This is a genomic window from Paraburkholderia sp. BR14320 (assembly GCF_040948665.1).
In the GTDB taxonomy this organism is placed as follows: Bacteria; Pseudomonadota; Gammaproteobacteria; order Burkholderiales; family Burkholderiaceae; genus Paraburkholderia; species Paraburkholderia youngii.
Window position 1 is genome coordinate 1 of the sequence record NZ_JBFPKG010000052.1, and the last position, 52,177, is coordinate 52,177.

The window sequence follows — 52,177 nt, forward strand, 5'->3', positions numbered from 1 at the left end:
CAAACGCTGGGCCCGGCAACGCTCGGGGAACGCCGGAGCCCGATCGACAGGTCAACGCCAAGGCAGCTCGGCCAATCCCAGCACGGGTCAGATCGGTCCGACGTTCGAGGCGTATTTTGGACTGAGTGTCCCATCACTCGAGGTGCAGGGAGATCATCATGAACAAGCAAGTGTTCGCGCTGGCTGTCTCCGTTGCTGCGTCTTCCGTTCTTGCCGTGCCTGCCGTCGCGCAGACTAGCGTCACGCTGTATGGCGTGATCGACGAAGGCATCAACTACACGAACAATGTCGGCCACGGCCATGTTTATGAACTCGCCAGCGGGCTTGCACAGGGGAGCCGCTGGGGCCTGAAGGGCTCCGAGGATCTCGGTGGTGGACTGAAGGCGATCTTCCAGCTCGAGAATGGTTTCGATCTGAATTCCGGCCGGCTCGGGCAGGGCGGCCGCCTGTTCGGCCGTCAGGCTTTCGTCGGACTCAGTTCGCAGGCGTACGGCACGCTAACGTTTGGCCGACAATATGATTCCGTCGTCGATTACCTGGCGCAGACCACGGCCAACGGCAATTGGGGCGGCGAGCTGTTCTCGCATCCGTTCGACAACGACAACACCGACAACACGTTTCGCCTGAACAACACCGTCAAGTACGCGAGCCCGTCGATCTCGGGCTTCCAGTTCGGCGGCACCTACAGCTTCAGCAACGACACGGGCTTCGCCAACAATCGCGCGTACAGCTTCGGCGGCCAGTACGCGTATGGCGGGCTGCTGGTCGCGGCGGCATATCTGCAGGCCGACAATCCGGGCGGCAGCGCGAACGGCGCGGTCGCCACCAACGACGCGGGCTTCGTCGCGACGCGCATGCGCGTGTTCGGCGGCGGCATCACCTATACGTTCGGACCGGCGACGGCGGGTTTCGTCTACAGCAACTCGAACTATCTGGAGCCGACCGCAAACGGCTATCTCGGCATCGAGCCGCCGGTGCCGCTCGTGCCCGTCACGCCGCCGGGCGTGCTGCTGAACTCGCTCAAGTATCAGAACTTCGAGATCAACGGCAAGTATCAGATTTCGCCGGTGCTGTTCGTCGGCGCGCAGTACGTGTACACGATGGAAACCTACGACGCATCGAACGGCGGCGTGAAGCCGCGCATCCATACGTTCGGGCTGATGGCCGACTACAACCTGTCCAAGCGCACCGACCTCTATCTGCAGGGCGCGTATCAACAGGTCGCCGGCGATTCCACACTGTCGGTCCTCGACTTCGCATTCATCCCCGGCACGCAGTCGCCGTCGTCGACGTCGAAACAGGTCGTCGTGCGCGCGGCGATCCGGCATAAGTTCTAGTTCGCTGCTGTCAAACGCGGATCGGCCAGCCTTCGGATTTCGAAGGCTGGCTTTTTTGCGCCCTCCGGCGCGCCGCATGACTATTCAAGTTCCCCTCGCGTCTGCCGATAAGTCGAATGTCAACGAGTCTGAACGTGCCGCGCTGAAGCGGCGACGTGTGCGTCGTTGATGTGCCCAAACACGTGCCGTAGTAACGCGGAAATACGGCTCGTAACGTCTGTATCAGAGTGTGTGGCGCGGGACGTTTTTATCAAACGGCACTTTAGAATTCCGCGAGAAATTTGATCGGCAAGCAGGCACGGAATGAGCGCCGTACGAGGCAGCTTCGCCGTGTCGCCGGGAAGGCCGCGCGGCCAAAGATCGCGCGCCTTGTCAGCGGCATCGGCGTATCCGGCTTGCGCATCTATACAGCAGGAGTCGGACAGAATGAGAAAGCGTTTCGACAGAACGATCTTGGCCGGTCTCGCCGGCGCATGGGTCGCGCTGGCCGTCAGCGGTTGCGCGAACGTCGGGCAGCCGAATGCGCAGAACGATGTGGCAAACAGCACCAACGCAGCGTCCGGCGTGCTGGCGGCGAATGCGATGGGAACAGCATCTGGGGATGCGGCGGCAGACGCGCCGCTGTCGATCGACGCCAGCGATAACGCGCAGCTGAAAAAGTCGGCGCCGCTCGTGTATCGGGTCAGGCGCGGCGACACGCTCGCGCGGGTCGCGCAGCGTCACCACATCAGCGTCAAGCAGTTGCAGGCATGGAACGCTCTGAAGGCGTCAGCGCGGCTGAAGCCGGGGCAGGTGCTGCACGTCGCGTCGCCGGAGACGGTGCGCGCGGTGAAGGCGGCCAATGCGGCGGCCGCCGCGAAGGCGGCGGCGCGACCCGCGGCGCCGGGTGATTCACAAGCGACAGCGCCAACGTCGGCACAAGCTTCGACGCAGTCCGCAGCACCCGCTCCGGATGCCGCGGAAGTCCGCCAGGTCACGCGGGAAACCCGCCGGCATGCGAGCAGCGTGACGCTCGCGTGGCCTGCCGCGGGCAGCGTCGTCGAAGCGTTTCAGCCGGGCGAAACACGCGGCATCGAAATCGGCGGCAAAGCGGGCGATCCGGTGCGAGCCGCCGCGGACGGCAAGGTGATGTACGCGGGCACCGGACTGAACAGCTATGGCAGCCTGATCATCGTCGAACACAACAAGGATTTTCTGACCGCGTATTCACACAACCGCAAACTGCTGGTCAAGATGGGCGACATCGTCCGCAAGGGTCAGCAGATCGCGGAGATGGGCGACGAGAACAATTCGCGTGTGTCGGTCGGGTTCGAAGTGCGGCACGACGGCAAGCCGGTCGATCCGCTGCGTTATCTGCCGCAGGGGCGCAGTTGAGCTTCGGCGTTCCCGCAAAAGCTCACCTTGAATTTATTCAGCTAACCCAGGCAATCTGATCGGCCGTGCCTTCCAGGCGGTCGAGAAATCGTTGCGAAAGTACCTTCACGCCAGAGCATTTCGCTCAATTCACGCAAAAGTACCAACCATCGACGGATGCCGCATCGACGCGAGGCCGCTTGTCAACGGTGAGGAAATGCGGGAGCCGGCAAGCAGCGCACGCGCCGCCGCCGTGCTCCGTGCGAATCGCCGTTACGTCGTTTGCACGCCGCGCAGCAATCGCGCTACCTCGCCGTGGTAATGCAGGATCGCCGGATCGGCCTGCAACAGCGGCAGATAACGCGGCAGGAAGTGGTTGTTCGGTTGATCGGGCGAGAACAGTCCGATCACGGCCTCGGCGGTTGCGAGGCGGTCGCCGGCCTCGGCTTCCGCGTCGTCGAGAATCTCATCGACGCTCGCGATCACCGTCGATAGCGGCGTCAGCCAGCGAAACCCCGAACCGTTGATCAGCACCTGCAGGAATGCCGCCGGCGTCACCGGGCCGAACTCCTTTTCGTATGCGGCGCGTTCGTGATCGAGAATCGCCTTGTGCAGCGCAAGCAATGGTCGGCGAACATCCGTGAGGAATTGAATGCATTGCGGGTCGTTCATCGGCGGCTCCAGCGGCTGAGGTGACACGACGGAATCGCGCGTCGCAACACCACTCGGTGCGATGCAGCGGGTCGCGCGATCACGCTGACGGATCAATCCATCGATGGTAACGCATCGCCCCAGCCGGCACATGCGATCCACCCCGCATAGCATGCGACGTGCCGTCTGGCACCGCCAAAGCGCAGTTCTTTCGACACGACTACAATCGGCCGGTTTTCTGTCGACACCCGCTCGATCACAGGCCGCTTTTCATCGCGGATTAGCGCGACATGCCGAACAAAACGGCGCATGTTCGCGGTCTGGTGCGGTGTCGCGATCTAAACCGCGTGACCACAACAACATCCCCACCGGAGCCGCTCATGACAACGCTCAATATCAACGGCGAAACCCATACCGTCGATGCCCCGCCCGACATGCCCCTGCTGTGGGTGCTGCGTGATCTCGTCGGGCTGACCGGCACCAAGTTCGGCTGCGGCATCGCGCAATGCGGCGCATGCACCGTGCATCTCGATGGCGTCGCGGTGCGTTCGTGCGTGTTCCCGGCGGCGGCGGTCGGCGACCGCAAGATCGTCACGATCGAAGCGGTCGGCGCGACGCCCGCGGGTCAGAAAGTGCAGCAGGCCTGGCGTGAACTAGACGTCGTGCAGTGCGGCTACTGTCAGTCGGGGCAGGTGATGTCGGCGGCGTCGCTGCTCGCGCGCAATCCCAATCCGAGCGACGCCGACATCGACGCCGCGATGGCGGGCAACATCTGCCGCTGCGGCACCTATCACCGCGTGCGCGCGGCGATCAAGCAAGCCGCGAAGGGGGCCTGACATGTCCCAGGGATTGCTCGATGCACAGAACGGCGCACAGCCGACCGGCACCACCACGCGGCATGCACGCGGCATCTCGCGGCGCACGTTCCTCAAATTCGGTGTGACGGTCGGCGCCGCGGCCGGCGGCGGTCTGCTGCTCGGCTTCAGCATGCCGGCCGCGAGCCAGGATCAGAAGGCGGGCAAGAGCGTGATCGGCGGCGATGCGAACGAGGCGCCGCAAAGCGGCGTGTTCGCGCCGAACGCGTTCATCCAGATCGACACCGCCGGCAAGGTCACGCTGGTGATACCGAAGGTCGAGATGGGTCAGGGCGTCTATACGTCGATTCCGATGCTGATCGCCGAGGAACTCGAAGTGCCGCTCGACTCGGTCACGCTCGATCACGCGCCGCCCAACGAAAAGCTCTTCATGGACCCGCTGCTCGGCGGCCAGTTGACCGGCGGCTCGACGTCGATCCGCTTCGCGTGGGAGCCGATGCGCCGCGCGGGCGCGACCGCGCGCGTGATGCTGATCAACGCGGCCGCGCAGCAGTGGCAGGTCGATCCGGCCAGTTGCCATGCGCAAGGCGGGCAGGTGATCCACGCGGCCAGCAATCGCAGCGCGAGCTATGGTCAGCTCGCGCAGGCCGCCTCGGCGCTGCCCGCGCCGCAGAACGTGCCGTTGAAAGACCCGAAGGATTTCAAGCTGATCGGCAAGCCGGCGAAGCGTCTCGATTCGCCGGAGAAAGTCGACGGCACCGCGCAGTTCGGCCTCGACGTGCGCTTGCCCGGCATGGTCTACGCGGCGATCGCGAACTGCCCGGTGTTCGGCGGCACGCTCGCGAGTGTCGACGCTACGCATGCGAAGCAGATCCCCGGCGTGCGCGAAGTGATCAAGCTCGACAACGCGGTGGCGGTGATCGGCGACCACACGTGGGCCGCGAAGCGCGGTTTGCAGGCGCTCGATATCAAGTGGAACGAAGGCGCGGGCGCGCAGTTATCGATGAAGCGCATCGTCGACGATCTCGCGGCGGCCTCGCAACACGGCGGCGCGGTAGCGCGCAAGGACGGCGACGTCGGCCGCGCGTTCGGCGATGCGAAGTCGCGCGTCGACGCGGTCTACCAGCAGCCGTTCCTCGCGCATGCGACGATGGAGCCGGTCAACGCCACGGTCCACGTGCGCGGCGACGCGTGCGAAATCTGGCTCGGCTCGCAGGTGCCGACGCGCGTCGTCGATGCGGCGGCCGCGGTCACGGGCTTGCCTGCCGACAAGATCATCGTGCACAACCATCTGCTCGGCGGCGGCTTCGGGCGGCGGCTCGAAACCGACATGGTCACGCAGGCCGTGAAGGTCGGCAAACAGGTGTCGACGCCGGTCAAGGTGCTGTGGACGCGCGAGGAAGACATCCAGCACGACATGTACCGGCCGTACTACTACGACACGATCTCGGCCGGGCTCGACGCGAACGGCAAACCGATCGCGTGGCAGCATCGCATTGCCGGTTCGTCGATCATGGCGCGCTTTGCGCCACCCGCGTTCAAGAACGGGCTCGATCCCGACGCGGTGGAAGTCGCCGCCGATCTGCCGTACGACCTGCCGAACCAGTTGATCGACTACGTGCGCGTCGAACCGCACGCGGTGCCCACCGCGTTCTGGCGCGGTGTCGGCCCGACGCGCGGAACGTTCGTCGTCGAGAGCTTCATCGACGAACTCGCCGCGCACGCGAAGATCGATCCGGTGCAGTACCGGCGCAATCTGCTCGGCAAATCGCCGCGCGCGCTGAACGTGCTGAACGTGGCCGCGCAGGCCGGCAACTGGGGCAGCGCGCTGCCGAAGGGGCAAGGGCGCGGCGTCTCGGTGATGCACGCGTTCGGCAGCTTCTTCGCGATCGTCGTCGAGGTCGCGGTCGAACAGGGCGAGGTCACGGTCAAGCGCGTGAACTGCGCGGTCGATTGCGGGATGTACGTCAATCCGAACACGATCGAGGCGCAGGTGCAGGGCGGCATCATCTTCGGCATCACGGCCGCGCTGTACAGCGAGATCACGATCAAGGACGGCCGCGTCGAGCAGAACAACTTCACCGACTACCGGATTTTGCGCATCAACGAAACGCCGCCGATCGACGTGCATCTCGTGAAGAGCGGCGAGGCGCCCGGCGGCATCGGCGAACCCGGCACCGCGGCGCTCGCGCCCGCGCTGACCAATGCGATCTATGCGGCCACCGGCACGCGGCTGCGGCAATTGCCGGTTGGCCGTCAACTGCACAGCGCGTGACGCGCAAGGAGCCCGACATGAAAAACAAGCTGAAGGGTCTTGGCGCGGCGCTGTGCGTCGCCTTGCCGTTTCTCGCGCAAGCAACTGCCGATGCCGCGACTCCGGCGGGTGCCGGCGCGGCCGATCAAGCGCTCGTGCAACGCGGCGCTTATCTCGCTCAACTCGGCGATTGCGCGGCCTGCCACACCGCGCCGAAAGGCAAGCCGTTCGCCGGCGGCCTGCCGATGAACACGCCGATGGGCCGCATCTACGTGACCAACATCACGCCCGACGCGCAGACCGGCATCGGCGGCTACACCGAAGCGGACTTCGCGCGGGCGCTTCGCGAGGGCGTCGCGAAAGACGGCCACAACCTGTATCCGGCGATGCCGTATCCGTCTTACGCGAAGGTCAACGACGACGACGTGAAGGCGCTGTACGCGTTCTTCATGCGCGGCGTCGCACCGGTGCAGCAGGCGAATCGCGAGTCCGACATCAAGTGGCCGTTGAACATGCGCTGGCCGCTGATGTTCTGGAACATGGCGTTTCTCGAAAAGGGCGCATACCGCGACAAGCCGGGCAAGGACGTCGCGTGGAATCGCGGCGCGTATCTGGTGCAAGGGCTCGGACATTGCGGGTCGTGTCACACGCCGCGCGGCGTTGCGTTCCAGGAAAGCGCGCTCGACGAAAGCGGCAGCGCGTTCCTGAGCGGCGCGCTGCTCGACGGCTGGTTCGCGTCGAACCTGACCGGCGAGCACAACGCCGGGCTCGGCCGCTGGAGCGACGAAGATCTGCGCACGTTCCTGAAGACCGGCGCGAATCGCCACGCGTCGGCGTTCGGCGCGATGACGAGCGTGATCAACAACAGCACGCAAGCGCTGAGCGATCAGGACGTCGCGGCGGTGTCGGCGTATCTGAAGTCGCTGCCGCCGGTCGGCGGCAACGGCGCGGCGGCCTATACGTACGATCCGCAGGCGACGAAGGTGTCGCTCGATCGACCCGCGAACGATGCCGGCGCGCGCGTCTATACCGCGTATTGCATGCATTGCCACGGTGTCGACGGACGCGGTTTCGCGCCGATGCTTGCGCCGCTGGCCGGCAATCCGAACGTGCTCGCGAAGGACGCGTCGTCGCTGATCAACGTGACGCTGAACGGCACCGGCGACCTCGTGATCAACGGCGTACCGTCGCCGTTCCCGATGCCCGGCTTCGCGGCGGTGCTCGACGATAAGCAGATCGCCGACGTGCTGAGCTTCGTGCGCGCGGGCTGGAACAACGGCGCACCGGCGGTTGGGGCGGCGGAGGTGGCGAAGTTGCGGCAGTCGACCCAGGCGGGGCGCTGATCGAGAGGTAAGTGCGGCGCAACGCAAAAGCGGCAACCCATGCAGCGCAGGGTTGCCGCTTTTTTTTGGTGGGACCGCTTCCGCGCGATCAGCGTGGCGTCGAGTCGTTCAGATAGATGCCTGCCGAGAGTCCAGCCTTCACCTGCCGGGTGAATTCGTCGGTGGACACTTCCTCCGAGCCGGCCTCGATAGCTTCATACGCCTGGCGCACGACGTCGGCCGGTGTTGCCTTCGGCACTTCCAGGTCGCGCACCAGATCCGTATCGATAAAACCTGCATGCAGCCCGATGACCTGCGTGCGCTGCTCGCGCAGCGATTGGCGCAGGCCGTTGGTCAGCGCCCACGCGGCCGACTTCGACACGCCGTAGGCAGACAGAATCGGCCGGTTCACCCAGCTCGCGACCGACAGCACGTTCAGGATCGCACCGCCGCCGTTCGCGGCGAGGCTCCCCGCGAACGCACGCGACATCGCCAGCATGCCAAAGACATTGGTTTCGAAGTGATCGCGCAACGCGCCGAGCGCGCCGTCGTCCGTCAGGCTGCCGAGTCGCGCGATGCCCGCGTTGTTGATCAGCAGCGTGAGGTCGCGAACCGCATCGGCAGCCGCGGCCACGGCCGCCGGATCGGTCACGTCGAGCTTGATGGGGACGACTCCAGGCAAGCTCACGCTGGCCGGATCGCGAGCGCCCGCATAGACCTTCCGCGCCCCGCGTTCGAGCGCCTGTTTCGCGAACTCCAGGCCAAGCCCGCGGTTCGCGCCCGTCACGAAAACGACAGCATCTTCGATCTTCATAGTCCTTCCTTTCACGTGGTGAATCGCATGCGCGCCGGCTCGCGGTGCGCGTGAGATGTGGTGGAAACGAGGCTGCATTCGCTAACCGAGCCATTGCGCCGCGCCTTCGCCGCGCAGCAGCCAATCGCGTCGCGCAGCCGGCGCCGTACGGCTTATGTCGGACGATTCGTGACCTCGCACGCGTCGCGTATGACAATGGGCGCAGCATATAACTATGATATTCATACCGTCAAGTGCGGCGAGGCTTCGGGCGAATTATTCGTTTCCTCTATCGGTTACTCGTATGCGATTAAATCTTTTGCGATTGACAACGGGTGCGTCTTTCTCCATTATTCGACGCAAGCGATTACATCGCATGCGATCTAAGCCGCTTAACCCCCTTATTCACACAGGAACCCATCATGACCCGGATCGACCAAGTCCTCTTCTCAGGCAACTCCCACGCCACGGTCAACCACGACCCCGAGCTCCAGCGCGGTGAGCACGGCGTGCTCGACCTCAAGCTCTCGGCGCTCAACGGTGAAAGCCGCGATTTCATTGCCACCGAGCTGCACCCGCGAGCCGAGCAGATGTTTGCCGGGGCGTGGTCAGCTTGTTACATCAGCGCCTTCGAAATTGCGGCCTCGCTGAGGAAGGTCACGCTGCCGTCCGACTATTCCGTGGACATCAAGGTCAGTATCGGCACCATCGGTAACGGGTTCTGTCTCGGCGCGCAGTTCACCATCCGCGCGCCGGGTCTGGCAGTGGAAGTCGTCGAGGCGATCGCGAACCGCGCCCACCAGATCTGCCCGTACTCGAAGGCCGTGCACGGCAACATCGAGGTCGGCCTGAACGTCGTCACGGCGTGACGTATATATCGTACGCGATTGAATCGTACAAGAGTCAAATCCGTTTGATATCCCGTTGATACCCCGTTTGATACCCCCATACATACAGGAATCCATCATGGAAAAGATCGAAAAAGTCCTCGCTGCAGGCAACTCCCACGCCACGGTCAATCGCGACCCCGCAGCCCAGCGCGGCGAATATGGCGTCTACGACCTCAAGCTGACCGCGCCTACCGTCGAGACGCTCGACTACGTCGGCACCGAACCGCACCCGCGAGCCGAGCAGCTGTTTGCCGGCGCCTGGTCGGCCTGTTACACCACCGTGTTCGGCATCGCGGCCCAACTGAACAAGGTCACGCTACCGCCCGACTATTCGGTGGACATCCGGGTGAACATCGGGCAGACCGGGGCCGCATGGTTCCTCGGCGCCGAGTTCGACGTCCGCGTGCCCGGCGTGGACAAGGAAGTCGTCGAGAAAATTGCGCACCTGGCCCATCAGATCTGCCCGTACTCGAAATCGGTGCGCGGCAACATCGAGGTCAGCACCAACATCGTCACGGCGTAATCCGTCAGGGCACGTGTCTCTGCCCGAGACAGGTGCCCTTCACTGAACATTTTTGAAGGAATTCCCATCATGAAGACCAAGCTCATCGTTGCACTGCTCGTCGCAGTTTCCGCATCCGTCACCGCACCCGCGTTCGCCAGCGGCTATGGACCGGCCCCGTTCTACAAGCCCTCGGTTGGCGCACCGGCATCGCAAAGCGGTCCGAGCCTGCGAACCGTCGCCTCGGAGCGCGAGGACCAGGCTGCCCCGGAAAGGGCGTACGGCGGTGCGGTTTCCGGACAGTCGGAATCGGGCAGCCATGTCGCCGTGACGTCGAGTGGCAACCTTTTCGCACACCACTAGATCGTCGATCCTTTTGTCGCTTGGCCGGCGCACATCCACGTTGTGGCTGCGCGCCGGTCACGGCAATCGGACGGTCGATGATTTAGCCACTGACAAAGAAGCAGCGTTCAGAGCGGTTCTGCGATGCCGTACGGGCGCTCTTCGCCGACGGTAGGTTGTCGCCTTCAGGAAGCGATGCGCCATATGTTGTAGCGCGATATAATCGTATGCGATGTATATCTTGCGAAACGTCAGGCTCCAGCCAAGGAGGATGCACATGAAACCCAAGGATCAACTGGCACCCGAAAATCTGATGCTTTCCGATTACCTGTGCTTTGCGGTCTACTCCGCGAACCTGGCTTTTGGCAAGGCATACAAGCCGATACTCGAGGAACTCGGGCTTACCTACCCGCAATACATCGCGATCATTGCGTTGTGGGAGGAGGACAATCAGACCGTCAGCGGTCTTGGCGCCAAGCTGTTTCTCGAATCGAACACGCTTACGCCAATGTTGAAGAAACTCGAGGCGATGGGTTATCTGGAAAGGCAACGCGATCCCGGCGACGAGCGCCAGGTGCGGATCAGTCTCACGAAGAGCGGCAGGCGGCTGCGCGAAAAAGCGCTGAAGATGAACCCCGTCGAGACAGGGCTTGCGTCCGACGAGTTCGCGAAAATTCAGGCGTCGGTCGTGACGTTGCGGAACAATCTTATCAAGTCAGTCCAGAACGACGAATGAACGCGTAACGGTCGCATAGCAGGGGGCGCCTATATCTGCATTCAACGGACTTTTTGGCGCCTCACGGGGGACTTCCCGGCGGAACGAACCTCGCGGGGACCTGGTTTAGACGAGCGAGTGCGATCAGCCAGAGGCTTACCGGTCTTCGCTGCATCCTGTCGGCTCGCGCGCTCCTGCGCGTAGGACGGGCTCAGCTCAGTCTTCAGATCTTCGCGCCGCAATGGTTCACCGCAGGCCTCGCAAACGGTGCCAAGGCCGGCATCGTTGCCACAGGTGACATGCGTGAAGCGTACCGCGACGTCCTTGCCCTGCGGTTTGTGCCACTTTTCGCCCCATTCGCGAAGCGCCAGCATGACCGGGTAAAACGCTCGGCCCATCTCGGTGAGTTCATATTCGTAACGAGGGGGCGTTGCCATGTAGCGCTTGCGCTCGATCATGCCGTCCGCTTCGAGCCGTTTGAGCCGGGACGAGAGCATCTGCGGCGTCGCTTGCGACTGCGCCACCAGACTGTCGAATCTCCGATTGCCCATAAACAGTTCGCGCAGGATCAGAACCGCCCAGCGGTCGCCGATGACAGCCTGAGACAACGCGATCGGGCACAGCGTATCGCTCTTGGCGGGCAATGCACTCATTCAAACCTCCATCGAAATCGCAGCGATCGTAAGTATGATAATCATAGCAATATTGGCGCAGGTTTGCGGCTCAACGCACGCGTGAGGAGCCGGTGACTCGCTGATCCATTGCGCAGCAGTGCGTGCGGAAATCTTAGCGATCAGGCGGGAAGTGCGGCAACCAGTTGTGCGGTTGTCAGGATCGCATGGGCGAACGTGGGACCGTTCAGATCGTGTGCGGCGCGCATCATTTCCTTGGTGAAGGCGGCTGTAGCGTCTCGCACGAGTGTGACGTGATAGCCGAGTTCCATTGCGAAGCGACTCGTGGACTCGATACATGTATTCGCCAGCAAGCCGACGACGATCACGTGCGTGATGCCTTGCTGTTTGAGCTGAAAGTCGAGGTCGGTGTTAGCAAAGCCGCTTTGACCCCAGTGCTCATGAGCGATGATGTCGCCCCCCTGCGGCACAAAGTCAGGATGCCATTCTCCGCCCCACGTACCCTTGGCGAACGTATGGCGCTGCTGGACGAGTCGTTGAGTCGGATTCGGATGATCCCAGTTGTCGTAGTCGCCGGCTTGCCAGCGGCGATGCGGCACATAGACAATTTGAATAGCTGCTTTTCGCGCGGTATTGACCGCCGTGCGCAGATTGTCGAGCAACCGGACTTCGGTTGCGACGTCGCGAAGCATCGGAAAGAGCTTGCCGCCGTCCGCGAGAAAGTCGTTGTATGGGTCGACCAGCAGCAGGCCGGTGCGGGCCGGGTCGTATGAAGGTGTGGCCATTTCAGTACTCCATTACGTAACTGTGCGAACGAATGCATTCGCGTTGCACAACCGGCGCCGGACCGCTAGGGTTGGACGATTCATAACGTCTCGCGCATCGCAGAAGGAAGAATATAACGATGATTCGTCGACGGTAGGCGGCTCGATCGCCTCTGCGAAGCGCCAGAATCGATCTACACATCCGGTGACGTACGAGGGGGCGCGCCTATGAGATGTTCGTGCATCCTATCGATAAGTCGTATGAGATTAAATCTTTTGCGATTGACGGCGGATGTGCCTTTCTTCATTATTCGACGCAAGCGATTACATCGCGTACGATCACTTGGCACCCGGATTCACACAGAAACCAATCGTTTTAGGAGAAGCACCATGTCCGACTCTTCGCAGTTCGACATCGACCGCAGCAATCCTGGCCGGTGGACGATCACCTTCAGCAACCCGCCGATCAATATGTTCGTTCCCGCGACGATCGTCGAATTGGACGCACTAATGGCCGATCTCGAGTCGGACCCGTCCGTCAAGGTCGTGGTGTTTCAGTCGGCGAATCCCGATTTTTTCGTCGCCCATCTCGACGTAACCAAGGCTGCCGAACGACCGGAGGTGCTCGGCCTTTGGCGCGACTTCGTACTGCGCCTGTCGTCTGCGCCAGTGGTGAGCATCGCAAAGATTCGCGGCCGTACGCGCGGTATCGGCAACGAGTTCGTGCTCGCCTGCGACATGCGGTTCGCCAGCAGGCAGAATGCTTTGTTCGGTAACCCCGAGGTCGGCGTCGGTCTGGTCCCTGGCGGCGGAGCGCTCGAGTGGCTGCCGTGCCTGGTCGGCCGTTCGCGGGCGCTCGAGATCGTGCTCAGCGCCGACGACTTCGATGCCGACGTCGCCGAACGATATGGCTGGGTGAACCGCACGCTGGATGATGACGACCTCGACTCTTTCGTCGAAACGCTTGCGCGGCGTCTGGCGTCATTCGACCGTGAAACGCTCGGCGCCGCGAAAGCCCAGATCAATCGCGTCGGAACGCCGACGGCCGCCGAACTCCAGTCGAGCATCGACATGTTCTTTCCGGCTCTCGCCTCGCCAGGTGGGCAGGCACGTCGCGCCAAGCTCCGTAGCCTCGCCTATGGCGTGCCGAGCGACTTCGAACTGAATTTTGGCAAGTACATGCCCACGCTAGGGCCGGCGGGCGACGATGACACGCTATAGCCTCCCGATCACCTCAGCGATGCAGCCCGACCTTCTGCCGCTTCTCCAGCACGCGCGCATACCAGGTCAGCGGAAAACACATCGCGAAGTAGATCATCGCGACCATGCCGTAAATCGGAAACGGCCGGAACGCGGCGTTCGTGATCATCGTGCCGGTCTTCGTCAGTTCGATGAAGCCGATGATCGACGCCAGCGCGGTGCTCTTCACCACCTGCACGAGAAAACCGACGGTCGGCGCGACCGCGATCTTCAGTGCCTGCGGCCACACGATATAGCGCAACTGCTGGCCGAACGTCATGCCGAGGCTCGCGCCCGCCGCCCACTGACCGCGCGGCACCGCTTCGACGCAGCCGCGCCAGATGTCGACCAGATAAGCGCTCGTATAGAGCGTCAACGTGACGGCCGCAGCGGCCCACGGCGACACGTCGATGCCGATGAGCGGCAAACCGAAGAACGCGAGAAAGAGTTGCATCAGCAGCGGCGTGCCCTGAAACACCTCGACGTATAGCACGACGATGCGGCGCAGCCACGCCACCGGCGACACGCGCATCGCGAGCAGCACGAGCCCGACGACCCCGCCGCCGCCGAACGCGATCAGCGACAGCAGCACCGTCCAGCGCGCGGCGAGCAGCAGATTGCGGGCGATATCCCACAGCGTGAATTCGACCATGATCAGCGCTCCGTCGGCAGGGTACGCGCGCCGCGCCACATCAGGCGGCCGCGCCAGTTGCGAGGCAAGCCGTCGTTGTCGCTGCTGCTGTTGTTGGCGCCACGCGCGGCGCGGCCCGCGAACAGCCCGCGGCCGAAGCGGTTCAGCAACTGCCGCAACACGATCGACATCAGCAGATAGGTCGCCGTGATGATCACGTAGCTCTCGAACGAGCGGAAGTTGCGCGACTGGATGAAGTTCGCCGCATAGGTCAGGTCGGGCACCGAGATCTGCGACACGACCGCCGAGCCGAGCATTACGATCAGCACCTGGCCGAGCAGCGCGGGAAACACGTTGGCGAGCGCCTGCGGCAGCACGACGTAGCGGAACACCTGGCGTCCATGCAGACCGAGCGCCTCGGCGGCCTGCACCTGGCCGCGCGAAATCGAATCGATGCCGGCGCGCACGATCTCGGTCGCGTACGCGCCGAGATTGACCGTCATCGCCAGAATCGCGGCCTGGATCTCGTCGATATGAATGCCGAGGCTCGGCAGACCGAAGAACACGAAGAACAGCTGCACGAGAAACGGCGTGTTGCGGATCAGCTCGACGTAGCTCGCGACCAGCCAGCGCGCCCACTTCGGCCCGGCTGCCGCGATGCTCGCGCCGGCAATCCCGACGAGCCCGCCCGCCAGGGTCGACACGGCCGTGAGACCGAGCGTCACGGCGGCGCCGCGCGCGAGCATCCCCGCATAGAGGCCGAAGCCGGTGAAATCGAACGCGTAAGTCATGGCCTCGTGCCCATCGTAGGATCAGATTGAGGCGCGGACTTCACAGCACCACGCCACGGGTTTCAGAGATCGGCCGGCAGCGGCGCTCGCAGCCACTTCTGCGAGATCGCGTTCATCGTGCCGTCCTTGCGGGCCTTGGCAATCGTTTCGTCGACCTTCGCCTTCAGGCGCGGCTCGTTCTTGTTCAGACCGACGTGATCGGGCGAGCTGAACAGCGCGAACTTCTGCTCCGGATCGTTCGCCGGATGCCGCGCGAGAATCGTCGCGCCGACGTCGTTGCCGACCACCATCAACTGTACCTGACCAGAAAGAAACGCCGAAATAGCGCCGTTCGGATCGTCGAAACGTTTGATGTTCGCCGACTGCGGCGCGATCTTCGTGACGCTCAGGTCTTCGAGCGTGCCGCGCGCGACCGAGATCGACTTGCCGCCGAGGTCGGCGGCGTTCTTCACCGGCAGCGATTTCGGGCCGAACACCGCGAGGTAGTACGGCGCGTATGGTTGCGAGAAGTCGATCACCTTTTCGCGCTCCGGCGTCTGGCCGACCGACAGCAGCATGTCGGCCTTGCGATCGGCGAGGAAGGCCATGCGGTTGTCGCCCGTCACCGGCACCAGTTCGACCTTCGCGTTGAGCGCCTTGCCGATCAGATTGGCGACGTCGATGTCATAGCCGACCGGCTTCATGTCCGGACCGATCGAGCCGAACGGCGGATAGTCCTCGAACACGCCGATGCGCACGGTGCCGGACTTCGCGATGTCGTCGAGCGCGTCGGCATGTGCGGCCGATGGCAGCGCGCACAGCGCGCCGAGCGCGGTCATCGCGAGGGTCGCGGCGAAGGTCGCGAACACGCGGCGGGTCGATTGGAGAGCGGGGCGCTGGTTCATCATCTGGTCCTCTGTCGTCATGCGGGTTCGTCGAAACGAAGCGTGTGTGATGGGTTCGGTGTCGGGCAGCCGGTTCGTTTACGCGGATGTGGTTCGGCGTGACCGCCGCCGGAGATACCGCGTGTGGATGCACTGTAGGTTTGCCAAAATCACGCAACAATCGAAATATGCGCATGGGCCGCATGACGTACGCTCATGGCTCGCCGCCGGCGAACGCAGCGGCGAGCGCTGCGACGATGTGGCGGGAAGCTACGGGCGATGGCCTATGCGGGTTAACATCCATATCGGGCTGAGGAAGTCCAGCGTGCATCGAGGCATGAGGAAAGCTCGGTTCCGGTGCACTTCCTGAAGGCTTTTTGCACCGCGCCGGTGCGACGTCGACCAGAGCGAAGATTCTTATGCGCGCCATGAGCCGGACGCATGCGGGTTCCCCAGCGCGCCCACTCGTGCGCGCATAGCCGATCGCGTATGCTGTGGGCATAACGGGCAGGGCGGCGACGCGCGCTGCCACAGCCCCGCAATGATTTTTTCTGATCCTGGACGACATTCGATGCGACGCCTACCGCCGCTCAACGCGCTGCAGATTTTCGAAACCGTCGCGCGCCATCGCAGCTTCACGCGTGCCGCCGATCATCTGTGCCTCACGCAAGGCGCGGTCAGCCGGCAGATCATCGCGCTCGAGGAGTACTACAAGTTTCCGCTGTTCAAGCGTCATGCGAAGGGGCTGACGCTGACCGCCGAGGGCGAAATGCTGCTGCCGGCGGTCAAGGAGAGCTTCGCGCGGATAGAGGAAATGTCGCTGCGCTTGACGAGGCAGCGCACCGACCTCGCGCTGAAGGTGCCGACCTGCGTGATGCGCTGGATGCTGCCGAAGATCATGCGCTTCCAGTCCGAGTATCCCGATCTGCACGTGCAGATCACGACCACCTGGCAGCACGACGTCGATTTCCAGAATGAGCCGTTCGACGCGGCGATCATCTACGGTTCGTCGCCCGGTGCGGACGTGCAGGCGGTGTCGCTGTTCGAGGAGCGTCTGACGCCGGTCTGCACGCCCGAACTGCTGAAGGACAAGCCGCTCGCGCAGGTGGCCGATCTCGCGCGCCATACGCTGCTGCATCCGACTCGCGATCACCGTGACTGGAAAATGTGGCTCGCGAAAGTCGCGGAGACCGATGCAGCGGGCGCCGCCACGATCGACGCGGAGCTCGGCCCGAGCTTCGATACGCTCGACATGGCGACCAATGCCGCCGCGCAGGGCTTCGGCGTCGCGATCAGCGACCTCGCGCTGATCGACGAGGATGTCGCCGCGCGGCGCCTGGTCCGGCCGTTCGACACCGTGCTGAAGACCGGCTGGCGCTATTACTTTGTGTATCCGGACTCGGTCGCGCAACAGCAGAAGCTGAATCTGTTCCGCGACTGGATGGCCGAGCACTGGGAAGAGTGAGTTGCCGTCCGCCAACGCCGGATAGGGCATCCCTCACGGCGCGAACGACAAAAACAGATAAGCCGCGAATAGAGACAGATGCACGGCGCCTTGCAGAATCGTCGTGCGTCCGGTGCTGAGCGTCAGCGTGGCGACGACCAGCGTCAGCGCGAGCAGCACCATGTCCTTGCCGTTGATGCCGAGCACGATGGGCTGACCGATATACAGAAATACGCCGGCGACGGTGGGAATGGTCAGGCCGATACTTGCCAGCGCCGAGCCGAGCGCGAGGTTCAGGCTGGTCTGCAAACGATCGGCGCGTGCCGCGCGCAACGCCGCGAGCCCTTCGGGCAACAGCACCAGCGACGCAATCACGATCCCGACCACCGCCGGCGGCGCGCCCGCGCCGAGCACCGCGGATTCGACCACCGGCGACAGCACTTTCGCGAGCAGCACGACCGCGACGAGGCTCACCATCAGCAGCACGCCGCTGATGGCTGCGAGGCGCGCGCCCGGCGGCTCGGCATGGACGTCTTCGTCGGGCACGCCGGCCAGGAAGTAGTCGCGATGGCGCACCGTCTGCACGAACACGAACACGCAGTACAGCACCAGCGACGACACACCGGCAAACGCGAGCTGCGACGGCGACAGGACCGGCCCGGGGCTGGTGGTCGTGAAGTTCGGCATCACGAGCGTCAGCACCGACAGCGATGCGAGCACCGCCAGCGCGGCCGCCGCGCCGCGGCTCTGGAAGTCCTGTTCAAGATGGCGGATGCCGCCCGCCAGCAAACATAGCCCGACGAGCCCGTTGCAGACGATCATCACGGCCGCGAATACCGTATCGCGCGCGAGACCGGCTTTCTCAGGACCAGACGTCAGCATCACCGAGACGATTAGCGCCACTTCGATCACGGTGACGGCGATCGCGAGCACCAGCGTGCCAAACGGTTCGCCGACGCGATGCGCGACCACTTCGGCATGATGGACGGCGGCAAACACGGCCGCGCACAGCGAAACGCCGACCAGCGCCAGCAGCAGCGCATTGCCCGGCATCGCATAGGCGGCACCGAGCACGATCCAGCCAATGATCGGCGCGACGAGGGTCCAACGGGGCAAGACGGTCGCCGGCGAAGTCATGCGGCCTTCCTTTCAGTGCGTGTATGAACTTGAAGTGATGTCTTAAGGATCGACCTTAAGCCATTAAATTATAAGGGAGAAATCGTCGCGACAACCCGTGCTGCACGGAGTCGTCCGTTCAACATATCGTGGTTTCGAGGGCATGGGGGATTCGTCTCGTCGGGCGGTGTGACGGCCGCGCCGGGGGCAATCGTGTCGAGCGACCGATCGGAGGGGAATTGGCGTCGCGACGGAGCTTTCCGCCGTCGACGCCAGCTTGCTGCTTTACCGCTACTTCTTCAGCTGCTTGACCGGCTTACTGGCCGATTGCGCGGATCGACAGTGCGCTCTTCACCGACGTCACGCCTTCCACGCCCTGAGCGGCGTTCGTCGCGATTTCGATCTGAGCCTGCTCCGGCACCGAACCTTCCAGCGTGACCGCGCCGCTGCGTGCGCGCACGGTGATGTTGCCGACGGTCAGGCCCTTCGTACGTGCGAGCTTCGCGCGGACTTTCTTCTGCAGAGCGCGATTAGCCTGTTTAACTTCCTTGGTGGTCGGTGCCGCTGCCGCCGGCGCTGCGGTCGCAGCTGCATCGCTGCTTTGCGCGTACGCGTTGAGGGAAGCGAAAACGACCAGCGCGCCGCCGATCACCTTGATTGCCGAGAATGCTTTCATTCAACCATCTCCTATTGTCGTAGAACGTCGATCCCCCGGATGGGGTCGATTTTTTTTACATCAGCGGGTACAGCGGGATTCAATGCGAATGGAACAGGTACAGCAGCCATGCGAACACTTGCAGCGGACACGCACGTTTCCGCGAGCCGCGAAGCGCGCGCAAGACATGCAAACGGCCGTGTGACCGGCCGGAAGCACACGATACAGCAATTGGTGCCATGTTGACTTGCTGACGCAGAAAATGAGGCGTCGGTACAACGAATTTGCAGATCGCAACCGGTCTATGACCTGGGATTTCAGCACCGACTTAAGGATATCCAGCCCATGCGAAACGAAGCTCTTCCGATCCGACCTTTACACCGCGACGATCTGCCGGTCGATACGGTCGAACTCGCGCGCTTCATGGTCGGCAAATATCTCGTGCACGATCTCCCCGAAGGACGCCTGAGCGGCCGCATCGTCGAGACCGAGGCGTATCCGCTCGGCGATTCGACGAGCCACGCGTTTATCGGACGGCGTCCGTACAACGGCTCGATGTTTCTCGCCCGTGGTCACGCTTACGTGCGGCTGACCTACGGTGTGTCGTACATGCTGAACATGTCGTCCGAAGCGGAGGAGGTCGGCGCCGGCATTCTGCTGCGCGCGATCGAACCGCTCGAAGGACTCGCGCTGATGGAAGCGCGCCGCCCCGGCGTGCCGCTGCGCGATCTCGCCCGCGGACCCGGCCGGCTGACGGTGGCATTCGGCATCGGCCAGGCGTTCGACGGCCAGGATCTGTGTACGGGACGCGGGCTCTGGATCGGCGTGATCGAAACCGGCGACGCACCGGTCGGCGTGACGACGCGCATTGGCCTGTCGCGCGAGATGCACCGGCCGCTGCGATTTTTCGAGCCGGGCAGCGCGTTCGTCAGCGGCCCGCGCAAGCTACTGACGATTCCGCATTCGGGCGCATGACATTTCGGCGGCCCACGGGATGTTCCGGACAATTGTTGCCCGGAACATCATGCGGGGCGAATCGACTCCTCGATATTCCCCGGCATTGTTGCGAACAGCACAATTTTCTATCTCGCAATTAAGGGTTTTCCCTTGCTCATGCGGTGACTAGACTGAACTTATTCGCTGAACACCACGGTGTTGGCGATGCAGATAAAACCACATTGGAGGGAAGTCATCATGAAATCGCTGATCAAGGCAGTTGCCATTGCAGCCGTTGCCGCCGCGCCGATCGTATCGTTCGCGCAATCGAGCCAACAGCCGCTCACCCGCGCCCAGGTTCGCAACGAACTGATCCAACTGGAGCGCGCGGGCTATAACCCGTCGACCTCGAACGACGCGGAATATCCGGCTGACGTCCAGGCCGCCGAACAGCGCGTCCAGGCGCAAAATCCGGCCGTCGCGCAAACCCAGCCCACCGCTAATACCAGCGGTTACGGCGCGCCGATGAGCGGCGCGACGCAAGCGGGTCGCCCGACGCAGCCGCAGCCGACGAGCGGCCCGAAGAGCGTGTATTTCGGTAACTGAGTTCGCTAACCGGTAAGCACGCGGCACCACGCTGTGCGCCGCTTTCGCGAGCGCACGGCGTTTCATACCAGGTACTGTTTCAACCGAGCGCGCCGCACCCATGCACCCGCAAGCGTGTCATCCGTGCGCGCGTCGCGTTCCTCTTTCCGAAGGAACCTCCGCTGCCGCAAGGTAGCTTGGCCCAAGCTCTTCGAGGCTTGGGCTTTTTTTGCTTCCGCTACCGCGCGGATGATCGAGGCGCGTTCGTTCAGCGAAAGCCGTGCTGGCTGTCAGAGCCGTTCGCCGTGGATATAGAACTCGAGTTGCTGGATCGTGAACTGCTGCTCCGCGATGATGTCCTTCACGAGGTCCCCAATCGACACCATGCCGATCAGCCGCTCGTTCTCGATGACCGGAAGGTGACGCATGCGCCGCTCGGTCATCAACGCCATGCACTCTTCGGTCGTCTGGTCCGGCCGCACGAAGCGCACCGCCTTGCTCATGATGTCGCGCACCGGTGTCGCCTTCGAGGAGCGGTCCATCAGCACTATCTTGCGTGCGTAGTCGCGCTCCGTGACGATGCCGGCGATGCTGTCGCCGTCCGTCACCACCAGCGCGCCGATGCCTTTCTCGGCCATCAACCGGATTGCCTCATAGACGGAATCGTCGGCGCCGATCGTGTAGACCTCGGAGGAGTTCGGTTTCGTTTTAAGAAGCTGTGCAACGCTTGTCATGGAGCGCTCCGTTTCGCAATGCAGCACGCCGAAGTGGCGCACTGTCGTGAGGGACAGGCGATTCCAGTATAGGCGCGACGTGCGCCCGCGGTACATCAGGAATATCTGGGGCGCGCCGGAGAATGCCTGCTGAATTGGCGGGTTCGACGGGTGCTTCGCGGAGGTTGTGGCGGCGCAGCGTCCAGTGGCTGCGAAGGGGCATCCACGTGCTGCGCGCGGATTAGCGGTAAACTCGCAGTCCAACCCTTATCCCCGGCTCGACCGGGTTCATGCCAGCACTATCGTTCAACGCCATGCTCACGTCTCAGGATTCATCGCCCGCAGCGGACGGCGCCGTCACCAGCGAATGCGTCGTGCTCGACGCCACCGCCACGCTGCCCACGCGCTACGGCACGTTCACTTCCTATGTGTTTCGCGTGGTCGACAGCGGCGCCGAACATCTCGCGCTCGTGATGGGCGATGTCGCCAACCAGTCGTCCGTGCTGACGCGCCTGCATTCGGAATGTCTGACGGGCGACGTGCTCGGCTCCTATCGCTGCGACTGCGGTGAGCAGCTCGACCTCGCGCTGCGCTATATCGCGGCTGAAGGTTGCGGCGTGCTGCTGTATCTGCGCGGCCACGAAGGACGCGGCATCGGCCTGTCGAACAAGATCCGCGCGTATGCGCTGCAGGAGCAGGGGCGCGATACCGTCGAAGCCAACCTCGATCTCGGCCTGCCCGACGATTCACGCGAATACGATTCGGCCGCGGGCATCCTGCGCACGCTGAAGGTCACGTCGGTGCGGCTGATGAGCAACAATCCCGAGAAGTTCGACACGCTGTCGAAGCACGGCATTCCGGTGTGCGAGCGTGTCGCGCTCGCAATTCCGATGCGCGAGGAAAACGAGCGCTATATCCGCACGAAGCAGCTGAAGTTCGGCCATTACTTCGACGAGAACGAATAAGCCGGAACGCCAGCCACCTAGAACACGCCGAAATCGTCGTTGCTGTCGGGAATCGCGGCGAGCAGGTCCGCAAGCGCGCGGCAGCCGATCAGGCTCGAAAGCGTTATCGCCGCGCGCAGCCAGCACTCGGCGCGTGAGTCTCGGTTCGCAGCTGCTCGCGCCACGCCGTCCGTTCGCCGAACCTCCATGCGGCTCACCGCGCCGCCGCCTGGATATCGCCGACGCGCGATAGCAGCGCCTCCAATACCTGCCGCAACGTCGTGGCGCCGAAGCGTCGCTCGCTGGCGTTCGCCTCGACGTCGATGCGGCCAGCGTTGTGCGCATCGTACAGATCGACGATCAGTTGCGCGTGACGATCGCCGAGTCCGGCGCCGCGCAGCACGCCGCGCCATTCGTCGCGCGGCACCCGCTGGGCGATCACCGGCCGCCCCGACAGTTCCGCCAGGATGCGCGCGACGTCGAGCGCGCTCACCCGCTCTTTCCCTTCGATACTGACCACCCGCGGCGTCGCGCGCAGCGGCGCATCGTCGAGCAGCAACTGCGCGGCAAGCTCGCCGACGTCCTCGGCGGCGACGGTCGGAAACAGCTTGTCGAGCGGATCATGGAGACTCGGCAGCACGCCCCGGCCGAGTGCGACCGGCAGCACCCGCGCCCAGTTCTGCATGTGCTCGGCGGCGCGCAGCAAGATCAGCGGCGACGTGACGTTGCGCAGCAACTGCGTTTCGAGGTAGTGGAACAGCGTCGTAATGCCGGTGCCGTCCGCGTGTTCGGCGCCGTAGTCGGATAGCGCGAGGAGCCGCGGCGGCGCGGCCGTGCGCAAGGCCGCGACGCCCGCATCGATGATGCGCCGCATGGCGGCCGCGGGATCGTCATGCGCTCCCGGCACCGGACAAAGCCATTGCACCGCCTGCGCGCCGTCGATCGCGCGCGTGACCGACTCCGCGTCGTTCAGGTCGGCGAGCGCGATCTCGCAGCCGATTGCCGCGAGTGCTTCGGCCTGGGTTGCGTCGCGCACCACCGCGCGTACTGGTTGGCCCGCGCGACGCAAGGCGGCTGCGCTCGCCTGTCCCACGTGACCGGCCGCTCCGAAAATGACGAACACGTTGTGCTCCTATTGAGGATCGCTATGGCGTGATGGTAGGGACGCGTCGTCCGCGAGGCGCTCAGATCCGGATGACTTTGCGCAGATATGGATGATCTTTTTACGGCGATGCCGCGCAGGTCGCGCGAATCGCGTCGGCGGTTGGCGAGCTACGAAATTCCGTCACGCCTGCGAAGCCGCCGAAAACGCCGCACAATGCAGGCTTCTCGCCGTCATTCAGGAGACAAGCGATGAACGCGGTCACCCCGATTTCCGTGCTTGCGCCGCACAGCGGCTCGCGCATCGCCGTGCGCACCAGCAGGGCGCTCGGCTGGCAAGGCTTCGGTGCGGAGCTGGTCAACGTGTCGGCCGGTTTGCATCGGATGCCGGCGTTCGTCCATCACCGCGTGGGCGTGCACGTCGGCGCGCCGGTAACCGCGCGCTGTCTGTGCGATGCGCGCCGACACACGCGGATTCAGGCGCACGGCGACGCGGATGTGATCCCCGCGGGGCTCGAAGGTCAGTGGAGCGATGATGCCGCCTGCACGATTTTCAGCGTCTGGTTTGCCGAGGACTTCGCGCGACGAACCGTCGAGCAACTCGCATTGAAATCGGCCGACGCGCAGCTGCGTCCGCGCTTCCAGATGCGCGATCCGCGCTTTCAGCATCTCGCGTGGGCGCTGCGCGCGGAGCTCGAAGCGGACGATGCATCCGATCCGCTGTACGCCGAAAGTCTGTGCACGGCGATGCTGGTGCGTCTGATCGGGGTCGAACCGGTGGCCGACAACCGGCGGCGTACGCTCGCGCCGCGCACGGCCGCGCGCGTGATCGAGTTTATCGACGCGCATCTCGATCAGCGTTTGACGCTCGACGAGCTCGCCGCCCAGGCGCAACTGAGCGTGCCGCATTTCAAGGCGCTGTTTCGCGATACGCTCGGTGTGCCCGTGCATCAGTACGTGGTACAGCGCAGGGTGGAGCGCGCGCGAACGCTGCTGCTGCAAGGACGCCTCAGCGCAAGCCAGATCGCGCTCGAGACGGGCTTTGCGCATCAGAGCCATATGGCGCACTGGATGTCGCGTTTGCTGGGTGCAACGCCGCGTGAACTTCGCGGCGCCGCGCGCGACGACGCGGTCCTGCCGGGGCAGATGAAGACGAACACACCACGTTGATGCGCGAGCCGCGCGGCGCCGCACGGCATCCGCTTTAACCGGGCGCCGCGCCCGTCAATTGCGCATAGACATCATGCGCGAGCTGCAACAGCTCGTTGCGATCGATGCCGCCCGACACCGCATAGCCAAAATCGCCGTCGACCCAATAGAACACGTTGACGGGCCCCGCCTGATACAGCTTGAACGCCGTCGTATTCGCGTTCTCCCGACGATGCGAGATGCACAGCGTGACACGCTCGCCGTTCGGTCCGCGATACATGAACTGCGCGGTCGGACCATCCTCGCCGGGCAGCAGGCGGCCGCCCGACAGCATGAAACCGCTCTTCGACAGCATCGGCGGATGGACCTCGGTGCCCAGCCGGTTCGCGAGCCATTGCACGAAGTCCTGCTCGTGATCGGCGCTCATGTCGCTCGGCCGATCGATCGCCGGCATGTAGACGACATGCGCGACCGCCGCCCGGCGCGCGAAACCCTCGGCGCTATTCGCGCTGACAGCACGATTGCCGGCTTGAGTGTCGGCCCCGGTATCGGTTCGATCGATCGCAACGGGTGGAATCAGATCGTTCCTGTGCATGCCGATGCCCAGGCCGAGCACGAGCGCGGCAGCCATGCCCGCGAACTGCGCGGCGTAGCGCGGCCAGTTCGCGGCCGCTCGCGCGCGGCGCGGCGCGCCGGTCTGCAGACGCATCGGCACAGGCTCGCTGAGCACCCGGTCGTAGCGATCGTGAAGCAGCCCATTGAGAGAAAAGTAATCGCTGACGCGCGCGGCCAGCTCCGGATTCTGTTCGAGCGCGCGCTCGACCTCGTTACGCCGCTCGCCGGACAGCGTGCCGTCCACGTACGCGTGCAAGTCTTCTTCGCCGATCGGCATTTGCGGCTCGCTCATCGCACCACCTGTAATTTCGCACCGGGCTGGGCGCCCGCCATCAAAGCTCGCAGCCGTTCGCGTCCACGCGACAGCCGCGACATCACCGTACCGATCGGAATGTTCAGCGCGAGCGCGACGTCGGCATAGCTCATCTCCTCGAGACCGACCAGCAGCACCACCTCGCGCTGCTCGACCGGCAGCCGCTGCAGCGCGTAATCGAGGTCGCGCATTTCGAGCGAACGCGTCTGACCCGACGGCACCGCGAGCTCGCTTTCGGCGATGCTGTCGTCGTCGACCGCGACATGGACCGCGCGCGCCGCCGCCCTGCGCGCCTGATTCGCGAACACGTTGTGCATGATCCTGAACAGCCATGCGCGCAGATCGGTGCCCGGCTGGAACAGACGGGTGCGGCCGAGCGCGCGCTCGAGCGTGTCCTGCACGAGATCGTCGGCGAGCTCGCGATTGTTGATCAGCGCCCGCGCATAGCGCCGCAGACGCGGCACATGCTCGATCAGCTCGTCACGGACATCCATGGTCGATCCGGTTCAGGGGGCGTGGGGGTGGCATCGGCTTCACTCGCGTCGGTATCGATACGCGCCGGGCCGGTCGCGGAAGCTTCCGTCGCACGATGCGCTCGCACTGCAAACACCTTTCAGCGCATTTTATTCCGCACAGGCCGCGGATATCGGCGTCAGCGCGCGGTCATCACATCGGCGGCGCGCATCAGGCCGTGGGTGCGCGCATCGCCCGCGACGACGAAACGCTGGCGCCGAGCGGTCCACGTCAGCAGCCGCAACTCGCCGACGCGGCGCGCGGCCCACTGCGGCTCTTCGCGCGCAAACGGCGCCGCCGCCGACAGCACCACCACTGGCTGCTGATCGCCGTTCAGATAGACGAGCTCGTCCACGCGCTGCAATGGCCCGAGCCGCAGCACGCGTTGCCCGACGAGGCGCAGGCCGATCGAGCCGAGATCCGGCGCGGCGGGATCGACGCGCGTCGGCGATGCCGACGAAAAGGGTCGCGCGCTGGCTTCGGCGAGCGCCATCACGGCAGCGTTGTCGAGTGCTTGTGCCGACACCTGAGCCGCCGTGAGCCAGCCGCTGACGGCAATCACCATCAGCGCGAGGGCTATCAGTGCGACCAGCGTCCGGCGCGCGGGACCGGCCGGTTGCACACGCATGCGGAGCCGGCGCGATTCGCGCGGGTGCTCATGCGCGGGCTCCTCGGCGGTCTGAAAGGTCGCCTGGATCTGTGCGTTCAAGCGGTCGTAAAAGGCCACACGCCGCGCTTCCGCCGGATGCTTGCCGAGATAGTCGCGCAGCGCCGCGGCACGTTCGGGCGTCAGCGTGCCGTCGGCATAGGCCTGGATGTCGTCTTCGGACGGAGGAGTGCCGGACGGGCGATGAGTCGAGGTCATGATGATGCGCGGTGTTGACTACTGCTATCGATGACAAACACCGGCGCCCGGGCATTTATTCCCCGCGCCGGCGATGTTTTTTTCACGCGGCGAATACAGGAATAAACGCCGCCGACTCGTGGTTCTCCCTGGTGCGAACCCGCACAACACTCACTGGAGTCGATCATGAAAAAGCTTTCGTTCGTCGCTTTGTCGTTCGTCGTTCTCGCCGCTTCGTCGAGCGCGTTTGCGCAGGCGAAGACACGCGCTCAGGTGTACCAGGAATTGATCGAGGCGCAGCAGAACGGTCTCGACTACATCACCGACACATCGTACCCGGACGTGAGTCCCGTGTTCGCGCGTCAGGTCGAGCAGCACAAGATGGCGCTTGCCGCGCAAACGGCGGCCGCCGCGAGCCACGTCGCGAACTCGGGCGCGCCGGCTGTTGGCACCCGTTGAAGCATCGGCTACCGGCGCGCGAATGGGTTTGAACGGGCGCGCCGGTGCCGGATGGAATAGATCGTAGCGCGGCGTGTTTGCCCGTACGTTGGTATCCATCCGGCAAGGAGTCCCCGTGACACAACCCTCCCGACCCAAACCTCATCCCGCCGGCTCCGGCCCGCGGCCCATCTGCGTGCCATGCCGGCTCGCCGCGATCGGCGCGGTCGTGCTCGCGCTTGCGGGCGGCTTCGCCTACACCGCGGGCTGGCTCACGCCCGCGCGTCTGACTGCTCCGCGCATCATCGATACGTTCGAAGCAGTCGCGGGCCAGCATCCCGGCTATCGACGCAATCACGCCAAAGGCCTATGCGTGGACGGCTATTTCGATAGCAACGGCAATGGCGCAGCGCTGTCGCACGCAGCAGTGTTCGCGCCGGGTCGCACGCCGGTGACGGGGCGCTTCGCGGTGCCCGGCGGTAACCCATCCGCCCCCGATACGAGCTCGCCGGTGCGCAGTCTCGCGCTGGAGTTCCAGCTTCACGACGGCGAACAGTGGCGTACCGGCATGAACTCGACGCCGGTGTTCGCGGTGCATACGCCCGCGCAGTTTTATCAGCAGTTGCTGGCCTCGAAGCCCGACCCCGCGACCGGCAAACCGGACCCCGCCAGATTGAAGGCGTTCTACGCGGCCAATCCCGAAACGCAGCCGTTCCAGCGCTGGGTCAAGTCGCACGCGCCGTCGTCGAGCCTCGCGAACGCCGCGTACTACGGCATCGACGCGTTTCTGTTTACCGATGCCCACGGCACGACGCGCGCGGTGCGCTGGGCCGTCGTGCCCGACACGCCGTACGCGCCGGTCACCGCGGCGCAGCAGGCCGAAAAGAACTTCCTCGCCGCCGATCTCGACGAGCGTCTGCAACACGGTCCCTTGCGCTGGCATCTGATATTGACCGTCGCGCAGCCTGGCGACCCGACGAACGACGCGACGCTGCAATGGCCCGACGACCGCCAGCGCATCGACGCGGGGACGCTCGTGATCGAACGCACGACCTCGCAGGAAGACGGCACCTGCCGCGACATCAACTTCGATCCGACGATCGTGCCGGCCGGCATCGCGCCATCGGACGATCCGCTGCTCGCCGCGCGCTCGGCCGCCTACGCGCAGTCGTTTCAACGCCGCACGCGCGAGGAGGCGTTGCATCCCGAGGTCCATCGAACCCAGCCAAACGGAGAGCACTCATGAGCCGCGACCGCACTTACTTCAGTCCGCTCGCGCGGCTATTGCACTGGACGATGGCGCCGCTGATCGTCGCAATGCTGTTCATCGGCGTGGGCATGGTCGCGACGGTGTCGCGCACCCATGATGCGTTGGTCGCGCTGCATCGGCCGCTCGGCATCGCGTTGCTGCTGCTCGTGCTGGTGCGGCTCGCGGTGCGCGTGAAGCGCGGCAGTCCGCCATTGCCCGCGCAGATGTCGAAGCCGCAGCGAATCGCGGCGCATGCGTCGCACGTCGTGCTCTATGGGCTGATGCTCGCGATGCCGCTGATCGGCTGGGCGATGCTGTCGGCGGCCGGCTATCCGGTCACGCTGTTCGGTCCGCTGCATCTGCCGCCGATCGCGCCGCACGACGTCGCGCTGTTCGCGCTGCTGCGCGCGCTGCATACGTGGCTCGCGTTCGCGTTGTTCGCGACGGTGCTGCTGCATCTGGCGGCGGCGTTGCTGCATGGGCTGATCCTGCGCGACGGGGTGTGGAGCAGCATGGCCCGCCCAGGACGCTGATACCGGCCGAAGCGGCCGCGCCGCGGCTCGTTCGGGTCGTTCTCAATCCGACCCGATCGGCCGGCCCGCCGATTTTCGTCCAACGCGTAAAATGGCCGGTTACCACAGGCAAATCGCAGCTGGACAAAATCGGCCGGGCGTCGCGAGCGCGCGTCGCCCGTCGCACCGGTTCGACCCGCACGCGCTTGCCTTCGCCGGTTTGAACAGGAATGCACGCGGATGTCGTCAGTTTTCTTCGATCGGGACAGCATTGCGGAATGGCTCGGTGAGCGCACCGTCGCCAAGGCGCGCTCGGTGGGCGCGATCAGCAACGTCAAATGGCAGGGAGAGACGCTGTCGGGCGACGTGCAGGGCTCGCAGCCGCAGCCTTACCGGACGCGGGTCCGTTTCTGGACCGATGGCGGCTCGCCATGGGCCGAAGGCGAATGCACGTGCCCGGTCGGGCGCAATTGCAAGCACGTCGCGGCGCTGCTGCTCGCGGAACTCGACTACCACGACGAGATGGATCACATCACGCAGGTCGAGGACGACAGCGACCCGGCCACGTCGGAGGTGTTCGTCGCGCGACGGATCACGGTCCCGGGCGTGCCGCCGGCGCCATCACCATCTTCATCTTCGTCTCCAGGTGTGCGGCCCGAACTGGTCAGCTGGCTCGAGCGTTTTCGCGCGCGCGCCCGCGCGGCCGACGCCGCCGCCGCCGAAAAAAATGCCGCCCGCAAGGTGGAGGCCGCGAGGCAGGAGACACTCGCCTATCGGCTCACCTGGTCGCGTTTTCATCTGCGCCACGAGGTCGTGCTGCATCGCGCGCGTTGCGACGCGGACGGCGTGATCGTCGAAGTCGGCGACAGCTGGGGCGACGTCGAAGGCGCGCTGCTCAGGCAGCCGCGCTTCGTGTCCGACGAGGACCTGTCGATTCTGCGCGGCCTGTGGCTTGGCCGCTCGCGCGAGGACCTGGGCCAGTTCGTGCTGCGCGGCACGAGCGGCGCGGAAACGCTGCAAAAGCTGATCGCGACCGGGCGCCTGTTCTTCGACTTCAGGATCGCGCCGGGCAAGGCTGGACCGACGCCGCTCGCGCGCGCCGCCGACCGGCCCGGACGCATCGAATGGGAGCCGCTCGCCGACGAACGCCTGCGCCCGGTGCTGCGCACCGAACCGCGCGCGAGCATGGTGCTGCCGACCGAGCCGGTCTGGTACGTGGACGGCGTCGCCAACGAGGCGGGCATCGTGCCGCTGTCGCTGCCGTTCCAGCAATTGCCCGACTACCTCGCGATGCCGCCGATCTCGCTCGCCGAGGCGCCGCTCGTCGCGTCGGTGCTGCGCGAGATCGCGCCCGAGCTGCCGCTGCCGCCGACCCACGACGCACCCGCGATTCGGGTGATCGATGTGGAGCCGGTGCCGGTGCTGACGCTGAACAGCCACGCGCTGCCGGGCGCGGCGAAGGGTATGAAGACGGCGAAGGCCGCGAAAACTGCGAAGGCCGCGAAGGCCGCGAAAGCCGCCGAGCGCAAGTCCGCCGCGGTCGAGCTGGCCGCCGCGAGCTTCGACTACGACGGCGTCAGCATCAACGCCGACAGCAGCGTGACGCTGGTGCCGCTGCCGGGCGGCGACGTGATTCACATCCGCCGGCGCTACGACGCCGAGAAAAAACGCTTGCTGGAATTGCGCAAGACCGGTCTGCAGAAGGTGCCGACGCGCAATATGCAGGCGGCGCGTCTATTGCCCGACACGATGCTCGGTCTGCCCGATGCCGACGCATGGTCCGAGTTCGTCAACGACGCGGTGCCGGATCTGGTCGCGAAGGGCTGGCGCGTGACGATGGCGCCCGAGTTCCGCTACAACGTGATCGAGATCGACTCGATCGACGGCACCGCGCAGCAAGCCGGCGACGGCTGGTTCGATCTGGAGATGGGCATCCGCGTCGGCGAGCGCAACGTGCGGCTCGAGCCGCTCCTGGCCGATCTGTTCCGGCGCGACCGGCGCTGGCTGTCTGGCGCGCTCGAGAGCATCCGCGACGACGAACCGATCGAGCTGAAGACCGAGGAGAACAAGCGTCTGCGGCTGCGCGCCGATCGACTGAAGCCGGTGGTCCGGGTGCTGGTGGATCTGTTCGATTCGCTCGGCGGCGCGCTTGCCGAAGGCGCGCCGCTGCGCGTGCCCGCTGTCGATGCCGGCCGCCTCGACGCGCTGCATGACACCGGCCGCTGGCAGTTCAGCGGCGACGCTTCGATCCGCGACCTCGCGCGCCGTCTGCAGGCCGGACCCGGCTTGCGCGAAGTGCCGGTGCCGCGTGGTCTGAAGGCCGAGCTGCGCGCGTATCAGCACCAGGGCCTGAACTGGATGCAGTTCCTGCGCGAACAGGATCTGGCCGGCGTGCTAGCCGACGATATGGGGCTCGGCAAAACCGTGCAGACGCTCGCGCACATTCTCGCGGAGAAGGAAGCAGGGCGGCTCACGCATCCCGCGCTGATCGTCGTGCCGACCACGCTGGTGCACAACTGGCGCGAGGAAGCGCGCCGCTTTGCACCGGACTTGAAGGTGCTGGCGCTCAACGGGCCGCACAGGAAGGAACGCTTCGCGCAGATCGGCGCACACGAGCTGATCCTGACCACTTATGCGCTGCTCTGGCGCGATCAGAAGGTGCTCGGCGAGCACGACTATCATCTGCTGATTCTCGACGAAGCGCAGTACGTGAAGAACGCGACCACCAAGGCCGCGCAGGCGATTCGCGGCTTGCGGGCGCGGCATCGGCTGTGTCTGACGGGCACGCCGCTCGAGAATCATCTCGGCGAGCTGTGGTCGCAATTCGATTTTCTGCTGCCGGGCTTTCTCGGCAGCCAGAAGGACTTCACCCGACGCTGGCGCAATCCGATCGAGAAGAACGGCGACGACGTGCGCCGCGCATTGCTCGCGCGCCGCATCCGGCCCTTCACGCTGCGCCGGCGCAAGGACGAGGTCGCGAAGGAACTGCCGCCGAAGACGACGATCGTGTGCCCGGTCGATCTCGAAGGCGCGCAACGCGACCTGTACGAAACCGTGCGCACGGCGATGCAGCAGAAGGTGCGCGCGGCGGTCAGCGCGCAGGGGCTCGCGCGCAGTCACATCATCGTGCTCGATGCGTTGCTGAAGCTGCGTCAGGTGTGCTGCGATCCGCGGCTCGTGCGCACCGCGAGCGGCGTCACGGACGGCGCGGCCGCGAGCGGCGGCGAGCGGGCGATGCGCTCGGCCAAGCTCGATCTGCTGCTGTCGATGCTGCCCGAGCTGATCGAGGAGGGGCGCCGCGTGCTGCTGTTCTCGCAGTTCACCGGCATGCTCGCGCTGATCGCCCAGGCGCTCGACGAAGTGGCGATCCCGTACGTGATGCTGACGGGCGACACCGCTGATCGGGTGACGCCGGTCGAGCGGTTCCAGCAGGGCGAGGTGCCGCTGTTCCTGATCAGCCTGAAGGCGGGCGGCGTGGGGCTGAACCTCACGGCCGCCGACACGGTGATCCACTACGACCCGTGGTGGAACCCGGCCGCCGAGAACCAGGCGACCGACCGCGCGCATCGGCTGGGGCAGGACAAACCGGTGTTCGTCTACAAGCTGATCGCGGCCGGCAGCATCGAGGAAAAGATCGTCGAGCTGCAGGAGCACAAGGCCGGGCTCGCCGACAGCATTCTCGCGGAAGACGCGGCGGGCGCCGCGAAGTTCTCGGACGACGATCTCGACGCGCTGTTCGCGCCGATGCCGGAAATCGAGGGCGCGCGGTGAGCGCGCCTTCACGATCGAATGAGGCAACGCAGAGGCAACGCGCAGCCTGCAGGCGGGGAATCTGATGCGCTGCAGCAACATCAAAAGGGGGCCGGACTGTAACAAAACGTCTGTGTATGTAAATGGCCGCCGCGCGGGGCTTCAACTCATACCAATTTCGAACTCGCGCTGTGTAAGACTTGCGCCTCGTGCGCTTCCGGACGACGTGTAATTACTACTTTGGCAGCGGTTACAAAGGAATTTCTTTCATCTTGAGCACGGCTTCGCGCCGGGCTAACGTGACATGACTCGTGCGGCTAGACCCCGGCGAGCGTGTGTAGTGTTTTTTGGGCGGCGTTGCTTCGACAGGAGCAACGCCGCATTTTTTTGCCCGCGTCACTTGCGCCGGGCCTCACCCGCTGGCTACTTTTGACGCGTTGCGTCATCGCACTGCTCGTCAATGTGAAGCAGGTAGAAACGCCTCATACAAAAATAGGGCTGCGAGTCTCGCGCTCGCGCAGATGATTGCATCAAATGACAACTCGTCCCGAGACGAAATCTAACAATGTTTAAACGATTTATTCTGAGATTATTCTTATACTGGACACGCAATTGTTAAATAAGAGTACCTGAAAGGAATCTTAAGGCAGATAAGCGGCATGACCGAAAGGCCGCTCCAGCAAGGGTCTGCGGTCCGCATTGTGATGTCCGTCCGGGTGCGTCCCAGTACTGGCAGACCGGAGGAACCTAAGAAACACGTCAATTGTTTTCAGTTAGGGTTTTTCGCGACGGATTGCCGGTACACGGTAAGCGGGATGAAAGAAGGTTTTCGATTATCATGATCTGCCCTGCATAATCGCTATGGTAATTACATTTATGCGCTGATTCAGCTTCATGAAAGCAGCGTCATGGCGGGGGTACGGCGAGGGACCATTAGTCAGAAAGTAGCAGCCGGAATTTTATGGGAAGCCGGATCGACGGCGCTGTCGTCATCCCGGTCGTCAGCCGGTGCGCCGGCCGTCAGCCGCGAAAGGTGCTGTTACGTTGTGGGGTGTTATGAGAATTGCTGTCCTCGATGATGATTCGGCTCAGGCCGACCTTGTGTGTCAAACGCTATCCGCCGCTGGACACGTCTGTCATGCGTATGGCGCAGGGCGCGAACTGGTGCGCCAGTTGCGTCGCCAGACGTTCGACCTGCTCGTGCTCGACTGGAACGTTCCGGACATGTCCGGCGAAGAAGTGCTCCGCTGGGTGCGCGAGAGCCTGTCCGAGCGTCTGCCGGTGCTGTTCATGACGAGCCGCGGCCGCGAATCCGACATCACTTCGATTCTGAACATCGGGGCCGACGACTATCTCGTCAAGCCCGTGTCGGGCGCGGTGCTGCTCGCCCGGGTCGGCTCGCTGCTGCGGCGTGCCTATTACCTGAAGCCGCCGGCGACCAGGGAAGTGTTCGGCGACTTCGAGTTCGACCTGAGCGCCAAGCACGTCGTCGCGCGCGGCACGCCGGTCTCCGTCACGCAAAAAGAGTTCGAGCTCGCGCTGCTGCTATTCCAGCATATGAGCCGGCCGCTGTCGCGCGCACACATTCTCGACGTGATCTGGAAGCAGGCCACCGACATCCCGTCGCGCACGATGGACACGCACGTGTCGATGCTGCGCAGCAAGCTCGGTCTGCGCCCGGAGCAGGGTTATCGGCTCACGCCAATCTACGGCTATGGCTACCGCCTCGAGCGGATCGAAGCCGACACACCACCTACCGCCGACGACGAACCCACTGAAGAAGCGGGGGAGGCGTGACGGTCTGCGTGGGTGGGGCGGCGTCGGGCAGCGGCGCTATCTCCGGCCTTCGCGCCGCCGCGTGGCTTGCCGCGGCCTGCCTGATTGCAACGGGCGCGACCGGTTGGAGTGCGCTCGCGCACGCGCAGCTCACGCGCGGCAAGATCGGTGCGAAGGCGCTGCCGGTCTACGCTTCCTACACCACGCACGAAGGCGACACGCTGTACGACATCGCCGCCCGCTACATGGCCGACCCTTCCGACTGGGCGCTGTTGAGCAGGCTCAATCACGTGCCCGCGCCGCGCCGCATGCCGGCCGGCATCGTGCTGCGTTTGCCGTTCCAAAGGCTGCGCCAGGATCCGGACACGGCGCGAGTGGTCGCGACCAGCGGTCCGGTCGAGCACGCGTTCCACACAAACCCTTATCTGCCGTTGAAAAGCGGTGAAACGCTTGCCGAAGGCGATCACTTGCGCACCGGCGCGAACGGGTTCGCGACGCTCGAACTGCCCGACGGTTCGTATGTGACGGTCGCGCAAAATGGCGAGCTCAATATTGAGAGGCTGCGGCACATCACGCTGACCGGCGCGGCAGATCGCATCTTCCAGTTGCGTTCGGGCGAAGTCGAAAGCCAGGTCACGCATGCAACGCGACGCGACGATCGCTTTCAGATCCGGTCGCCTTCGGTGGTCGCCGGGGTGCGCGGTACGCGCTTTCGCGTCGATTACAACGGCGACACGCAGACCACCGCGGTGGCGGTGCTCGATGGCGCGGTCGGCGTCGATCCGGCCAAGCAGCATGGCCAGAGCGCCGCGCCGATGCCGGGCAGGCCGCTGCAGGCGTCCGAGCAACTGGTGAAGGCAAGCTTCGGCAACGTCACACACTCGGGCGGCGCGATCGGCAGTCCGCTCCAGCTGTTGCCGGCGCCTTCGGTCGAGCGGCCGGCGCGCGTGCAGGACGGCAAGACCGTCGCGTTCGACGTCAACCCGGCCGAGCACGCGGTCGGCTATCGGCTGCAGATTTCGCACGATGCCGATCAGCTCGACCTGGTACGCGATCTACGCGTGAGCGTGCCGCACGCCGACTTCGGCGATCTGCCCGACGGCACGTACTTCGTGCGTGTCGCGTCAACCGATAGCAACGGCCTCGACGGCCTGCCGAACGTGTATGCGTTCGAGCGCCGCCAACTCGGGCTGGACGCTTCGGCCGCGCAGCGCGCGGGTAGCCACGACTACGAGTTCCGCTGGTTCGTCAGCCACAGCAACGTGCCGACGCGTTTTCGCTTCATGCTCGCGAAGACGGCTGATCTAAGCCATCCCGTGATCGATCGCACCGATCTGGCGGGCGGCGAACTCGTGATCAGCGATCTGCCGCCTGGCGTCTACTACTGGACGATCGTCGCCGAGCAGTTCGACAACGGCCGCTTCTACGAAAAGAGCAGCCCGGTCCGCTCCTTTACGCTGGCGCGCTGACGCTGGTAGATTCTCGGAGCCGGCTTGCTGCCCGGTCCGTCCTCCCGTTCCGGATTACATCGCCCCTTGCCCGCCACTTCTACGCGACTGAGCCTCGATCCGCGCGCCCGTCTCGGACGGCGGGCCGGCCGGCGCTTTCTGATCGAGTGGCTCAGCGTTGGCTGTCTCGGCCTCGTGGTGATCCTGCTAACGTCGTTCGGGCGTGTCGGCGCCGGCATCGATCTGCTGGTATACGACCAGTTTCTGAAGCTGCGCAAGCAGCCGCTGCTGTCCGACATCGTCGTCGTCGAGATCGACAATCCGGCCATCGACGCGCTCGGCCGCTGGCCGTGGCCACGCAGCGTGCATGCGCGGCTGCTCGAGCAGCTCGCCGCGGCCAAACCCGCCGCGGTGATCTACGACGTGCTGTTCACCGAGCCCAACGTCGACGACGCCCAGCTCGCCCACGCCGTCGCGCTGAGCCCGACCTATCTGCCCGTGCTGCTGACGCCGCCCGATGCGAGCGGCGAGCGCACCGTCGATGAACCCGTCACGCCGCTCGCGCAGGCAGCAGCCGGGCTCGGTCACATCAATTTCGAAGTGGACAGCGATGGCATCGTGCGCAGCGTCGCGCGCTTCCAGGGCGACAAGCACTCGCGCTGGCCGCAACTGACGGTGCTCGTCGCCGACGCGGTCGAACGCGGCAAGCTGCGGCTGCGCAACGGGCTGCCGCCGCGTCGCTCGACCGAGCCGGCGCGCGGCAGCGACGACGGCCGCGAAGACCGCTTCCTGATTCCGTTCGGCCCGAATGCCGCGAACTACGCGAAGCTCGGTTTCGCCGACGTGCTCGCCGGCAAGGTGCCGGCCGATCAGCTGCGCGGGCGCATCGTCGTGATCGGCGTGACGGCGTCGGGTCTGTACGACCGCTTCGCGACGCCGGTGTCGGGCGAGCTCGGTCCGCTGCCAGGCGTCTACATCCACGCGAACGTGCTCGACACGCTGCTGACCGGCCGCGAGATCCAGCCGGTCGCGCTGTGGATCGTGTTCGCGGCGGCGCTCGCGCCGCTCGCCGCGTTGCTCGGCGGCTTCCTCGTGCTGTCGCCGCGCCGCTCTCTATTGCTGACCGGCGCGCTGGTGCTGCTCGCCGTGGCCGGCAGCGCGCTGCTGCTGTACGGCGGCAGGCTGTGGATGTCGCCGGTGCCGGCGATCCTCGGCGTCGTGATCGTCTACCCGATCTGGAACTGGCGACGCCTCGAAATGACGATGGCGTATCTGCGCGGCGAACTGCAACGTCTCGCCGACGAGCCGCATCTGCTGCCCGAAACGCCGAAGCGCCGCCGCGAGTTCGGCGGCGACGTGCTCGCGCAGCACATGGCGCTGATGGCTGAGGCCGCGCAACGGGTGCAGGACATGAAGCGCTTCGTGTGGGACAGCCTCGACAGCATGCCGGAGCCGATTCTCGTCAGCGATGTGGACGGCGTCGTGCTGATCGCGAATCACGCGGCGAAAGCGCATTTCGCGGGGCTCGGCGCGCCGATGCCCGAGGGCCAGCCGATGCAAAGCGTGCTCGGCGGTCTCACGCTCGTGAAGACGATCGATGCCGGCGCGGCCGCGGACAACCAGCGCAACGTGTACGCGCACGCGCATTGGCCGGCGCCGCTCGATCCGACGCGCGGCGAGTTCGCGGCACTGATGGCGCAGGGTGTCGAGGTGCGCGACTCGAACGAGCGCGACCATCTGCTGCGCTATGCGACCTGCACCAACGCGCAGGGTGAGACGACCGGCTGGATCGCCGGTCTCGTCGACGTGTCGGCGCTGCATGCGGCCGAGCGTCAGCGCGAGGACGCGCTGCGGCTGTTGTCGCACGACATGCGCTCGCCGCAGGCGTCGATCATTGCGCTGGTCGAGATCGAGCGCGCGCGGACCGAGCCGGCGCTCGCGCGCAGCGTGCTCGAGCGCATCGAACGCTACGCGCAACGCGCGCTCACGCTCGCCGACGACTTCGTGCAACTGGCGCGCGCCGAGTCGCAGGCGTATGTGCTCGAGCCGCTGAGCCTGACCGAACTCGTCATCGATGCGAGCGACGAGGTCTGGCCGCAGGCGCACGCGAAGCGCATCACGCTGCATACGGAAACCGGCGACACCACCAGCGAAGATCTCTGGATTTGCGCCGACCGCTCACTGATGACGCGCGCGCTCGTCAATATTCTGAACAACGCGGTCAAGTACAGTCCGCCCGACACGCGCATCGTGTGCAGTTTCGCGAGCCAGCCGGCGGCTAGGCGCGAAGGCAGCGGGGCGGCTCGCGTGGCATGCACGATTCGCGACCAGGGCTATGGCATCCCGAAGGAGCAGCAGGCGGGGCTATTCGAGCGCTTTCGCCGTTTTCATGAGGCGGTGCGGCCGGAAGTGGGCGGCGCGGGACTCGGCATGGCGTTCATCAAAACCGTCGTTACGCGCCACGGCGGCAGCGTCGAAGTCGTCAGCGCGCCCGGCGAGGGGACGGCCTTTACGATCTGGCTGCCCGCGCTCGACGACGCGCCGCTCGATGAAACCAGCGCACCGCGCGCCTGATGCGCTTGTGATGGATTCGATGGACTAGAGAGAAAACAGAAAATGGCGAAGATCGCTCACCTCTATGTCGCGCTGGCTGCGGCGAGCCTCACCGCTTGCGCGGGCCTCAGCGCCGACGTGCACACCGCCTCCGCTAACGGCGCCGACCATGCCATTGCGCTGCAAGGCGAGCAGACCTATTCACTCGCGCGCACGCAGTCACAGGACGACAGCGCCGACCATCCGCAAGTCGAAAAGCTGCTGCGCGACGAGTTGGCGAAACACGGCTTCGTCGATACGGCGGGCAAGTCCGCGCATTTTCTGCTGTCGATCGCGTATAGCACGCGGCCGGCGTCGATCGGCATTGGCGGCGGGGATTGCGCGCCCGCCGATTGCGGCGCGGGCAGCGACGGTCCGGGCGCGCTGCTATTCGGGCGCAACTATCAGCACGCGCTGACACTGCGCTTTTTCGACTATGCGAGCGGCGCCGAGCGCTACAAGGTCAGTGCGGTGTATATGGATCGCGACGCGGACCCGCTGCATGCGTTGCCGCTGCTCGTGAAAACCGCGCTTGCGAAGCTGCCGTACGACGCGCCGGCCGACTGGCGCGTGAAGCTCAGTATCGACAAGGCGAGCGGTGCGCCGAACGTCGATTCTATGGAGCCGCTGCAGCGCTAAATAACGCAGCTTCGAGTCGCCGGAGCCGCGCGTGTCGGTTATTCCTGCGCCGGCTCGCCGCCTGGCCAGCGGTTTTCGAACACGCAATCGCCTAGCGGCAGACGGCTCGCCCAGCGCTGCGTTTCGAGCATCGGCTCGCTGTAGAACGCATCGACGTGGCCGAGGCACAGAATCGCGACCGGCCGCGCGCCTTCCGGCATCGCCAGTAGCTGGTGCACCGCGTCGACATCGAATAGCGACACCCATCCAAGCCCTAGTCCTTCGGCGCGTGCGGCGAGCCACATGTTCTGGATCGCGCACGCGACCGACGCGAGGTCCATCTCCGGCAGCGTGCGACGGCCGAACACGTGTCGCTCGCGCCCATCCATCAACGCGATCACCAGCAGTTCCGCGCAGTCGCGCATGCCTTCGACCTTCAGCTTCATGAATTCGTCGCGGCGCTTGCCGAGAGCGTCGGCGGTGGCGAGCCGTTCGCGCTCGACGATGTCGCGCAAGCCCGTGCGCAGCGCTGCATCGGTGATGCGCACGATGCGCCACGGCTGCATGTAGCCGACGCTCGGCGCGTGATGCGCCGCGTCGAGCAGACGCCGCAGCACCGCCGGATCGACCGGATCGGGCACGAAGTGGCGCATGTCGCGGCGTTCGTAAATCGCGCGATAGACCGCGTCGCGCTCGGAGTCGTCAAAAGGCTTCGCCATGAAAGAGGGCGGCCGTGAAAGCCGGGTTGGAGGGCCAGTAAGCGTGCATATAGGTTGCCACAATCGGACCCACGCGAAACACCGCTTCGCCGGGCGTGTCGCTGTGCGCGCGGGTGGCGAAGCGCTGCGGCTCGAGCGATGTCGCGAGCTTCGAGTAATGGAACGTGTGGCCGGTCAGCGTGCCGTGCAGGCCGTCGATCTGCTGCATGCCGAGCGACGTGAAGCGCGTTTGCATCTTCGCGTGACCGGGCAGCAGGCCGAGCATCGGCGTGCTCTTGCCTTGCGCGTCGGTCAGGGTGTCGAGCAGGTAGAGCATGCCGCCGCATTCGGCGACCACCGGTTTGTCCGCCTCGACGTGCGCGCGGATCGATGCCGCGCTGCGCATGTTGCCAGCGAGCGTCGCCATATGCAGTTCGGGGTAGCCGCCCGGCAGATAGAGCGCATGTGTGTCGGCGGGCAACGCTTCGTCGGCGAGCGGCGAGAAATAGCTGAGCCGCGCGCCGAGCGCTTCGAGCAGCGCGAGGTTGGCGGGATAGATGAACGAGAACGCGGCATCGCGCGCGATCGCGATGTGCTTGCCTTCGAGCAGACGCGGCAGCACTTCGGGCGACGGTGCGCCGAAATCGACCGGCGGCGGCGGTTCGGCGAGCGCGGTCGACGCGAGCGTATCCGCCGCGCGTTCGAGGCGCGCTTCGAGATCGTCGATTTCATCGGCCTGATGCAGGCCGAGGTGGCGGTCGGGCAACGTGATCTCGTCGCTCGCGGCGATGTGGCCGCACCAGCGCAGTTCGGGCGGCAGCGCTTCCTGCAGCATCTGCGCGTGCCGAGCCGAGCCGACGCGATTCGCGAGCACGCCATGAAACGGCAGTTGTGGTCTGAAGCGAGCAAGGCCGAACGCGAGCGCGCCGAAGGTCTGCGCCATCGCCTGCGCCGAAATCACCGCAAGCACTGGCACGCCGAACGTGGCCGCCAGATCGGCGCTGCTCGGCGTGCCGTCGAACAGGCCCATCACGCCTTCGATCAGGATCAGATCGGCTTCTTGCGCCGCTTGCGCGAGCAGGTTGCGGCACGCGCTTTCGCCGACCATCCATAGATCGAGCGACAGCACTGGCGCGCCGCTCGCGCGCGCGAGGATCATCGGATCGAGAAAATCCGGCCCGGTCTTGAACACGCGCACGCGACGTCCGAGCCGCCGGTGATAGCGCGCGAGACCCGCGGTGATCGTGGTCTTGCCTTGTCCCGACGCGGGCGCGCTGATGAACAGCGCGGGGCACGCAGCGGAGGAAGTCCCCTTGGGGGATGCGGACATCGCTCAGAACTCCACGCCGCGCTGCGCCTTCACACCCTGCTCGCGATACGGATGCTTGATCGCGCGCATTTCGGTGACGAGGTCGGCGGCTTCGATCAGCGCATCGGGCGCATGGCGTCCGGTCACGACGACGTGCAGCATCGGCGCGCGCGCTTTGATCACCGCGAGCACTTCGTCGAGCGGCAGGTACTCGTACTTCAGCACGGTGTTCAGCTCGTCGAGGATCACCATCTGGTAGTCGCCGCTTTCGATCATCCGCCGCGCTTCGTTCCAGCCCTTGCGCGCGGTCGCCATATCGGCTTCGCGATTCTGCGTGTTCCACGTATACCCGTCGCCCATCGTGACGAAATCGCATTGCGCGATTGCGCCGAGGAAATCGCGCTCCGACGTATGCAGCGCGCCCTTGATGAACTGCACGACGCCCAGCCGCATGCCGTGGCCGAGCACCCGCACGGCCATGCCGAACGCGGCCGTGCTCTTGCCCTTGCCCGTGCCGGTGTTGACGATCAGCAGGCCTTTTTCGACGGTCGCGCTGGCCTGCTTCTTTTCGTGGCCTTCGCGGCGGCGCTCGGTCATGCGTTGATGCGATTCGGGGTCGGTTTTCATCGAAGGTCCTGGTCTTGAGGGGTGGGATGGAAGGGCGCTACGTCGCCGGCTGCGGTGTCGGTCGCCGCCGCAATTGCAATGGTGATACCAGCGTGCGTGGTCTTGGGTACGACCAGACGTGCGGTTTGCGCGATTGTCGCGGAGACCGAAGCTGCTGCCGCCAGTAGCGCACAGGGTTCGCACACACCGTCGACACCAAGATGCGCGCGCGCGGCCGCCGACGGCGCCGCGACCGGCGCGGCCGCGATCTGCTCGCGGCTGAACAGTTGCAGCGGCAGTTGATGGCGTGAACAGAATTCGAGCAGACCTGCTTCGTTGGCTTTGGTGTCGATCGTCGCGATGGTGCGGATCCGCTCGAAGGCATTCGAACCGAGTGCTGCGCGCACGGCGGCTTCGATGTCGCCGGCATCGCTGTGCAAGCGGCAACCTATGCCGACGCTCAGCGTTTTGAGCGCGTTCGCAGCTTGTTCGTGATCGACTCGGCCGTCGCGGTTCGCCGCTTCACGTGCAAGCGCGAGCGAGGCCACGCCGCCGATCACGACGATCGCCGGCGAGCCGAGCCCTGCGCGCACGACCGCCTCGGCAAACTCGCGCAGCGGCGCGAGCACGTGACGCTGCTCGGGCCGCGTCGCCGACTCGATCGCCGCACAGGGTGTATCGGCGGACATGCCGGCCGCGAGCAACGCGGCGACGATTTCGCCGAGCCGCCGCATGCCCATATAGATCACGATCGTCATGCGGGTCGCGGCGAGCGCGGCCCAGTCCGGTTCGCCGCTGCCGGCGCCGTGGCCGGTGACGAACACGACGCCCTGCGCGTAATCGCGATGCGTGACCGCGATGCCGAGCGTCGCGGGTGCGGCGATGCCGGCCGTAATGCCGTTGATCACGTCGACTTCGATACCCGCCGCCTGCAGCGCCTGCAATTCTTCGCCGCCGCGGCCGAACACGAACGGATCGCCGCCCTTGAGCCGCGCGACGCTGCGTCCCGCGCGCAGATGCCCGAGCATTTGCGCGACGATGTCCGCTTGCGGCGTCGACGGATGGCCGCCGCGCTTGCCGACGTACACGACTTGCGCGTTGGCGCGTGCAAACTGCAGTACGTCGGGATTGACCAGATCGTCGACCAGCACGACATCGGCCTGCGCGAGCGCACGGGTGGCCTTCAGCGTCATCAGTTCGACGTCGCCGGGACCGGCGCCGATCAGCCAGGCGCGCGTCATCGCGGCGTGCATGGCGCATGCCATGCGGAGATGGGAGGAGAGGAGCGGCGTGCGACGGTGCACGCGGCAGTGAATATAGAGGTCATGCAATACAGCGAATCCAGGCGCGGCCACTCATGCGGCTCGCGGCGGATTCTTCAGAGAGAGAACGCCACGAAACGCGCGATGCCACGTTTCTACGCCTTCACATCCGTTCCCCGCGGATTCCGGCGGCCGGCGGCGCAACCTGATGCACGGGTGCATGGGGCGCCGCCTCCGCGTCTGGCCGGTATCCGGGCTGGCGGCCTCACGCGCTTCGCCTTCCCGTCCTTGTTTGCGAATCTGCGGATTCGCGGGGCAGTGGCATCAAAAAACGCATGCGCGGCACGGTGGAATCGAAGCTGGATCGAATCGCGCGCCGCAGGTCGCTTACCGTTGCGGGGACAGCACAGGTTGAACGCGCGACGCGCTGCCTGTTTCCCGTTTAACTGCACATGCGAGTGCATGTGCGGGCACCAAACGCGCGCATACGATAGCACATGGCGCCTTGCCAGATAAGCCTCGGCGACGCTTTCCGGCGGCCTGCGTTCCTTGACTGCGCATGCCCGGGGGCCTACACTCGCACGCACTTTGGGTGCTCGCGTGCGCGTTCGTGCGCATGCGGTTAAACGGGAAACAGGGAGCCATCTGCGCTAGAGCGGCTAACCTGTGCTGTCCCCGCAACGGTAAGCGAAAAGCGGTTCCGGCTTGATAGCCGGGCACCGCGGTGCCGGCTTCGATGTCTTCGCGCAAGGTCGCGTCGACATATCACCACTGGACGAGAAACCACTCGGCCGGGAAGGGGAAGCGGCGCTTTCGCCAGCCCGGATACCGGCCCGAAGAAGCAGAACGACCGCCGCGGGGATGCGGCGGCGCGTTCATGACCTCAGTTCCGCTTTCTGTATTTCCGTTGTCGCGGCAATGCCGTCGTTCGTCCCCGTGTCTGGTGATCGCTGGTACTGTGCGCGTGATTCATTCGCTCCGTTCGCCAGCCGATGCCGACCGATGCGCGGACTTTGCGGCAGACCGATGCAACGCAAAGGGATGGACCTCACGATGCAAACTCAATTGCGCAAGATTCCCGTCACGATCGTCACCGGCTTTCTCGGCAGTGGCAAAACGACGTTGCTGCGGCACATCCTCAAGCATGCGGGCGGCAAGCGCATTGCGGTGATCGTCAACGAGTTCGGCGAACTCGGCATCGACGGCGAAATCCTCAAGGGCTGCGGCATCGGTTGCGATGAAAACGGCGTCGAGACCGAAGGGCAATTGTATGAACTCGCGAACGGCTGTCTGTGCTGCACCGTGCAGAAAGAGTTTTTCCCGGTGATGGAAAAACTCGCGGAGCGGCGCGACGAACTCGATCACGTGTTGATCGAAACCTCGGGGCTCGCATTGCCGAAGCCGCTCGTGCAGGCGTTCAACTGGCCGCAGATCCGCAACGGCTTCACGGTCGACGCGGTGGTGACGGTGGTGGACGGCCCGGCCGCCGCAAGCGGCCAGTTCGCCGAGAACCCCGTCGCCGTCGATGCGCAGCGCAAGGCCGATCCGAATCTCGATCACGAGTCGCCGCTGCACGAGCTGTTCGAAGACCAGTTGTCGGCCGCCGATCTGGTGATTCTGAACAAGACCGATCTGATCGACGACGCGCGGCAGCACGAAGTGGAAGCCGCGATCCGCGCGGAGATTCCGCCGCAGGTAAAGATCGTGCGCGCGCAGCAGGGACAGCTCGACCTGCATACGCTGCTGGGGCTCGAAGCGGCGTCGGAGCAGACGATCCACCTGCGGCACGACCACCACGGTTCCGCCGACGACCCCGATCATCATCACGACGAATTCGATTCGGTCGTCGTGCAGGCATCGGTGCCGTCGCGCGACGCGGCGCTCGCCGCGTTGCAGACGCTGGTCGAAAACCACACGATTTACCGTGTCAAAGGCTTCGCGGCACTGCCGGGCGCGGCGATGCGTCTGGTGATCCAGGGCGTGGGCCGGCGCTTCGACAGCTACTTCGACCTGCGCTGGCAGGCGGGCGAAAACGGCGACGGCGCCCCGAGCCGCTTTGTGCTGATCGGAGAAGACCTCGATCGACCCGCGCTGCAACAGGCTTTCGACGCGGCGCTCGGCGCGACGTCGAACGCGACGGCATAACGGGCGCACCAGCATGCATCTGCTGCGCACGACGCCGGGCGGTTTCGTCGACGATACGCAGGGCGTGATCCGCATCGATCAGCAGCCCGCCGATATCGTCGTGCTCAGTTCCGCCGACACCACGCTGTCGCTGCTCGCGAGCGTGGTGCCGCGTCTTGGCGACGGCTTCCCGAGCGTGCGGCTTGCGAACGTCACGTATCTGCGTCAGCCGGCCTCGGTCGATTTCTATCTGGACGACGTGTTGCAGCATGCGCGCGTGGTCGTCGTCGATCATCTCGGCGGCGAAGCGTATTGGCCGTACGGCATCGAGCAGGTCGTCGCGCTCGCGCAGCGCAAACAGCAAACGCTCGCGATGTTTTCCGGCGATCTGCAGGAAGACCCGAACCTGCTCGCGCGCAGCACTGCGAGCGCCGAGTTGTGTCAGCAGTTGTGGCGCTATTTGCGCGAGGGCGGTCCGCAGAACGCCGAAGCGTTTTTGCGCTGCATCGCGTATCGCGCGATCGGCTGGGGGCGCGAGCCCGAGCCGCCGCGCGCGTTGCCGGCCGCGTCGCTGTATCACCCCGAGCGCGATACGCCTACCGTCGCCGATTGGCAGGCGCGCTGGCGGCAGGACGCACCCGTCGTCGGGATCCTGTTCTACAAGGCGCATCTGCAGGCCGCCAATACCGCGGTGTTCGATGCGCTGATCGATGCGCTCGAAGCGCAAGGGCTCAATCCGCTGCCGCTCGCGATCACGTCGTTGAAGGATGCGATGAGCCGCGATGTCGTGCAGTCGCTGTGCACGCAACATGGCGTCGCGCTGGTGCTGAACACGACCGCGTTCGCCGCGTCCGCGATCGACGACCCCGAGCCGCTCGCGCTCGCCGGCGACGCGCCGGTGTTCCAGGTGATCCTGAGCGGCGGCAATCGCGAGGATTGGCTGAAAGACAACCACGGCCTGAATTCGCGCGACATCGCGATGCACGTCGCGCTGCCCGAAGTGGACGGGCGCATCATTACGCGCGCGATCAGTTTCAAGGGTCTCGCGTATCGCTGTGCGCGTACCCAGGTCGATGTGGTCCGCTATCAGCCCGATCTCGAACGGGTGCGTTTTCTCGCCGAGCTGAGCCGCCGCTGGTGCCGTTTGCGTTCGCTCGATAACGCCGACAAGAAAGTCGCGTTGATTCTCGCGAACTATCCGATGAGCGAAGGGCGCATCGGTAATGGCGTCGGGCTCGACACGCCGGCATCGGTGGTCGGCATTCTGTCGATGCTGCGCGATGAGGGCTATCGTGTCGGCGAACTGCCCGAGCACGGCGACGCGTTGTTGAACAGGCTGACCGAGGGCGTGACCAACGATCCGGTCGTCCGCGATCTGCGTCCGGCTCTGCAAAGTCTCGCGCTCGACGACTATCTCGCGCATTTCAACGCATTGCCGGCGAGCGTGCGCGACGCGTTGAACGCGCGCTGGGGCAAGCCCGAAGAGGACCCGACGCTGCGGCGCGGCCGCTTCATGATCGCGGGTTGGCGCTGCGGGCAGGTGTTCGTCGGCATTCAGCCTTCGCGTTCGCGCGAGCAAGGCGACTACGCGAGCTATCACGATGCGGAGCTCGTACCGCCGCATGCCTACCTCGCGTTCTACTTCTGGCTGCGCCACCAGTTCGGCATCGACGCGGTCGTGCACGTCGGCAAGCACGGCAACCTCGAATGGCTTCCGGGCAAAAGTGTCGCGTTGAGCGACGCGTGCTGGCCCGATCTGATTCTCGGACCGATGCCGCATCTGTATCCGTTCATCGTCAATGATCCGGGCGAGGGCAGCCAGGCGAAGCGGCGTGCGCAGGCGGTGATCATCGATCATCTGATGCCGCCGCTTACGCGCGCTGAAAACTATGGGCCGCTGCAGGACCTCGAACGCCAGGTCGACGAATACTACGAAGCGTTGATGGTCGATTCGCGTCGCGCAAAGCTCTTGCGTCGCACGATTCTGACGACGATCGTCGAGCATCGGCTGCACGAAGAGCTGAGTCTCGCGGCGCCCGACGGACAGGACGATGAAGACGCGCTGCTCACGCGCGTCGATGCGTGGCTGTGCGAGCTGAAGGAAGCGCAGATTCGCGATGGTCTGCATACGTTCGGGCAGTCGCCGCGCGGCGTGCAGCGGCGCGATACGCTGCTCGCGCTCGGGCGCTTTCCGGTCGGCGATGGACAGGGCGGCAAGGCTGGGCTCGTCGACGCGCTGGCGCGCGATCTGCGCATCGATCATCTGTTCGATCCGTTGAGCGTGGATTGGGCCGCCGCATGGGACGGCCCACGTCCTGATGTCTTGCGGCGGATCAGCGATGCACCGTGGCGGCATTACGGCGATACGCGCGAGCGGCTGGAGGTGCTCGCGGGCGAGCTGTTGCGCGGCGTCTGCGGTGTCGATTGCGATGACGCGGATCGTTCGCAGGCCGTTCCTGTAGCCGACGAAAGTCTGCAGCAAGCGGCACAGGTAATTGCACGCCTGCGCGACGACGTGCTGCCGCGCCTCGACGCATGCGGCCCGCAGGAAATGACGCAGCTCAAGCGCGGCCTCGAAGGACGTTTCGTGCCGCCCGGTCCGAGCGGCTCGCCGTCGCGCGGACGGCCCGACGTGCTGCCCACCGGCCGCAACTTCTACTCGGTCGACACGCGCGCGGTGCCGACGCAAGCCGCGTGGGCACTCGGCCTGAAATCGGCGCAGCAACTGATCGAGCGGCATCTGCAGGAGCATGGCGATTATCCGCGCGCGATCGGCCTGTCGGTCTGGGGCACCGCAACGATGCGCACCGGCGGCGACGATATCGCGCAAGCGCTCGCGCTGCTCGGCGTGCGGCCGAAGTGGGCGCCGGGCAGTCATCGCGTGACGGACTTCGAGATCATGCCGATCGAAGCGTTCGATCGGCCGCGTATTGACGTCACGTTGCGCGTATCCGGTTTCTTTCGCGATGCGTTCGCGAACGTGATGCATCTGTTCGATGCGGCCGTGCAGGCGGTTGCCGAACTCGACGAGCCGGCGGAGCTGAATCCGATTCGCGCGCGTGTGCAGCGCGAACGCGATGCGTTGATTGCGCGCGGCATGGACACGGCGGAAGCGCGCAAGCGCGCCGGCTGGCGCGTGTTCAGCGCGCGGCCCGGCGCGTATGGCGCAGGTCTGCAGCAGATGATCGACTCGCGCGAGTGGCAGACCGACGCCGATCTGGCGAACGCGTATCAGGCGTGGGGCGGATATGCGTATGCGCAGAAGAGCGCGGGCGAGGAAGCGCATCAAGCGTTTGGCGCGCGCCTCGCAGCGCTGGATGTGGTGCTGCAGAACCAGGACAACCGCGAGCACGACGTACTCGATTCGAACGACTACTACCAGTTTCAGGGCGGCATGGTCGCGGCGGTACGGCATCTGGCCGGTCAGCAGCCGCGTGTCTATCACGCCGATCACAGCAATCCTGCCGCGCCGCGCGTGCGCACGTTGCAGGAGGAGATCGCGAGCGTGATCCGCTCGCGCGTGGTCAATCCGAAATGGCTCGATGGCGTGAAGCGCCACGGCTACAAGGGCGCGGCCGAAATCGCCGCGACCGTCGACTATCTGTATGGCTACGACGCGACCGCGCGCGTGATCGCGGATCATCAATACGCGCTCGTTGCCGATGCTTATCTGAACGACGCCGATACCCGCGCGTTCATGCAGCGGCACAACCCGCATGCGCTGCATTCGATCTGCGAGCGTTTGCTCGAAGCGATGCAGCGAGGGCTGTGGCAGCAGCCGGGCGACTATCGCGCGCAGGTGGAAGCGCATCTGCTTGCGAGCGAACAGCAGATCGAAGGAAGACAAACATGAATGGAGCGATGCGAAGAACGGACGACCTAGGCAGCGCGGGCTCTATTTCGGGCACGGCGTCGCGGCCGGTTTTTCCGTTTGCCGCGCTGATCGGCCAGGCCTTGTTGCAGCAGGTGCTGGTGCTTGCCGCGATCGATCCGGGCTTGGGCGGCGTACTGATCAGCGGACCCCGCGGCACCGCGAAGTCGACTGCCGCGCGCGCGCTTGCCGAGCTGCTGCCGGAAGGGCAGCTCGTGAACCTGCCGCTTGGCGCGAGCGAGGATCGCCTGATCGGCACGCTCGATATCGAAACCGTGTTGCGCGACGGCTCGGTGCGCTTCTCGCCGGGGCTGCTCGCGAAGGCGCATCGCGGCGTGCTGTACGTCGACGAAGTCAATCTGCTGCCCGATGCGCTCGTCGATGCGTTGCTCGATGCGGCGGCGAGCGGCGTGAATACCGTCGAACGCGATGGCGTGTCGCATAGTCATGACGCGCGCTTCGTGCTGATCGGCACGATGAATCCCGAAGAGGGCGAGTTGCGGCCCCAGCTGATCGACCGCTTCGGTCTGATGGTGGAGTTGCAGAACGCATTCGAGCCGCAGGTGCGACAGGCGATCGTCAAAGCGCGGTTCGCGTTCGATCTCGATCCCGCGGGGTTTCGTGCCTCTTATGCGGAGCAGCAGGCTTCATACGTGCAGCGAATTCGCTCGGCGCGCGCGGCGCTGCCGCTGCTTGCGTTCGATGACGCCGTCCATGCGCGTGTGAGCGCGCTGTGCATCGACGCAGCCGTCGACGGCCTGCGCGCCGACCTCGTGATGCTGCGCGCGGCGCGCGCGCTGGCCGCGTTCGAACAGAGGGATGTGGTGACGGTCGGACATGTGGATTGCGTCGCCGATGCGGTGCTGCTTCATCGGCGGCGTCAGCATGATTCGCAGCCTGCGAATCAGCGTCAGTCGGACAGCGAGGCGCGATCGCAGGAAGTCGTTGGGGGGGCGTCTGGCGATTCGGCGACATCTTCCGCCGACCCCGACTGGGGCTACCTGCCGCCCGAGCCGACCGGGACTGTGCCTGTCAAAGGCGTCATTCCGCTCGACGCAAAAAAACGCTGAGCCATCGGAAGGGCGCCGCCGCTGACTCGCGCAGCGGTTTTCGATGGCCGCAAGGCGTCAGAGCGGGTTTGCGCGATACGTCGCGCGGCGAACCGGGCCGGCGCATTGCATGGCCACCGACGCTCGCCGCGATGCGCGAGCGCACGCTGCGTCGCGAGCATCTGCGCTTCGCACGCGAAGCGCCGGGCGGCGGAGTGCTGCATTGCTTCGTGCTCGATTGCTCCGGGTCGATGCTGGCGGGGCAACGCCTTGCGCTCGCGAAGGGCCTACTGACTGCCTTGTTCGACCGTGCGAGTGCGATGCGCGCCGAGGCTGCGCTGATCTGCTTCGGCGGTGCGGGCGCTGACGTACGCTTCGGCCCCGCCGTGCCGCGCTGGTGGAACGAGCGATGGCTCGCGCCCGTGGGCGGAGGCGGTGGCTCGCCGCTCGCGTCGGGCGCGCGGAGCGCCGCGCATTTGCTCGAGCGCTGCGCGCGGCGACGGCCGGCCCAGCAGCGTTGGCTCTGGATTCTGACCGACGGCCGCACGCGCGACGAACCCGCGCGGCCGGCCGGCGCCGACGAAGTCGTGTTCGTCGATTTCGAGCGTGGTGCGATACGGCTCGGCCGTTGCGAAATGCTCGCCAATGCGTGGGGAGCGCGGCGGTTGACGCCTGAAGAGTTGATCGGCTGATCGATGTGTGCGCAGAGAGCTCGGACTGCTCCGTTCGCGCGCGCGTTGCTTGCCAGCCGGAGCGCTTATTGGAGTCCGTTGGACCAGTGCTGCACGTCCTCCTGACGATCGAACACGAAGACCTTCATCGCCATCTGTTGAGCGGAATCGAGTTGATCCAGTTCGAGGCCATGCATGGACGGCTCGCCAGGCGTCTTGCCCTTCTGAACGTTGCGGATCACTGCCGTCGTCTCGATCTGCGAATAGAACTCGGCCGACTTCAGCCGGAATGCGATGCGCAGTCGGTCGCCGACCTCGCCCAGTGTCCACGACGCACACAACGACATGCCGAGCGCGCTGATGCCCTTGGCGACGCCAAGGCCCTCGTACGTGTCGCCGGCTCCACCTATGCCAAACCGCACGGGCAGATGCGCGTGGACGCGGATCGATTTGCGCTCGCGTAGCCGGCGGACCATGCCAGGCCTCGACAACACGACGTAGTCGAACGGCACGCGGCAGACCGCTTCGACCGTGCAGACGAAACGGAACACGGCCTGACTCGCGATCGCCACGAGCTCGATGTTCTCGCCGGGCGTGAGCGGCAGCGGTTGGCCCTGCTGGATCGGCGGCGTGACGAACAGCGCATGATTCGGCGCGAAACCGATGATGCGGCATGGGTGCATCGGCGCGCCGCTGCCGAGTTGCGAGCGCATGCCGATCAATGCGCCGATCTCAAGGTGCATATCCTTCAGCGTCAGCTCGGCGGGCTGGTCAGGCTGGGCCGTGGGCGCCGGCGGTTGTTGTGCGCCGAGGTCGTGCAGGTCGCCGCGGTGCGGGCGGAAGTGTTGAAACAGAAAGGCGCGTTCGTCGGCGGTCGCGAGCGTCGTCGCGCTTGCGAACAGCAGCGTGCCGTCGGCATCGACGATCGGCCATGGCAGCGGCGTGCCTACCGGCACCGAATCAGGCTCGAGCGCCGGCGATGCAGCGGCGCGCTGGGTTTCCTCGACGTGTGCGTCGACGGGATGGTCCATAGTCGGCAGCTAATTTAAGTGGCGGGATGATCTGATTGACGGCGAGGAGGGGTAAAACTTTAACTTGGGGAGCGGTGGTGGGTTTCCGGACTTCGACGGATTGAATCGGATGGCTAACTAATTTTGCTTCTTTTTTGATCTGACGTGAGTTGAGTCTTTTGTGAATGTGGGCAATGAGATTGAGATGAGAGTCTTTGCTCCCAAAAGAAATTCGCAGAAGGGGCTTGACGTGTTGTCGACCGCTCTCCATAATCTCGTTTCTCTGCTGCAGAAGCAGCGACGCAAACGAAGCGGTGCCGGGTAGTGGTGGTTCAGGCGCAGCGGGTTGGGCGGATCGATCTTTAAAAACTA

General features: G+C 65.2%; 48 protein-coding genes, 1 pseudogene and 2 riboswitches. Of the genes and pseudogenes, 27 read left to right on the top strand and 22 right to left on the bottom strand.

Translation table 11 applies throughout. The features are described 5' to 3' along the window. Positions 1-158 precede the first annotated feature (158 nt). Both AB3X89_RS32010 and AB3X89_RS32015 read left to right on the top strand, forming a co-directional pair. Positions 159-1,337, top strand: a complete 1,179-nt coding sequence (locus AB3X89_RS32010; protein ID WP_368586834.1) for a porin — start codon at positions 159-161, stop codon at positions 1,335-1,337. Between the two features lie 426 nt (positions 1,338-1,763). After that, positions 1,764-2,711 carry a peptidoglycan DD-metalloendopeptidase family protein gene (locus AB3X89_RS32015; protein ID WP_368586835.1) on the top strand — a complete coding sequence of 316 codons (948 nt, stop codon included), beginning with the start codon at positions 1,764-1,766 and terminating at the stop codon, positions 2,709-2,711. A gap of 252 nt (positions 2,712-2,963) precedes the next feature. Here AB3X89_RS32015 and AB3X89_RS32020 read toward each other — a convergent pair whose 3' ends face one another. Next, positions 2,964-3,362 carry a hypothetical protein gene (locus tag AB3X89_RS32020; protein WP_368586836.1) on the bottom strand — a complete coding sequence of 133 codons (399 nt, stop codon included), beginning with the start codon at positions 3,360-3,362 and terminating at the stop codon, positions 2,964-2,966. Between the two features lie 359 nt (positions 3,363-3,721). Between AB3X89_RS32020 and AB3X89_RS32025 the strand changes: the two genes are divergently transcribed. Genes AB3X89_RS32025 through AB3X89_RS32035 form a run of 3 tightly spaced genes read left to right on the top strand, consistent with a single transcriptional unit; the run spans position 3,722 to position 7,753 of the window. Next, the gene (locus AB3X89_RS32025; RefSeq protein ID WP_368586837.1) at positions 3,722-4,177 is read left to right on the top strand and encodes a (2Fe-2S)-binding protein; all 456 of its coding nucleotides are present in this window, start codon (positions 3,722-3,724) and stop codon (positions 4,175-4,177) included. A 1-nt stretch (position 4,178) separates the two neighbouring features. After that, the gene (locus AB3X89_RS32030) at positions 4,179-6,431 is read left to right on the top strand and encodes a molybdopterin cofactor-binding domain-containing protein (protein ID WP_368586838.1); all 2,253 of its coding nucleotides are present in this window, start codon (positions 4,179-4,181) and stop codon (positions 6,429-6,431) included. 17 nt (positions 6,432-6,448) lie between these two features. After that, a complete protein-coding gene (locus tag AB3X89_RS32035) occupies positions 6,449-7,753 on the top strand; it encodes a cytochrome c (protein WP_368586839.1) in 1,305 nt (434 codons plus the stop codon). Positions 7,754-7,841: 88 nt separating this feature from the next. Here the strand turns inward: AB3X89_RS32035 and AB3X89_RS32040 are convergent, their stop codons facing one another. Next, entirely contained in the window at positions 7,842-8,546 is a 705-nt protein-coding gene (locus AB3X89_RS32040; protein WP_368586840.1) for an SDR family oxidoreductase, read from the bottom strand. A gap of 401 nt (positions 8,547-8,947) precedes the next feature. Here AB3X89_RS32040 and AB3X89_RS32045 point away from each other — a divergent pair, with 401 nt between their 5' ends. From AB3X89_RS32045 to AB3X89_RS32060, 4 genes are all read left to right on the top strand, one after another. Beyond that, positions 8,948-9,394: an Ohr family peroxiredoxin gene (locus AB3X89_RS32045; protein ID WP_368586841.1), complete on the top strand. Its 447-nt coding sequence runs from the start codon at positions 8,948-8,950 to the stop codon at positions 9,392-9,394. Between the two features lie 97 nt (positions 9,395-9,491). Next, positions 9,492-9,938: an Ohr family peroxiredoxin gene (locus AB3X89_RS32050; protein WP_368586842.1), complete on the top strand. Its 447-nt coding sequence runs from the start codon at positions 9,492-9,494 to the stop codon at positions 9,936-9,938. A gap of 69 nt (positions 9,939-10,007) precedes the next feature. Next, the gene (locus AB3X89_RS32055; protein WP_368586843.1) at positions 10,008-10,280 is read left to right on the top strand and encodes a hypothetical protein; all 273 of its coding nucleotides are present in this window, start codon (positions 10,008-10,010) and stop codon (positions 10,278-10,280) included. 256 nt (positions 10,281-10,536) lie between these two features. After that, entirely contained in the window at positions 10,537-10,995 is a 459-nt protein-coding gene (locus AB3X89_RS32060) for a MarR family winged helix-turn-helix transcriptional regulator (RefSeq protein ID WP_368586844.1), read from the top strand. 41 nt (positions 10,996-11,036) lie between these two features. Here AB3X89_RS32060 and AB3X89_RS32065 read toward each other — a convergent pair whose 3' ends face one another. Together AB3X89_RS32065 and AB3X89_RS32070 are read right to left on the bottom strand one after the other, a co-directional pair. Then, on the bottom strand, positions 11,037-11,627 hold the full coding sequence (locus AB3X89_RS32065; protein ID WP_368586845.1) for a winged helix-turn-helix transcriptional regulator: 591 nt from the start codon (positions 11,625-11,627) through the stop codon (positions 11,037-11,039). 140 nt (positions 11,628-11,767) lie between these two features. Continuing rightward, complete coding sequence (locus AB3X89_RS32070; protein WP_368586846.1) at positions 11,768-12,391, bottom strand: isochorismatase family cysteine hydrolase; 624 nt, start codon at positions 12,389-12,391, stop codon at positions 11,768-11,770. Between the two features lie 255 nt (positions 12,392-12,646). On the opposite strand from AB3X89_RS32070, the gene AB3X89_RS32075 reads away from it, so the two are divergent. Next, a complete protein-coding gene (locus tag AB3X89_RS32075) occupies positions 12,647-13,591 on the top strand; it encodes an enoyl-CoA hydratase/isomerase family protein (RefSeq protein WP_368586847.1) in 945 nt (314 codons plus the stop codon). A gap of 13 nt (positions 13,592-13,604) precedes the next feature. Here the strand turns inward: AB3X89_RS32075 and AB3X89_RS32080 are convergent, their stop codons facing one another. The 3 genes from AB3X89_RS32080 to AB3X89_RS32090 form a co-directional block, all read right to left on the bottom strand. After that, entirely contained in the window at positions 13,605-14,261 is a 657-nt protein-coding gene (locus AB3X89_RS32080) for an amino acid ABC transporter permease (RefSeq protein WP_368586848.1), read from the bottom strand. Positions 14,262-14,263: 2 nt separating this feature from the next. Further along, on the bottom strand, positions 14,264-15,031 hold the full coding sequence (locus tag AB3X89_RS32085; RefSeq protein ID WP_368586849.1) for an amino acid ABC transporter permease: 768 nt from the start codon (positions 15,029-15,031) through the stop codon (positions 14,264-14,266). A gap of 62 nt (positions 15,032-15,093) precedes the next feature. Next, the gene (locus AB3X89_RS32090; RefSeq protein ID WP_368586876.1) at positions 15,094-15,915 is read right to left on the bottom strand and encodes a transporter substrate-binding domain-containing protein; all 822 of its coding nucleotides are present in this window, start codon (positions 15,913-15,915) and stop codon (positions 15,094-15,096) included. A 550-nt stretch (positions 15,916-16,465) separates the two neighbouring features. Here AB3X89_RS32090 and AB3X89_RS32095 point away from each other — a divergent pair. Beyond that, complete coding sequence (locus AB3X89_RS32095) at positions 16,466-17,359, top strand: LysR substrate-binding domain-containing protein (protein ID WP_368586850.1); 894 nt, start codon at positions 16,466-16,468, stop codon at positions 17,357-17,359. A 33-nt stretch (positions 17,360-17,392) separates the two neighbouring features. Here the strand turns inward: AB3X89_RS32095 and AB3X89_RS32100 are convergent, their stop codons facing one another. Beyond that, complete coding sequence (locus AB3X89_RS32100; RefSeq protein ID WP_368586851.1) at positions 17,393-18,475, bottom strand: calcium:proton antiporter; 1,083 nt, start codon at positions 18,473-18,475, stop codon at positions 17,393-17,395. 295 nt (positions 18,476-18,770) lie between these two features. After that, positions 18,771-19,130, bottom strand: a complete 360-nt coding sequence (locus tag AB3X89_RS32105) for a BON domain-containing protein (RefSeq protein WP_013091595.1) — start codon at positions 19,128-19,130, stop codon at positions 18,771-18,773. 324 nt (positions 19,131-19,454) lie between these two features. On the opposite strand from AB3X89_RS32105, the gene AB3X89_RS32110 reads away from it, so the two are divergent. Continuing rightward, complete coding sequence (locus AB3X89_RS32110; RefSeq protein ID WP_368586852.1) at positions 19,455-20,084, top strand: DNA-3-methyladenine glycosylase; 630 nt, start codon at positions 19,455-19,457, stop codon at positions 20,082-20,084. 219 nt (positions 20,085-20,303) lie between these two features. Continuing rightward, positions 20,304-20,651, top strand: a complete 348-nt coding sequence (locus AB3X89_RS32115) for a DUF4148 domain-containing protein (protein ID WP_368586853.1) — start codon at positions 20,304-20,306, stop codon at positions 20,649-20,651. Positions 20,652-20,920: 269 nt separating this feature from the next. Here the strand turns inward: AB3X89_RS32115 and AB3X89_RS32120 are convergent, their stop codons facing one another. Beyond that, positions 20,921-21,364 carry a CBS domain-containing protein gene (locus AB3X89_RS32120; protein ID WP_368586854.1) on the bottom strand — a complete coding sequence of 148 codons (444 nt, stop codon included), beginning with the start codon at positions 21,362-21,364 and terminating at the stop codon, positions 20,921-20,923. Positions 21,365-21,657: 293 nt separating this feature from the next. Between AB3X89_RS32120 and ribA the strand changes: the two genes are divergently transcribed. Further along, a complete protein-coding gene (gene ribA, locus AB3X89_RS32125) occupies positions 21,658-22,308 on the top strand; it encodes a GTP cyclohydrolase II (RefSeq protein ID WP_026228235.1) in 651 nt (216 codons plus the stop codon). A gap of 17 nt (positions 22,309-22,325) precedes the next feature. Here the strand turns inward: ribA and AB3X89_RS32130 are convergent, their stop codons facing one another. Next, a complete protein-coding gene (locus AB3X89_RS32130) occupies positions 22,326-22,496 on the bottom strand; it encodes a hypothetical protein (protein ID WP_368586855.1) in 171 nt (56 codons plus the stop codon). 5 nt (positions 22,497-22,501) lie between these two features. Continuing rightward, on the bottom strand, positions 22,502-23,410 hold the full coding sequence (locus tag AB3X89_RS32135) for an NAD(P)H-binding protein (protein ID WP_368586856.1): 909 nt from the start codon (positions 23,408-23,410) through the stop codon (positions 22,502-22,504). A gap of 230 nt (positions 23,411-23,640) precedes the next feature. On the opposite strand from AB3X89_RS32135, the gene AB3X89_RS32140 reads away from it, so the two are divergent. Continuing rightward, positions 23,641-24,558: a helix-turn-helix domain-containing protein gene (locus tag AB3X89_RS32140; RefSeq protein ID WP_368586857.1), complete on the top strand. Its 918-nt coding sequence runs from the start codon at positions 23,641-23,643 to the stop codon at positions 24,556-24,558. A 34-nt stretch (positions 24,559-24,592) separates the two neighbouring features. On the opposite strand, the gene AB3X89_RS32145 is transcribed toward AB3X89_RS32140, so the two are convergent. The 3 genes from AB3X89_RS32145 to AB3X89_RS32155 form a co-directional block, all read right to left on the bottom strand. After that, positions 24,593-25,444: an anti-sigma factor gene (locus AB3X89_RS32145; protein WP_368586858.1), complete on the bottom strand. Its 852-nt coding sequence runs from the start codon at positions 25,442-25,444 to the stop codon at positions 24,593-24,595. After that, the gene (locus tag AB3X89_RS32150) at positions 25,441-25,959 is read right to left on the bottom strand and encodes an RNA polymerase sigma factor (RefSeq protein ID WP_368586859.1); all 519 of its coding nucleotides are present in this window, start codon (positions 25,957-25,959) and stop codon (positions 25,441-25,443) included. The genes AB3X89_RS32145 and AB3X89_RS32150 overlap by 4 nt, the downstream gene beginning before the upstream one ends. Before the next feature lie 158 nt (positions 25,960-26,117). After that, positions 26,118-26,843, bottom strand: coding sequence for an anti-sigma factor (locus AB3X89_RS32155; RefSeq protein ID WP_368586860.1), 726 nt, complete (start codon positions 26,841-26,843; stop codon positions 26,118-26,120). A 165-nt stretch (positions 26,844-27,008) separates the two neighbouring features. Between AB3X89_RS32155 and AB3X89_RS32160 the strand changes: the two genes are divergently transcribed. From AB3X89_RS32160 to AB3X89_RS32195, 8 genes are all read left to right on the top strand, one after another. Continuing rightward, entirely contained in the window at positions 27,009-27,281 is a 273-nt protein-coding gene (locus AB3X89_RS32160; protein ID WP_368586861.1) for a DUF4148 domain-containing protein, read from the top strand. Between the two features lie 115 nt (positions 27,282-27,396). Continuing rightward, positions 27,397-28,506 carry a catalase family peroxidase gene (locus AB3X89_RS32165; RefSeq protein ID WP_368586862.1) on the top strand — a complete coding sequence of 370 codons (1,110 nt, stop codon included), beginning with the start codon at positions 27,397-27,399 and terminating at the stop codon, positions 28,504-28,506. Further along, positions 28,503-29,042, top strand: a complete 540-nt coding sequence (locus tag AB3X89_RS32170) for a cytochrome b (RefSeq protein WP_368586863.1) — start codon at positions 28,503-28,505, stop codon at positions 29,040-29,042. Before AB3X89_RS32165 ends, AB3X89_RS32170 begins: the two co-directional genes overlap by 4 nt. Positions 29,043-29,261: 219 nt before the next feature. Then, positions 29,262-32,792 (top strand): SNF2-related protein, encoded by a 3,531-nt coding sequence (locus tag AB3X89_RS32175; protein ID WP_368586864.1) that lies wholly within the window; start codon positions 29,262-29,264, stop codon positions 32,790-32,792. 1,035 nt (positions 32,793-33,827) lie between these two features. Next, positions 33,828-34,568, top strand: coding sequence for a response regulator transcription factor (locus tag AB3X89_RS32180; RefSeq protein WP_368586865.1), 741 nt, complete (start codon positions 33,828-33,830; stop codon positions 34,566-34,568). Beyond that, positions 34,565-36,016, top strand: a complete 1,452-nt coding sequence (locus AB3X89_RS32185) for a FecR domain-containing protein (RefSeq protein ID WP_368586866.1) — start codon at positions 34,565-34,567, stop codon at positions 36,014-36,016. Before AB3X89_RS32180 ends, AB3X89_RS32185 begins: the two co-directional genes overlap by 4 nt. A 66-nt stretch (positions 36,017-36,082) precedes the next feature. Continuing rightward, positions 36,083-38,569 carry a CHASE2 domain-containing protein gene (locus tag AB3X89_RS32190; protein WP_368586867.1) on the top strand — a complete coding sequence of 829 codons (2,487 nt, stop codon included), beginning with the start codon at positions 36,083-36,085 and terminating at the stop codon, positions 38,567-38,569. A 42-nt stretch (positions 38,570-38,611) separates the two neighbouring features. Next, the gene (locus AB3X89_RS32195) at positions 38,612-39,226 is read left to right on the top strand and encodes a DUF4136 domain-containing protein (protein WP_368586868.1); all 615 of its coding nucleotides are present in this window, start codon (positions 38,612-38,614) and stop codon (positions 39,224-39,226) included. A 38-nt stretch (positions 39,227-39,264) separates the two neighbouring features. Here AB3X89_RS32195 and bluB read toward each other — a convergent pair whose 3' ends face one another. The 5 genes and pseudogenes from bluB to cobA form a co-directional block, all read right to left on the bottom strand. Then, positions 39,265-39,924, bottom strand: coding sequence for a 5,6-dimethylbenzimidazole synthase (gene bluB / locus AB3X89_RS32200; RefSeq protein WP_368586869.1), 660 nt, complete (start codon positions 39,922-39,924; stop codon positions 39,265-39,267). After that, positions 39,908-41,233: a cobyrinate a,c-diamide synthase gene (locus AB3X89_RS32205; RefSeq protein ID WP_368586870.1), complete on the bottom strand. Its 1,326-nt coding sequence runs from the start codon at positions 41,231-41,233 to the stop codon at positions 39,908-39,910. The genes bluB and AB3X89_RS32205 overlap by 17 nt, the downstream gene beginning before the upstream one ends. Before the next feature lie 3 nt (positions 41,234-41,236). Then, positions 41,237-41,839: a cob(I)yrinic acid a,c-diamide adenosyltransferase gene (cobO, locus tag AB3X89_RS32210; protein WP_013091616.1), complete on the bottom strand. Its 603-nt coding sequence runs from the start codon at positions 41,837-41,839 to the stop codon at positions 41,237-41,239. Next, positions 41,836-42,282 (bottom strand): cobalamin biosynthesis protein, encoded by a 447-nt coding sequence (locus tag AB3X89_RS32215; protein WP_368586877.1) that lies wholly within the window; start codon positions 42,280-42,282, stop codon positions 41,836-41,838. The genes cobO and AB3X89_RS32215 overlap by 4 nt, the downstream gene beginning before the upstream one ends. A gap of 51 nt (positions 42,283-42,333) precedes the next feature. Then, a pseudogene (cobA, locus tag AB3X89_RS32220) lies at positions 42,334-43,059 on the bottom strand (uroporphyrinogen-III C-methyltransferase); the annotation flags it as partial. Between the two features lie 245 nt (positions 43,060-43,304). After that, positions 43,305-43,573, bottom strand: a riboswitch (cobalamin riboswitch). Between the two features lie 80 nt (positions 43,574-43,653). Continuing rightward, a riboswitch (cobalamin riboswitch) is annotated at positions 43,654-43,932 on the top strand. 201 nt (positions 43,933-44,133) lie between these two features. On the opposite strand from cobA, the gene cobW reads away from it, so the two are divergent. From cobW to AB3X89_RS32240, 4 genes are all read left to right on the top strand, one after another. Next, the gene (gene cobW / locus AB3X89_RS32225) at positions 44,134-45,225 is read left to right on the top strand and encodes a cobalamin biosynthesis protein CobW (RefSeq protein WP_368586871.1); all 1,092 of its coding nucleotides are present in this window, start codon (positions 44,134-44,136) and stop codon (positions 45,223-45,225) included. Between the two features lie 13 nt (positions 45,226-45,238). After that, complete coding sequence (gene cobN, locus AB3X89_RS32230) at positions 45,239-49,057, top strand: cobaltochelatase subunit CobN (RefSeq protein ID WP_368586872.1); 3,819 nt, start codon at positions 45,239-45,241, stop codon at positions 49,055-49,057. Continuing rightward, positions 49,054-50,145: an ATP-binding protein gene (locus AB3X89_RS32235; RefSeq protein WP_368586873.1), complete on the top strand. Its 1,092-nt coding sequence runs from the start codon at positions 49,054-49,056 to the stop codon at positions 50,143-50,145. The genes cobN and AB3X89_RS32235 overlap by 4 nt, the downstream gene beginning before the upstream one ends. Before the next feature lie 131 nt (positions 50,146-50,276). Continuing rightward, positions 50,277-50,816: a magnesium chelatase gene (locus AB3X89_RS32240; protein ID WP_368586878.1), complete on the top strand. Its 540-nt coding sequence runs from the start codon at positions 50,277-50,279 to the stop codon at positions 50,814-50,816. A 65-nt stretch (positions 50,817-50,881) separates the two neighbouring features. Here AB3X89_RS32240 and AB3X89_RS32245 read toward each other — a convergent pair whose 3' ends face one another. Together AB3X89_RS32245 and AB3X89_RS32250 are read right to left on the bottom strand one after the other, a co-directional pair. Further along, positions 50,882-51,826: a flagellar brake protein gene (locus AB3X89_RS32245; protein WP_368586874.1), complete on the bottom strand. Its 945-nt coding sequence runs from the start codon at positions 51,824-51,826 to the stop codon at positions 50,882-50,884. Next, positions 51,756-52,177 (bottom strand): hypothetical protein (locus AB3X89_RS32250; protein ID WP_368586875.1); only part of this gene is annotated, 422 nt, incomplete at its 5' end. The genes AB3X89_RS32245 and AB3X89_RS32250, both read right to left, overlap by 71 nt.

Excerpts from the sequence above, each read along its gene's own strand:
- AB3X89_RS32095 (WP_368586850.1), top strand. The coding sequence starts at position 16,466 with ATGCGACGCCTACCGCCGCTCAACGCGCTGCAGATTTTCGAAACCGTC.
- AB3X89_RS32080 (WP_368586848.1), bottom strand. The coding sequence starts at position 14,261 with ATGGTCGAATTCACGCTGTGGGATATCGCCCGCAATCTGCTGCTCGCC.
- AB3X89_RS32245 (WP_368586874.1), bottom strand. The coding sequence starts at position 51,826 with ATGGACCATCCCGTCGACGCACACGTCGAGGAAACCCAGCGCGCCGCT.
- AB3X89_RS32160 (WP_368586861.1), top strand. The coding sequence starts at position 27,009 with ATGAAAAAGCTTTCGTTCGTCGCTTTGTCGTTCGTCGTTCTCGCCGCT.
- AB3X89_RS32175 (WP_368586864.1), top strand. The coding sequence starts at position 29,262 with ATGTCGTCAGTTTTCTTCGATCGGGACAGCATTGCGGAATGGCTCGGT.
- AB3X89_RS32040 (WP_368586840.1), bottom strand. The coding sequence starts at position 8,546 with ATGAAGATCGAAGATGCTGTCGTTTTCGTGACGGGCGCGAACCGCGGG.
- AB3X89_RS32025 (WP_368586837.1), top strand. The coding sequence starts at position 3,722 with ATGACAACGCTCAATATCAACGGCGAAACCCATACCGTCGATGCCCCG.
- AB3X89_RS32235 (WP_368586873.1), top strand. The coding sequence starts at position 49,054 with ATGAATGGAGCGATGCGAAGAACGGACGACCTAGGCAGCGCGGGCTCT.
- AB3X89_RS32240 (WP_368586878.1), top strand. The coding sequence starts at position 50,277 with ATGCGCGAGCGCACGCTGCGTCGCGAGCATCTGCGCTTCGCACGCGAA.
- AB3X89_RS32020 (WP_368586836.1), bottom strand. The coding sequence starts at position 3,362 with ATGAACGACCCGCAATGCATTCAATTCCTCACGGATGTTCGCCGACCA.
- AB3X89_RS32130 (WP_368586855.1), bottom strand. The coding sequence starts at position 22,496 with ATGGAGGTTCGGCGAACGGACGGCGTGGCGCGAGCAGCTGCGAACCGA.
- bluB (WP_368586869.1), bottom strand. The coding sequence starts at position 39,924 with ATGGCGAAGCCTTTTGACGACTCCGAGCGCGACGCGGTCTATCGCGCG.
- AB3X89_RS32205 (WP_368586870.1), bottom strand. The coding sequence starts at position 41,233 with ATGTCCGCATCCCCCAAGGGGACTTCCTCCGCTGCGTGCCCCGCGCTG.
- AB3X89_RS32065 (WP_368586845.1), bottom strand. The coding sequence starts at position 11,627 with ATGAGTGCATTGCCCGCCAAGAGCGATACGCTGTGCCCGATCGCGTTG.
- cobN (WP_368586872.1), top strand. The coding sequence starts at position 45,239 with ATGCATCTGCTGCGCACGACGCCGGGCGGTTTCGTCGACGATACGCAG.
- AB3X89_RS32030 (WP_368586838.1), top strand. The coding sequence starts at position 4,179 with ATGTCCCAGGGATTGCTCGATGCACAGAACGGCGCACAGCCGACCGGC.
- AB3X89_RS32070 (WP_368586846.1), bottom strand. The coding sequence starts at position 12,391 with ATGGCCACACCTTCATACGACCCGGCCCGCACCGGCCTGCTGCTGGTC.
- AB3X89_RS32110 (WP_368586852.1), top strand. The coding sequence starts at position 19,455 with ATGCGAAACGAAGCTCTTCCGATCCGACCTTTACACCGCGACGATCTG.
- AB3X89_RS32100 (WP_368586851.1), bottom strand. The coding sequence starts at position 18,475 with ATGACTTCGCCGGCGACCGTCTTGCCCCGTTGGACCCTCGTCGCGCCG.
- AB3X89_RS32085 (WP_368586849.1), bottom strand. The coding sequence starts at position 15,031 with ATGACTTACGCGTTCGATTTCACCGGCTTCGGCCTCTATGCGGGGATG.
- AB3X89_RS32120 (WP_368586854.1), bottom strand. The coding sequence starts at position 21,364 with ATGACAAGCGTTGCACAGCTTCTTAAAACGAAACCGAACTCCTCCGAG.
- AB3X89_RS32015 (WP_368586835.1), top strand. The coding sequence starts at position 1,764 with ATGAGAAAGCGTTTCGACAGAACGATCTTGGCCGGTCTCGCCGGCGCA.
- AB3X89_RS32145 (WP_368586858.1), bottom strand. The coding sequence starts at position 25,444 with ATGAGCGAGCCGCAAATGCCGATCGGCGAAGAAGACTTGCACGCGTAC.
- AB3X89_RS32035 (WP_368586839.1), top strand. The coding sequence starts at position 6,449 with ATGAAAAACAAGCTGAAGGGTCTTGGCGCGGCGCTGTGCGTCGCCTTG.
- AB3X89_RS32105 (WP_013091595.1), bottom strand. The coding sequence starts at position 19,130 with ATGAAAGCATTCTCGGCAATCAAGGTGATCGGCGGCGCGCTGGTCGTT.
- AB3X89_RS32115 (WP_368586853.1), top strand. The coding sequence starts at position 20,304 with ATGAAATCGCTGATCAAGGCAGTTGCCATTGCAGCCGTTGCCGCCGCG.
- AB3X89_RS32060 (WP_368586844.1), top strand. The coding sequence starts at position 10,537 with ATGAAACCCAAGGATCAACTGGCACCCGAAAATCTGATGCTTTCCGAT.
- AB3X89_RS32050 (WP_368586842.1), top strand. The coding sequence starts at position 9,492 with ATGGAAAAGATCGAAAAAGTCCTCGCTGCAGGCAACTCCCACGCCACG.
- cobO (WP_013091616.1), bottom strand. The coding sequence starts at position 41,839 with ATGAAAACCGACCCCGAATCGCATCAACGCATGACCGAGCGCCGCCGC.
- AB3X89_RS32155 (WP_368586860.1), bottom strand. The coding sequence starts at position 26,843 with ATGACCTCGACTCATCGCCCGTCCGGCACTCCTCCGTCCGAAGACGAC.
- AB3X89_RS32170 (WP_368586863.1), top strand. The coding sequence starts at position 28,503 with ATGAGCCGCGACCGCACTTACTTCAGTCCGCTCGCGCGGCTATTGCAC.
- AB3X89_RS32195 (WP_368586868.1), top strand. The coding sequence starts at position 38,612 with ATGGCGAAGATCGCTCACCTCTATGTCGCGCTGGCTGCGGCGAGCCTC.
- AB3X89_RS32150 (WP_368586859.1), bottom strand. The coding sequence starts at position 25,959 with ATGGATGTCCGTGACGAGCTGATCGAGCATGTGCCGCGTCTGCGGCGC.
- AB3X89_RS32010 (WP_368586834.1), top strand. The coding sequence starts at position 159 with ATGAACAAGCAAGTGTTCGCGCTGGCTGTCTCCGTTGCTGCGTCTTCC.
- AB3X89_RS32140 (WP_368586857.1), top strand. The coding sequence starts at position 23,641 with ATGAACGCGGTCACCCCGATTTCCGTGCTTGCGCCGCACAGCGGCTCG.
- AB3X89_RS32090 (WP_368586876.1), bottom strand. The coding sequence starts at position 15,915 with ATGAACCAGCGCCCCGCTCTCCAATCGACCCGCCGCGTGTTCGCGACC.
- AB3X89_RS32055 (WP_368586843.1), top strand. The coding sequence starts at position 10,008 with ATGAAGACCAAGCTCATCGTTGCACTGCTCGTCGCAGTTTCCGCATCC.
- AB3X89_RS32180 (WP_368586865.1), top strand. The coding sequence starts at position 33,828 with ATGAGAATTGCTGTCCTCGATGATGATTCGGCTCAGGCCGACCTTGTG.
- AB3X89_RS32045 (WP_368586841.1), top strand. The coding sequence starts at position 8,948 with ATGACCCGGATCGACCAAGTCCTCTTCTCAGGCAACTCCCACGCCACG.
- ribA (WP_026228235.1), top strand. The coding sequence starts at position 21,658 with ATGCTCACGTCTCAGGATTCATCGCCCGCAGCGGACGGCGCCGTCACC.
- cobW (WP_368586871.1), top strand. The coding sequence starts at position 44,134 with ATGCAAACTCAATTGCGCAAGATTCCCGTCACGATCGTCACCGGCTTT.